Annotated in this window: 52 protein-coding genes and 1 riboswitch (2 of these 53 only partly in view); of the genes, 21 read left to right on the top strand and 31 right to left on the bottom strand. The window is 63.0% G+C overall.

Annotation, left to right across the window (positions count from 1 at the left end):
* Positions 1 to 126, top strand: the 3' end of a protein-coding gene (locus CIT26_RS26620) for an alpha/beta fold hydrolase (protein WP_095495331.1). It extends 942 nt beyond the left edge of the window; 126 of the gene's 1,068 nt are visible here — the last part of the coding sequence; its start codon lies beyond the left edge, outside the window; the stop codon is at positions 124 to 126.
* Here the strand turns inward: CIT26_RS26620 and CIT26_RS36100 are convergent.
* From CIT26_RS36100 to CIT26_RS26630, 3 genes are all read right to left on the bottom strand, one after another.
* Positions 92 to 295: an SRPBCC family protein gene (locus tag CIT26_RS36100; protein ID WP_143747924.1), complete on the bottom strand. Its 204-nt coding sequence runs from the start codon at positions 293 to 295 to the stop codon at positions 92 to 94. The genes CIT26_RS26620 and CIT26_RS36100 overlap by 35 nt on opposite strands.
* Positions 296 to 365: 70 nt before the next feature.
* A complete protein-coding gene (gene pyk, locus CIT26_RS26625; protein ID WP_095495332.1) occupies positions 366 to 1,802 on the bottom strand; it encodes a pyruvate kinase in 1,437 nt (478 codons plus the stop codon).
* Complete coding sequence (locus CIT26_RS26630) at positions 1,799 to 2,245, bottom strand: DUF1036 domain-containing protein (protein WP_244602969.1); 447 nt, start codon at positions 2,243 to 2,245, stop codon at positions 1,799 to 1,801. Before CIT26_RS26630 ends, pyk begins: the two co-directional genes overlap by 4 nt.
* A 288-nt stretch (positions 2,246 to 2,533) precedes the next feature.
* Between CIT26_RS26630 and CIT26_RS26635 the strand changes: the two genes are divergently transcribed.
* From CIT26_RS26635 to CIT26_RS26645, 3 genes are all read left to right on the top strand, one after another.
* Positions 2,534 to 3,331 (top strand): N-formylglutamate amidohydrolase, encoded by a 798-nt coding sequence (locus CIT26_RS26635; RefSeq protein WP_095495333.1) that lies wholly within the window; start codon positions 2,534 to 2,536, stop codon positions 3,329 to 3,331.
* A gap of 10 nt (positions 3,332 to 3,341) precedes the next feature.
* Complete coding sequence (locus CIT26_RS26640) at positions 3,342 to 3,650, top strand: DUF1244 domain-containing protein (protein WP_095495334.1); 309 nt, start codon at positions 3,342 to 3,344, stop codon at positions 3,648 to 3,650.
* A gap of 198 nt (positions 3,651 to 3,848) precedes the next feature.
* A complete protein-coding gene (locus tag CIT26_RS26645; RefSeq protein WP_095495335.1) occupies positions 3,849 to 5,045 on the top strand; it encodes an MFS transporter in 1,197 nt (398 codons plus the stop codon).
* Here the strand turns inward: CIT26_RS26645 and CIT26_RS26650 are convergent.
* Positions 5,003 to 5,914 carry a LysR family transcriptional regulator gene (locus CIT26_RS26650; protein WP_095495336.1) on the bottom strand — a complete coding sequence of 304 codons (912 nt, stop codon included), beginning with the start codon at positions 5,912 to 5,914 and terminating at the stop codon, positions 5,003 to 5,005. The two genes, CIT26_RS26645 and CIT26_RS26650, sit on opposite strands and share 43 nt — an antisense overlap.
* Positions 5,915 to 6,008: 94 nt before the next feature.
* Here CIT26_RS26650 and CIT26_RS26655 point away from each other — a divergent pair, with 94 nt between their 5' ends.
* Positions 6,009 to 6,968 carry an NAD-dependent epimerase/dehydratase family protein gene (locus CIT26_RS26655; RefSeq protein ID WP_095495337.1) on the top strand — a complete coding sequence of 320 codons (960 nt, stop codon included), beginning with the start codon at positions 6,009 to 6,011 and terminating at the stop codon, positions 6,966 to 6,968.
* A 137-nt stretch (positions 6,969 to 7,105) separates the two neighbouring features.
* Here the strand turns inward: CIT26_RS26655 and CIT26_RS26660 are convergent, their stop codons facing one another.
* The 5 genes from CIT26_RS26660 to CIT26_RS26680 all read right to left on the bottom strand — a co-directional run bounded on the left by CIT26_RS26660 (position 7,106) and on the right by CIT26_RS26680 (position 14,879).
* Positions 7,106 to 7,264 (bottom strand): DUF3309 family protein, encoded by a 159-nt coding sequence (locus CIT26_RS26660; RefSeq protein ID WP_036267059.1) that lies wholly within the window; start codon positions 7,262 to 7,264, stop codon positions 7,106 to 7,108.
* A gap of 119 nt (positions 7,265 to 7,383) precedes the next feature.
* A complete protein-coding gene (locus tag CIT26_RS26665) occupies positions 7,384 to 10,560 on the bottom strand; it encodes an efflux RND transporter permease subunit (RefSeq protein WP_095495338.1) in 3,177 nt (1,058 codons plus the stop codon).
* Positions 10,561 to 10,562: 2 nt separating this feature from the next.
* Positions 10,563 to 11,744 (bottom strand): efflux RND transporter periplasmic adaptor subunit, encoded by a 1,182-nt coding sequence (locus CIT26_RS26670; RefSeq protein ID WP_095495339.1) that lies wholly within the window; start codon positions 11,742 to 11,744, stop codon positions 10,563 to 10,565.
* 397 nt (positions 11,745 to 12,141) lie between these two features.
* Entirely contained in the window at positions 12,142 to 14,415 is a 2,274-nt protein-coding gene (locus CIT26_RS26675) for a xanthine dehydrogenase family protein molybdopterin-binding subunit (RefSeq protein WP_095495340.1), read from the bottom strand.
* Positions 14,416 to 14,417: 2 nt separating this feature from the next.
* Positions 14,418 to 14,879 carry a (2Fe-2S)-binding protein gene (locus CIT26_RS26680; protein WP_095495759.1) on the bottom strand — a complete coding sequence of 154 codons (462 nt, stop codon included), beginning with the start codon at positions 14,877 to 14,879 and terminating at the stop codon, positions 14,418 to 14,420.
* A gap of 123 nt (positions 14,880 to 15,002) precedes the next feature.
* On the opposite strand from CIT26_RS26680, the gene CIT26_RS26685 reads away from it, so the two are divergent.
* Positions 15,003 to 15,599: a TetR/AcrR family transcriptional regulator gene (locus tag CIT26_RS26685; protein ID WP_095495341.1), complete on the top strand. Its 597-nt coding sequence runs from the start codon at positions 15,003 to 15,005 to the stop codon at positions 15,597 to 15,599.
* Between the two features lie 13 nt (positions 15,600 to 15,612).
* On the opposite strand, the gene CIT26_RS26690 is transcribed toward CIT26_RS26685, so the two are convergent.
* The 3 genes from CIT26_RS26690 to CIT26_RS26700 form a co-directional block, all read right to left on the bottom strand.
* A complete protein-coding gene (locus CIT26_RS26690) occupies positions 15,613 to 16,743 on the bottom strand; it encodes a patatin-like phospholipase family protein (protein ID WP_095495342.1) in 1,131 nt (376 codons plus the stop codon).
* 46 nt (positions 16,744 to 16,789) lie between these two features.
* Positions 16,790 to 17,572 (bottom strand): 3-hydroxybutyrate dehydrogenase, encoded by a 783-nt coding sequence (locus CIT26_RS26695; RefSeq protein WP_095495343.1) that lies wholly within the window; start codon positions 17,570 to 17,572, stop codon positions 16,790 to 16,792.
* Positions 17,573 to 17,742: 170 nt separating this feature from the next.
* Positions 17,743 to 18,429, bottom strand: coding sequence for a TetR/AcrR family transcriptional regulator (locus CIT26_RS26700; protein ID WP_095495344.1), 687 nt, complete (start codon positions 18,427 to 18,429; stop codon positions 17,743 to 17,745).
* Positions 18,430 to 18,529: 100 nt separating this feature from the next.
* On the opposite strand from CIT26_RS26700, the gene CIT26_RS26705 reads away from it, so the two are divergent.
* Complete coding sequence (locus tag CIT26_RS26705; RefSeq protein ID WP_095495345.1) at positions 18,530 to 18,976, top strand: hypothetical protein; 447 nt, start codon at positions 18,530 to 18,532, stop codon at positions 18,974 to 18,976.
* Positions 18,977 to 19,065: 89 nt separating this feature from the next.
* Here the strand turns inward: CIT26_RS26705 and phaR are convergent, their stop codons facing one another.
* Complete coding sequence (gene phaR / locus CIT26_RS26710) at positions 19,066 to 19,677, bottom strand: polyhydroxyalkanoate synthesis repressor PhaR (protein WP_095495346.1); 612 nt, start codon at positions 19,675 to 19,677, stop codon at positions 19,066 to 19,068.
* Between the two features lie 298 nt (positions 19,678 to 19,975).
* Between phaR and CIT26_RS26715 the strand changes: the two genes are divergently transcribed.
* Both CIT26_RS26715 and phbB read left to right on the top strand, forming a co-directional pair.
* Positions 19,976 to 21,154, top strand: coding sequence for an acetyl-CoA C-acetyltransferase (locus tag CIT26_RS26715; protein WP_095495347.1), 1,179 nt, complete (start codon positions 19,976 to 19,978; stop codon positions 21,152 to 21,154).
* Between the two features lie 205 nt (positions 21,155 to 21,359).
* Entirely contained in the window at positions 21,360 to 22,085 is a 726-nt protein-coding gene (gene phbB, locus CIT26_RS26720) for an acetoacetyl-CoA reductase (RefSeq protein WP_095495348.1), read from the top strand.
* Positions 22,086 to 22,170: 85 nt separating this feature from the next.
* On the opposite strand, the gene CIT26_RS38355 is transcribed toward phbB, so the two are convergent.
* The gene (locus tag CIT26_RS38355; protein WP_280951136.1) at positions 22,171 to 22,929 is read right to left on the bottom strand and encodes an FAD-dependent monooxygenase; all 759 of its coding nucleotides are present in this window, start codon (positions 22,927 to 22,929) and stop codon (positions 22,171 to 22,173) included.
* A complete protein-coding gene (locus CIT26_RS38360; RefSeq protein ID WP_280951137.1) occupies positions 22,874 to 23,416 on the bottom strand; it encodes an FAD-dependent monooxygenase in 543 nt (180 codons plus the stop codon). Before CIT26_RS38360 ends, CIT26_RS38355 begins: the two co-directional genes overlap by 56 nt.
* Here CIT26_RS38360 and CIT26_RS26730 point away from each other — a divergent pair.
* The 5 genes from CIT26_RS26730 (at position 23,352) to CIT26_RS26750 (ending at position 30,013) form a co-directional block, all read left to right on the top strand.
* Positions 23,352 to 24,083: a TetR/AcrR family transcriptional regulator gene (locus CIT26_RS26730; protein WP_280951138.1), complete on the top strand. Its 732-nt coding sequence runs from the start codon at positions 23,352 to 23,354 to the stop codon at positions 24,081 to 24,083. The two genes, CIT26_RS38360 and CIT26_RS26730, sit on opposite strands and share 65 nt — an antisense overlap.
* A gap of 688 nt (positions 24,084 to 24,771) precedes the next feature.
* Positions 24,772 to 28,176: a helicase-related protein gene (locus CIT26_RS26735; protein WP_095495349.1), complete on the top strand. Its 3,405-nt coding sequence runs from the start codon at positions 24,772 to 24,774 to the stop codon at positions 28,174 to 28,176.
* A gap of 14 nt (positions 28,177 to 28,190) precedes the next feature.
* Entirely contained in the window at positions 28,191 to 28,577 is a 387-nt protein-coding gene (locus tag CIT26_RS26740) for an RNA-binding S4 domain-containing protein (protein WP_095495350.1), read from the top strand.
* Positions 28,578 to 28,726: 149 nt separating this feature from the next.
* Positions 28,727 to 29,065 (top strand): ferredoxin FdxA, encoded by a 339-nt coding sequence (fdxA, locus tag CIT26_RS26745; protein ID WP_023762879.1) that lies wholly within the window; start codon positions 28,727 to 28,729, stop codon positions 29,063 to 29,065.
* Between the two features lie 366 nt (positions 29,066 to 29,431).
* Positions 29,432 to 30,013 (top strand): CarD family transcriptional regulator, encoded by a 582-nt coding sequence (locus tag CIT26_RS26750; protein WP_027152934.1) that lies wholly within the window; start codon positions 29,432 to 29,434, stop codon positions 30,011 to 30,013.
* Positions 30,014 to 30,116: 103 nt separating this feature from the next.
* Here the strand turns inward: CIT26_RS26750 and CIT26_RS26755 are convergent, their stop codons facing one another.
* The 3 genes from CIT26_RS26755 to CIT26_RS26765 form a co-directional block, all read right to left on the bottom strand.
* Positions 30,117 to 30,890 (bottom strand): amino acid ABC transporter ATP-binding protein, encoded by a 774-nt coding sequence (locus CIT26_RS26755; RefSeq protein ID WP_095495351.1) that lies wholly within the window; start codon positions 30,888 to 30,890, stop codon positions 30,117 to 30,119.
* The gene (locus CIT26_RS26760) at positions 30,887 to 31,567 is read right to left on the bottom strand and encodes an amino acid ABC transporter permease (RefSeq protein WP_095495352.1); all 681 of its coding nucleotides are present in this window, start codon (positions 31,565 to 31,567) and stop codon (positions 30,887 to 30,889) included. The genes CIT26_RS26755 and CIT26_RS26760 overlap by 4 nt, the downstream gene beginning before the upstream one ends.
* Before the next feature lie 157 nt (positions 31,568 to 31,724).
* Complete coding sequence (locus tag CIT26_RS26765; protein ID WP_095495353.1) at positions 31,725 to 32,498, bottom strand: amino acid ABC transporter substrate-binding protein; 774 nt, start codon at positions 32,496 to 32,498, stop codon at positions 31,725 to 31,727.
* Between the two features lie 330 nt (positions 32,499 to 32,828).
* Here CIT26_RS26765 and CIT26_RS26770 point away from each other — a divergent pair, with 330 nt between their 5' ends.
* Complete coding sequence (locus CIT26_RS26770) at positions 32,829 to 33,692, top strand: RNA polymerase factor sigma-32 (protein ID WP_095495354.1); 864 nt, start codon at positions 32,829 to 32,831, stop codon at positions 33,690 to 33,692.
* Between the two features lie 142 nt (positions 33,693 to 33,834).
* On the opposite strand, the gene CIT26_RS26775 is transcribed toward CIT26_RS26770, so the two are convergent.
* From CIT26_RS26775 to thiB, 4 genes are all read right to left on the bottom strand, one after another.
* Positions 33,835 to 35,262 carry a M48 family metalloprotease gene (locus CIT26_RS26775; protein WP_167391561.1) on the bottom strand — a complete coding sequence of 476 codons (1,428 nt, stop codon included), beginning with the start codon at positions 35,260 to 35,262 and terminating at the stop codon, positions 33,835 to 33,837.
* A gap of 297 nt (positions 35,263 to 35,559) precedes the next feature.
* Positions 35,560 to 36,330, bottom strand: a complete 771-nt coding sequence (gene thiQ, locus CIT26_RS26780; protein ID WP_206072824.1) for a thiamine ABC transporter ATP-binding protein — start codon at positions 36,328 to 36,330, stop codon at positions 35,560 to 35,562.
* The gene (thiP, locus tag CIT26_RS26785; RefSeq protein ID WP_095495357.1) at positions 36,330 to 37,949 is read right to left on the bottom strand and encodes a thiamine/thiamine pyrophosphate ABC transporter permease; all 1,620 of its coding nucleotides are present in this window, start codon (positions 37,947 to 37,949) and stop codon (positions 36,330 to 36,332) included. The genes thiQ and thiP overlap by 1 nt, the downstream gene beginning before the upstream one ends.
* Before the next feature lie 248 nt (positions 37,950 to 38,197).
* A complete protein-coding gene (gene thiB, locus CIT26_RS26795) occupies positions 38,198 to 39,211 on the bottom strand; it encodes a thiamine ABC transporter substrate binding subunit (RefSeq protein ID WP_095495359.1) in 1,014 nt (337 codons plus the stop codon).
* A gap of 43 nt (positions 39,212 to 39,254) precedes the next feature.
* Positions 39,255 to 39,369, bottom strand: a riboswitch (TPP riboswitch).
* A 102-nt stretch (positions 39,370 to 39,471) separates the two neighbouring features.
* Here thiB and CIT26_RS26800 point away from each other — a divergent pair.
* From CIT26_RS26800 to CIT26_RS26815, 4 genes are read left to right on the top strand one after another with little or no spacing between them, the layout of a single operon-like run.
* Positions 39,472 to 40,116 carry a thiamine diphosphokinase gene (locus CIT26_RS26800; RefSeq protein ID WP_095495360.1) on the top strand — a complete coding sequence of 215 codons (645 nt, stop codon included), beginning with the start codon at positions 39,472 to 39,474 and terminating at the stop codon, positions 40,114 to 40,116.
* Position 40,117: 1 nt separating this feature from the next.
* Positions 40,118 to 41,938: an ABC-F family ATP-binding cassette domain-containing protein gene (locus CIT26_RS26805; protein WP_095495361.1), complete on the top strand. Its 1,821-nt coding sequence runs from the start codon at positions 40,118 to 40,120 to the stop codon at positions 41,936 to 41,938.
* Between the two features lie 55 nt (positions 41,939 to 41,993).
* Positions 41,994 to 42,236, top strand: a complete 243-nt coding sequence (locus CIT26_RS26810; protein WP_095495362.1) for a type II toxin-antitoxin system CcdA family antitoxin — start codon at positions 41,994 to 41,996, stop codon at positions 42,234 to 42,236.
* Complete coding sequence (locus CIT26_RS26815; RefSeq protein WP_095495363.1) at positions 42,236 to 42,535, top strand: CcdB family protein; 300 nt, start codon at positions 42,236 to 42,238, stop codon at positions 42,533 to 42,535. The genes CIT26_RS26810 and CIT26_RS26815 overlap by 1 nt, the downstream gene beginning before the upstream one ends.
* A 33-nt stretch (positions 42,536 to 42,568) precedes the next feature.
* On the opposite strand, the gene CIT26_RS26820 is transcribed toward CIT26_RS26815, so the two are convergent.
* Complete coding sequence (locus CIT26_RS26820) at positions 42,569 to 44,224, bottom strand: hypothetical protein (protein WP_095495364.1); 1,656 nt, start codon at positions 44,222 to 44,224, stop codon at positions 42,569 to 42,571.
* A gap of 74 nt (positions 44,225 to 44,298) precedes the next feature.
* Entirely contained in the window at positions 44,299 to 45,597 is a 1,299-nt protein-coding gene (locus tag CIT26_RS26825) for an adenylosuccinate synthase (protein WP_095495365.1), read from the bottom strand.
* Between the two features lie 322 nt (positions 45,598 to 45,919).
* Between CIT26_RS26825 and CIT26_RS26830 the strand changes: the two genes are divergently transcribed.
* On the top strand, positions 45,920 to 46,810 hold the full coding sequence (locus tag CIT26_RS26830; RefSeq protein WP_095495366.1) for a DMT family transporter: 891 nt from the start codon (positions 45,920 to 45,922) through the stop codon (positions 46,808 to 46,810).
* A gap of 110 nt (positions 46,811 to 46,920) precedes the next feature.
* On the opposite strand, the gene serA is transcribed toward CIT26_RS26830, so the two are convergent.
* From serA to CIT26_RS36820, 6 genes are all read right to left on the bottom strand, one after another.
* The gene (serA, locus tag CIT26_RS26835) at positions 46,921 to 48,519 is read right to left on the bottom strand and encodes a phosphoglycerate dehydrogenase (RefSeq protein ID WP_095495367.1); all 1,599 of its coding nucleotides are present in this window, start codon (positions 48,517 to 48,519) and stop codon (positions 46,921 to 46,923) included.
* A 181-nt stretch (positions 48,520 to 48,700) separates the two neighbouring features.
* Positions 48,701 to 49,876, bottom strand: coding sequence for a phosphoserine transaminase (locus CIT26_RS26840; RefSeq protein ID WP_095495368.1), 1,176 nt, complete (start codon positions 49,874 to 49,876; stop codon positions 48,701 to 48,703).
* Positions 49,877 to 50,076: 200 nt separating this feature from the next.
* Entirely contained in the window at positions 50,077 to 50,841 is a 765-nt protein-coding gene (locus CIT26_RS26845; RefSeq protein WP_095495369.1) for an outer membrane protein, read from the bottom strand.
* 189 nt (positions 50,842 to 51,030) lie between these two features.
* On the bottom strand, positions 51,031 to 51,861 hold the full coding sequence (locus tag CIT26_RS26850; RefSeq protein ID WP_095495370.1) for an outer membrane protein: 831 nt from the start codon (positions 51,859 to 51,861) through the stop codon (positions 51,031 to 51,033).
* A 224-nt stretch (positions 51,862 to 52,085) separates the two neighbouring features.
* The gene (glmM, locus tag CIT26_RS26855) at positions 52,086 to 53,438 is read right to left on the bottom strand and encodes a phosphoglucosamine mutase (protein ID WP_095495371.1); all 1,353 of its coding nucleotides are present in this window, start codon (positions 53,436 to 53,438) and stop codon (positions 52,086 to 52,088) included.
* A 291-nt stretch (positions 53,439 to 53,729) separates the two neighbouring features.
* On the bottom strand, positions 53,730 to 53,888 hold the full coding sequence (locus CIT26_RS36820; RefSeq protein WP_167391543.1) for a hypothetical protein: 159 nt from the start codon (positions 53,886 to 53,888) through the stop codon (positions 53,730 to 53,732).
* Between the two features lie 36 nt (positions 53,889 to 53,924).
* Here CIT26_RS36820 and CIT26_RS26860 point away from each other — a divergent pair, with 36 nt between their 5' ends.
* Entirely contained in the window at positions 53,925 to 54,722 is a 798-nt protein-coding gene (locus tag CIT26_RS26860; protein WP_095495372.1) for a hypothetical protein, read from the top strand.
* 497 nt (positions 54,723 to 55,219) lie between these two features.
* Here CIT26_RS26860 and ftsH read toward each other — a convergent pair whose 3' ends face one another.
* Positions 55,220 to 56,740 carry the 3' portion of an ATP-dependent zinc metalloprotease FtsH gene (ftsH, locus tag CIT26_RS26865; protein WP_065011263.1) on the bottom strand. 408 nt of this gene lie beyond the right edge of the window, so only the last 1,521 of its 1,929 coding nucleotides appear in the window; its start codon lies beyond the right edge, outside the window; it ends in the stop codon at positions 55,220 to 55,222.

A 56,740-nucleotide genomic window follows, 5' to 3' on the forward strand; every position in this document is an offset into this window, starting at 1 on the left:
GCCGGCAAGGAGGTGGACCTTCAGGCAATGGCGAAGGCCGTGGAAGTCAGGGTCGCCAACGACACCTACGGCGCCGGCAAATGCGCCGACATCAAAGCGCCGGAAGCCGAACTCGCGCCGATTTAGAGCAACCTCGCCGAAGCGCGTCGAATTCGTGGATGACGCCCGTCATCTCAGCCGGCGGCACCCAGGCGACGAGCGCGGTCGGATCCGTGAAGGCCGCGTAGGCGTCTTCGGGCCGGGCTTCGATGACCCTCGACGTTCGGGTCCAGACGCCCGCATGGTCTTTGCTCATGTGGCCTCCAATGGTCGCGACACGGAGAACAGGACCTCTCCCTGCCGCGAATCCGCCCAGTGTGAGCGGCCTAGCGTCTGGCCTGCACCTCCGACCCGACATAGGCGATGCGCAGCATGTTGGTGGAGCCCGGCGTCCTCAGCGGCACGCCGGCCGTGATTATGACCCGGTCGCCCGGCTTGCCGAACCCCTCGTCCAAAGCGATGCGGCAGGCGCGGTCGACCATGTCGTCGAGGTCGATGGCGTCGGGCGAGACGACGCAATGCGTGCCCCACAAAAGCGATAGCCGCCGCGCCGTGTTGACGATCGGCGACAGTGCGACGATCGGCACCTGCGGCCGCTCGCGAGCGGCGCGCAGGCCGGTCGTGCCGGACGCCGTATAGCTGATGATCGCCGACAGTTTCAGCGTCTCGGCGATTTCGCGGGCGGCAAGCGAGATGGCGTCGGCGCCGGTCGCTTCCGGCTCCGAACGCTGCGCATTGATGATGCCGGCATAGGTCGGGTCGGTTTCGACCTTGCTGGCGATGCGGTTCATCATCGCCACCGCCTCGACCGGGTAGGCGCCGGCCGCGGACTCCGCCGAGAGCATGATGGCATCGGCGCCTTCGAACACGGCGATCGAGACGTCCGACACCTCGGCGCGGGTCGGCACCGGCGCGGTGATCATCGATTCCAGCATCTGCGTGGCGATCACCACCGGCTTGCCGGCGCGGCGCGCGGCGCGGGTGATCTGCTTCTGGATACCGGGCACGGCTTCGAGCGGCATTTCGACGCCGAGATCGCCGCGGGCAACCATCAGTGCGTCCGAAAGTTCGATGATCTCGGCCAGCCGGGCGACGGCCTGCGGCTTTTCGATCTTGGCCATGATGAGCGCCCGGCCGCGCGCGATCTTGCGCGCTTCCGCCAGATCCTCCGGCCGCTGGACAAACGAGAGCGCCACCCAGTCGACGCCGGCGGCCAGCACCGCATCGAGGTCCCTGCGATCCTTTTCGGTCAGCGCGCCGACCGGCAGGTCGGTGTCGGGCAGGCTGACGCCCTTCTTGTCGGAGATGCTGGTGCCGGCGACGACGGTGCAGACGATCGCCTTGCCGTCGCTCTTCACCGCCTTCAGCTCGAGCTTGCCGTCGTCGATCAAAAGGCGGTCACCGGCCTCGACCGATCTCAGGATTTCGGGGTGGGGCAAATAGACCCTGGTCGAATTGCCGGGCTCGGGATTGTCGTCAAGCGTGAAAGTCTGGCCGAGTGTCAGCGCCTCCTTGCCGCTGGCGAATTTGCCAACGCGCAGCTTGGGCCCCTGCAAGTCGGCGAGAATACCGATCGGCCGGCCGACTGCTTTCTCGACAGCGCGGATGCGACCGACAAGTGTGTGCATCAATTCATGATCGGTGTGGCTCATATTGATGCGAAACGCGTCGGCGCCGGCTTCGAAGAGCTTCTTCAGCATGTCCTCGGAGGAGGAGGCCGGACCGATGGTGGCGAGTATCTTGACCTTGCGGCTGCGTCTCATTGACTGTTTGTTCCCGGGGCGGCTGGAACGCCCCCCGTTGCGGGGTCATCGGTCAGCTGGACCATCCAGCTTGCCTGCTCGCCCGTGTCATATTCCTGGAATCCGGCGCGCTGGAAGCCCCGGGCGACGCAATCGGCAACGCCGGCGATCTTGAACTCTTTTTCGGCCACGCACATGTTGATCGGGCCATCCCAGCGCCCGCCGCGCTCGGCGTCTTCTGCATAAAGATAGTAAAATCTTGATGACAGCGGCCCTTCAATCAACGTCTTGCAGCTCGATCCTTCGATGTGCCACCAGCCTTCGGTGATCCAGCCGGCCTTGGCGCGATAGCCGATGCCGACGCCGACCAGGTTCTGCGTGGCGTTGCAGACACGGAAATCGGCGCGCGCCGGCGAGGCAGCAAGCATCGCGGCGAGGCCCACAGCAAGGGTCAGGAGCGGCATGGCGAAGGCATAGCGCACGCGCGGCCTGCCGGCGGAACCCATCCTGAAATCCCTCAAGAACCACATTTGCATCTCTCAACGCCCCTTTTCGGAAAAGTCCGGGCGCATGTCAACGCGCCCTTTTGCTCAATTCCAATCGATTTAGAAAGGCTTCCGCGCACGGTCTGTCGCCTTCTGCCAGATTTCCGCAGAAACCGTGGCCAAACGACGGCATTGCGTAATCGTCCCCTTCGTGGGAAAGACGATACCATCCTCCCAGGAAGCCAGCGAACAGACCATTTCCCGCCGATGACCCGATCCACAGTTTTCGCGCCTTTCGACATCGTCGAGGGCGACCGCAAGCGAGGCATCGTGCTTTTGGCCGATCACGCCCGTCGCGACTTGCCGGAAGAGTATGGCAGCCTCGGCTTGCCGGCGGCGGAATTCGACCGCCATATCGCCTACGACATCGGTGTCGAGACGGTGACGCGCGAATTGGCGGCTTTTCTCGGCGTGCCGGCAGTACTCGCCAATTTTTCGCGACTTCTGATCGATCCCAATCGCGGCGAAGACGATCCGACGCTGATCCGCCAACTCTATGACGGCACCGTCATTTCGGGAAATTATCCACTTGCCTTGAAGGAACGTGAAAGGCGGCTCGACCGCTTCTATCGGCCTTATCACGATGCCGTCGGCGCCATGATCGCCTCGGTGGCGCAGGCTTCCGCAAGCGCCCCCTTCATCTTGTCGATACATTCCTTCACCCCTTTCATGCAGGGATTCGTGCGCCCTTGGCATATTGGTGTCTTGTGGGATCGCGACGACCGGGTGGCGCGACCGCTGATCGACATGCTCGCCGAGGACAAAAGCCTTATCGTTGGCGACAACCAGCCCTATGACGGCGCATTGCGCGGCGACACCATGTTCAGGCATGCCATCGTCAACGGCTTTGCCCATGCGCTGATCGAAATCCGTCAGGACCTGATCGCCGATCGGCAGGATGCGGTCGCCTGGGCCGAACGGCTGGCGCCGGTCGTTGACGCTATCAACCGCCGTCCCGATATACATCAGGTCAAACGATTCGGCTCGCGCACCGGGCCGCTGTAAGGAGGTTTCGATGACCGAACTCAGCGACGAACAAAGACGCGATTTCGAAGCCGCCGCCTTCCGCCGGCTGGTTGCGCATCTGCGCGAACGCACGGACGTGCAGAACATCGACCTGATGAACCTCGCCGGCTTCTGCCGCAACTGCCTCTCCAACTGGTATCGCGACGCCGCGGAGGCCGAGGGCGTCGATCTCAGCAAGGACCAGTCGCGCGAGATCATCTATGGCATGCCTTATGCCGAATGGCAGGCGCTCAACCAGACCGAGGCCTCCGATGCCAAGAAGGCGGAGTTCGAGGCAAGACGCCCCAGGGATCATTAAGACCACGATCCCGAAAAGTGGAATCCGGTTTTCGGACAAGATCATGGTCGAACAAAAAACCCTGTCCCGATCGGCTCTCATCAACCTCGGATTCAAGCGAGCCGCTTGGCCCAAGCACTTCCAAGAGCGAGCGCTTGACTGAAGATTGAATCGATCTAATTTGCCGCGCGAACCTATTTTCGCACCGGACCCTACACGATGGACACGCTAAAAATCATGCAGACCGCCATTCGTGGACGATGGGCCGTGGGGGCCATCTTCCTGGCCAATGGTTTTCTGACCGGCGCCTGGGCGCCGCAGATCCCGGTGGTCCTGACCCGGCTGGATATCAGCAAATTCACGCTCGGCCTGCTGATCCTGCTGTTCGGCGCCGGCGCGGTCACGGCCATGACCTGGTGCGGCCACCTGATCTCCAGGCATGGTTCGCGCAGCGTGCTGCGCTGGTTCGGTCTCATCGGCAGTTTCGGCCTGCTGGTTGTGGCGCTTGCCCCCAACGTGCCGCTGGCGGCCATCGCCATGTTCATCTTCGGCGCTTCGATCGGCGGCATGGATGTCGCCATGAACGCCAATGCGGTCACGGTGGAACGGCGGTTGTCCCGCGCCATCATGTCGTCCTCGCACGGCTTCTGGAGCCTTGGCGGTTTCGCCGGTGGCGCTCTCGGCGGCTTCGCCATCCAGAATTACGGCCATCTCGCCCATGCGGCGGTGGTGACGGCTATTGCCTTTGCCGTGATCGCCGTGGCAGTCCGCTACCTGATCGCCGAGGGCAAGCCGCCCCAAGGATCATCGGGGATTACCGGACATCGCAAATTCGCGCTGCCTGGAAATCCGCTGGTCTATCTGGTCGGGCTGATGGCGCTGATGACGATGATCTCCGAGGGTGCGGTGCTCGACTGGGCGGCGCTTTACCTGCAACTGGAACTCGGCACCGACCTCGCCATAGCTGGTTTGGCTTACGCCGCTTTTTCCGGCGTCATGGCCGTCATGCGCTTCGTTGGCGACGGGGTCCGCAACCGTTTCGGTGCCGTAACGACGCTGCGCGTCTCGGCCCTTATCGCCGCCGCCGGCATGCTGGTGGCCGGGCTGGCGCCCTCGCCCTGGCTCGCCATCTCAGCTTTTGCCTTTTGCGGCTTCGGCATCGCCAATATGGTGCCGATCCTGTTTTCGGCCGGCGGCAACCAGGAAGGCATGTCGTCCGGCACCGGTATGAGCGTCGTCACCACGATGGGCTATTCCGGCATTCTGGTGGCGCCGTCGGCGATCGGCTTCATCGCCGAGCACTCGAGCTTCAGTCCGATCTTCGTCGCTTTGTCGGGGCTGCTCGTCGTCGTATTTTTGATGGCCGGGCTCGCTCACCGCGCCGAATTCGCGCCCGACGCAGCACCGGCCGAATAGCGCTTCAACTCCTCATAGAGGAAATCCGCGACACGGCGGATGCGCACGCTGGTGCGTACGTCGCGATGCATGGCCAGCCATACCGGCAGCGTCGGCAGCGCGAGGCCCGGCAGCACTGTCTCCACCAGCGGATCGCGATCGGCCAGCGGTTCCTGGCCGAAGCCGATGCCGTTTCCCGCCCGCACCGCCTCCCACAGCACGATTTGGTTGTCGGTCCTGAAGCGGAAGGCATTGCGGGTGAGCGGGACGCCGAACTGGGCAAAGCCGCGAATGATCTCATCGCTGCGGTCGAAGCCGATCAGGTCGTGGCCGGGAAGATCGCCGGGCTCGCGCGGACGGCCACGCCTGTCGAGATAGGATTTTGCCGCGCAGGCGCGGAGCGGAATGTCAGTCACCTTGCGCGCCACCAATTCGTTCTGCGCCGGCTTGACCATGCGGATGGCGATGTCGGCATCACGGCGCAAAAGGTTCTCGACCTGATTCGACGCGACGATCTCGACCTCGATGCCGGGTTCCTCAGCGCCCAGCCGCGCCGTCATCTCGGGCAGGACATAGGCAGCCACCACCTCGCTGGCGGCAATGCGCACCGTGCCTTCGATCGCCTCGACCGATCCCAGCGCCAATAGCGAAAAGGCGCTCGCCTGCTCGCTTACCGCCCGACCGCGTTCGTAGAGCGTGCTGCCGGCTTCCGTCAGCGCATAGCCGCGCCGCCCGCGCCGGAACAGGGTGACGCCGAGCGCCTGCTCCAGTTCGGCGATATGGCGGCCGAGCGTCGGCTGGCTTGCAGCCAGCTTGCGCGCGGCAGCGGACAGGCTGCCGGTTTCCGCCACGATGACGAAGCTCTTGATCAGATTCCAGTCGATTTCCATTCAAAACTGAATATCAGATCGCCGAATTCAGTCAATTTCCATTCGTTTGCGGGCGAATCATATTGTGACCGTAACGCAAACACGGAGACGAAACATGACCAAGATCGCAATTCTGGGTGCCAATGGCCGGCTCGGCCGCGTGGTTTCCAAGGCCTTCATCGACGCCGGCTATGATGTCCGCGCCATCACCCGCAGCGGCAAGATACCGGCAGAACTCACCGGCGCCACAGCCGTCGCCGGCGACGGGCTCGATCGCGAAGCGCTTATCCGCGCCACCGAAGGCGTCGACATCATCTTCAACGGCCTCAACCCGACCTACACCGACTGGGGCAAGTGCCTGCCGATGGCCGAGAACGTCATGGCCGCGTGCCGGGCGAACCACGCATTGCACCTCGCTCCCGGCAGCGTTTACAATTACGGCTCGCCGATGCCGGCGGTCATCACCGAAGACACGCCATTCCACCCGACGACGGAAAAGGGCCGCATCCGCGTCGCCATGGAAGACCTCTTTCGCCGCGAGGCCGAAGCAGGCCGAGTGCGCACCATTCTGCTGCGAGCCGGCGATTTCTTCGGCGGCACCGGCACCGGATCGTGGTTCGATCTGATGGTGGCCGCCAAGATGGACAAGGGCGTCTATACCGCCCCCGGGCCGGCCGATCTCGTGCATGAATGGGCCTATCTGCCTGATATGGCCAAGGCTTTCGTTGGACTGACTGAGAATCTCGCCAAGCTCGGCGCCTACGAGGCGCTGAACTTTCCCGGCCACGCCGTTACCGATCTGGAGATCAAGGCGGCCGCGGAGCAGGCGCTCGGGCGCGCGCTGAAACTGACGTCGATGCCGTGGTGGGTGCTGCGCGCCGGCAGTCCGTTCGTGGCGATGTGGCGCGAGCTCGTCTCGATGTCCTATCTCCGCTTCGAGCCACACCAGCTGACCTCGGCAAGGCTGGAAGGCATCATCGGTACGATCCCGCATACGCCGTTGGACAAGGCGGTGGCAGCGGCTCTCGATGATATCGGTGTCGCCACGATTGATGGCGTTTCGGAAGCTGCCTGAAACGGAAAGCGGCCATTACCCAACGCATGATCTGAGCCGAAGGCTCGGAAAGGACCATGCGCAAAATCAAATGCTACAGCGCTGTGAGTCCAAAAGGACGCGCAGCGCTGTAGCATTCGTGCACACCAAACTCCGGGTCAAATCCTGCCCATCAGCAGCAACACCAAGAGGACGATCAGGATGACGCCGACAATGCCGGAGGGACCATAACCCCAGGAACGCGAATGAGGCCATGCCGGCACCGCGCCGATCAGAATGAGGATCAGAATGATGACGAGAATGGTGCTGAGCGTCATGAGAAACTCCCCGCTTTGAGGTGTCGCATGGCAGGACAATGCAAAAGGCCGCCGGGTTGTTCCCGGCGGCCTTTTCTTTGCGCGATCAAAATACGCGCGGCACTCCAAGCAAAGTTGGCCTATTCGGCGGCCTTCGGGAAGGCGATCGCCGGCTCGTCAAGCGAGCCCGGTCTTGCGGATGTCTCGACAGTCGCACCGACTGTCTTGCCGCGCCGGAACATTCGACGGAAGAATGCATAGAAGCGGCTGTTCTTACTACGCGTGAACACCATCAGCATCGCCGGTGTCACCACCAGCGTCAGCAAGGTGGCGAAGGACAGGCCGAAGACGATCGCCGACGACAGTGAAATCCACCATTGCGTCGACGGCGCGTTGATCGTCGTCTCGTGATGGAAGATTTCGAGACCGAGGCCGAAAGCGATCGGCAGCACGCCGAGGATCGCCGATACCGCCGTCAGCACGACCGGGCGGGCACGTTCGCGGCAGGTCTGCAGCACCGCGTCCATCTTGTCCCAGCCTTCTTCGCGCAGCCGGTCATAGGTGTCGATCAGCACGATGTTGTTGTTCACCACCACACCGGCCAGCGCGATGACGCCGATGCCTGACATGACGATGCCGAACGCCTCTCCAGTCAACAGCAATCCCAGGAACACGCCGACCGTCGCCATGACCACGCAGGACAGCACCAGCCAGACGCTGGTGAATTTGTTGAACTGCATCAGGAGCACGAGGAAGATCAGGAAGATCGCCGCACCGAAGGCCTTGCTGAGGAAGGCACTGGCCTCGGCGCTGTCCTCGTTCGAGCCGGCGAGCTTCCAGCGTATGCCGCTGCCGAGATCCATATCGGCGACAGCCTGGCTGACCTGCTGCTGGACAGAAGCGACTTGCTCGCCGGCGGCGACATTGGCCTGGACGACCACCGTGCGCGCGCCGTCGATGCGGTTGAGGATACCGACGGTCGGCTCGGGCTTGCGCACGACGAAATTCGAGATCGGCACCGACCCTTGCGAAGTCTGCACCCTGAGGTCATCGAGTGTCGACAGCGTGCGCCGGTCCTCGGGCAGACGCAGCCTGATGTCGACGGCGTCGTCAGCACCGGCTGGCCGGTATTCACTGAGCTTCAGCCCGTTCGTCACCAGTTGCACAACCGTTCCGACCGAGGTCGGGCTGATGCCGTATTGCGCCGCCTTGGCGCGATCGACGTCGAGCGCCCAGTCGACGCCGGGCGGCGGCAGGCCGTCGGAAATGTCGATGACGCCGGGCACCTTGGCAATGCGGGCGGCGACGGCGCGCGCCTTGTCGTCGAGGCCCTTCGGATCGACGGCTGACAGCCTGATCTGGATCGGCTTGCCGGTGGGCGGGCCGGCCTCGGGCACACGAACCTCGACGTCGACGCCGGGAATGCCGGCCATGACGCCGCGCAGTTCGTCCAGGATCGCGTTCGCCGATTTGCGCTCGCGCCAGTCGACGAACTCGTACTGGATCACGCCAACCACGTCTTCAGGAATGTCCTGGCCGCCGCCTTGCGTCTTGCCGACCCGGGTATAGACCGATTTCACGCCCGGCCAGCCGAGAAGCCGGTTTTCGGCGGTCTTCGTGGCGGCATCCATTTCGGCGAGCGAAAGGTTGCCGCGGGCGTGCACATAGAGCAGGCCGTAGTCAGGCTCGACATTCGGGAAAAACTCGACGCCGGCGCCGTATTTCGAATAGGCAAAGCCGACGCCGAACAAAAGGCCGACGGTGAGCAGAAGCACGGTGATGGGAAAGCGCACCGCCTGCTTGACCACGGCCATGTACCAGCCGTCGCGGTTGTCATTCTCGTGATGCGGCGGCGCCTTGGCGAACAAGGCGCCCAGCGCCGGTGCAAAGACCAGTGCATAAAGCATCGAGGCCGAGAGTGTGACGATCAGCGTGATCGGCATGTATTTCATGAAGTCGCCGATGATGCCCGGCCAGAACAGCAGCGGCGAAAAGGCGGCGATGCGCGTCATCGTTGCGGCGATGACCGGACCGGCCATGCGCTTGGCGGCAAGCGCGAAGGCCTCCGCCTTCGGCATGCCTTCGCTCATCCGCCGTTCGGCGAATTCGGTGACGATGATGGCGTCGTCGACGAGCATGCCGACCGCCAGGATGAGGCTGAACAGCACGATCATGTTGATCGTGTAACCCATCATCGCCAACAGCAGGATGCCGATCAGGAAGGACGATGGGATGGCCAGTCCGATCAGCAGCGAGGCACGGCCCGACAGTGCATAGAGAATGACGATGAACACCAGGATCACGGCGATCATGACGTGGTTCTGCAGATCGCCGAGCAACTGGTTGACGAAGACCGACTTGTCCTGCGTGTAGGTGACGTGCATGCCTTCCGGCATGGTCTTTATGAATGCATCGGACACGGTCCTCACCTGGGCGATCGTGTCGATCAGGTTGGAGCCGATGCGCTTCTTCACCTCGATGGCGATTGCCGGCTTGCCGTCGAGACGGGTCACCGTCTCGGCGTCCTTGAAGGTGGAGCGGACGGTGGCGATATCCTTGGCCTGCACCACGGCATTGGCGCCAGCGACGATCGGAAGCGCCGCCACGTCCTCCGGCGTCTCGATCAGCGACGGCACCTTGACCGCGTATTTGCCCTCGGATCCTTCGATGTTGCCGGCGGCGACAAGACTATTGGAATCGCCGACCGCACCGATCAGCTGCTCAAGCTGCAGCCCGTAGGAAGACAGTTTCATCGGATCGATGACGACTTCGACGAGATCATCCCGCGCACCTTGCAGCGCGCCTTCCAGCACGCCCGGCACTTCCTCGATGCGGTCGCGCAACTCGCGCGCCGCAGCCGTGAGCATACGCTCGGGCACCTCGCCCGACAGCGTCACGACAAGGACGGGGAATTCGGAGACGTTGACTTCGGAGACTACAGGCTCCTCGGCTGCCTGCGGCAGGTCGGCCTTGCCGTCCTGGACCTTGCTGCGCGTGTCCTGCAACGCCGTCGCCAGATCCGTCTGCGGGTGGAATTCGACCAGCACATAGCCGCCGCCCTGGAAGGCGGCCGAGCGCATCTCCTTGAGACCCTTGAGGCTCTTCAGCTTGGCTTCCATCGGCCGCAGCAGAAGGCGCTCCGAATCCTCGGGCGAGATGCCCTGATAGATCAGGCTGACATACATCATGGGAATCGGAACGTCGGGTTCCGCTTCCTTCGGCGTCGACTGGTAGGCGACCGCACCCGCAAGGATGAGGAACACCAGGACCGAAATGGTCAGCCGGGCATTGCTGATTGCGAGTTTGACGATATCCATGATTACTGCGTCCCGGCCGTCGCTTCGCCCAACAGCTTCTGGATGGTCGCCTGGTCGGCCTCGACCGGCTTGACCACTTCGCCTTCCTTCACCAGTTCCTGGCCGGCGACGATGATGCGCGCATCGGCAGGAATGCCGCCGAGCACCAGGCCGGTTGGCGTGTCGTCGACCAGGTCGATCGGGAAGAACACGACCTTGTCGTCCTTGTCGACGGCGCGGATGCCGAGGTCGCCCTTGTCGCCGAGCGTCACCACGGAGCGCGGCAGCATGACAGCGTCGGTCGGCTGCGCGCTCAGCGCGATCTCAGCGGTCATCCCGGCCGGAATAGTGCCCTCGGGATTGGAGATTGCGATCTCGACGCGGAAGGTGCGGGTGGCGGACGAGGCGTCGCGGCTGATATAGCGCACGGTGCCCTCGACATTCTGGCCGCTAACCAACCGTACATTCGCCTTGTCGCCGATCTTCAGATAGCCGAGATCACGTTCGCTGACCTCGCCGCGGGCGATCACTGGATCGAGGCTCAGAATGGTCGCCACTTCGCCGCCCTGCATCACGGAACTGCCAAGCTCCACCGGTACCCGGTCGATAACGCCGTCGAACGGCGCCTTCACCTCGTTGCGGTCGAGTTCGGCCTGCGCGGCTTCCAGGTGCGACTGGGCTAGCGTCAGGTTGGAGCGAGCCGTATCGAGCTGCAGCTTGGGCAGATTGCCCGTTTTCATCAGCCGCAATGCTGCATCGAGTTCGGCCTGACGCTGAACCAGAAGCTGCTTGGCGTTGCTGACCGCCGAATGCTTTTCCTCGGCTGCCAACATCAGCACGAGGTCGCCGGTCTTGACGCGCTGTCCCTGCTTGACCGGCAGCTTGTCGATGACGCCGGCGACGCGCGTCGCCAGGACCGCGCGCTTGTCAGCTTCGGTCAGTCCGGAAATCCGGATGGCGCGCGCATAGGTACGCCTAGGCGGGGTTATGATCGCGACGGTGCGCAACGGCGCCTTGGGCTGCTCTGCCTCAGCGGGCTTGGCCTTGCCGGCGTCAGCCGCCTTTGGCTGCTCGACCTCCCCCGCCTTGGGTTCGTTGTCGGCGGCCGCGCTGCCGACGGACGAGAACTCGCCCGTCACCATCCATGCAGCGAACCCGACAAGCACAACAATGGCTGCAAGCTTGTGAAACCTGTATTTCGGCATCGTCGTTTTTCCAGTGCGCGGGGTTCGGCCAGGCCGCGTCTTCTAACTCGGCGCGTCGCCGATATGGGTGCGCGCAAGGCCGTGTTCAACTTGCCGTGATCGGCGAACGAGCTTCTACATCAAAGTTGCACCGCAATATAGTCAGAAAAGTTGATGGGTAATACTTCGCTGGACAGGATGCGCCCGCCGCCGTGAGGCGCGCCGGACCAGCGCAGCCGTTCGTCTGCGAACATCGCATTCGGCGCAGTGCGGATGCGAAAGCAACCGCTAGACCGCGTCCCTCGGACAAACCCTTGGCTGCATCGACGTCATCGGTGCCGTGCCTTGGCTTTCCTCTGCCGCTGGGGAGGCGCCATCGAAACAGCATGGCAGCAGCTGTCAGCATGATGGGAATATTTCATGCAAAGGTCACTTCCTTCGACAAGGGCAGTGTCCGGATGCGCTTGCCGGTCAGTGCGAAGATGGCGTTGGCGAGTGCCGGTGCCGCCGGCGGTGTGCCGACTTCGCCGACGCCGCCCATCTTGTGAAAATTCTCCAGGATAGCGACTTCGAACGCCGGACACTGGAAGATGCGCATGGCGTCGTAGTCGTGAAAATTCGACTGTTCGACCATGCCGTCGGCGAAAGTAATCTCCTGACCCATCGCCGCCGACAGGCCATAGATGGCGGCGGAGATGAGCTGCGCCTCGATGATATCAGGATCGAGCGCGGTGCCGACATCGGCGGCGATCCACACCTTCTCAATGCGGATTCCGGACGGCGTGTCGGCGACCTGGACGATCTCGCCGACCCAACTGCCGAAGGACAGCGTGAACGCCATCCCCTTGGCCTTGCCGGCGGGCAGCGCCTCGCCCCATTTCGCCATCGCGGCGACCTTCTCGACCACTTTCACCGCCGCCGGATAGGCAGCCATCAGCGTCTTGCGCAGTTCGACCGGATCGACTTTCCCGGCGGTGGCGATCTCGTCCATGAAGCCCTCATGAAAGAAGCCGTTGATCGAGCAGCCGACCGATCGCCAGAAGCCGACCGGGATGGAGGCGGGCGCAGCAATGCCGCTGACCCGGTAATTCGGGATGGTGTAGGGCTGGTCGTAGGCCCCATCGGCAATGGACTTGTCGGGGCCAAGCGGCGGGATCGAGGGAAACAGCCGGCGCAAGGTGCTGGCTATCAGCGATGGCGAGGCGATTGTCATGTCGACGGCGACCGGCATGCCGTCGTTGCCAAGCCGCGCCTGGAATTTGCCGACCGAAGCCGGCCGGTAGGCATCGTGGCGCATGTCCTCCTCGCGCGTCCAAATCACCTTGATCGGCCGGCCTGCCGTTTCTTTCGCCATCAGCGCGGCACAGAGCGCATAATCCACCTCGATACGTCGGCCGAAGCCGCCGCCCATGAAGGTGGTGTGGACGCTGACCTTGTCCTGCTCGATGCCGACAGCATTGGCGCAAAGCTGCCGCACCAAGGTCGGCGCCTGGTTGCCGCACCAGATGTCGAGGACGCCGTCCTTCAGCCGCGCCGTGGCGTTCATCGGCTCCATCGTCGCATGTGCCAGATAAGGCACCGCATAGTCGGTCTTGACGATCCTTTCGCGCGGCGCGTCGGCGAAGGCGGTATCGACATCGCCATCGTCGCGCATCACCGACCCTTTTGTGCCGAGCGCCTGCTTCAGCACCTCGGAAATGCCGGCGCTGTCCAGCGGATATTCGGGATCGGCCCATTCGGCGTCGATCGCCTCCGCCGCCTTGAACGCCGCCCAGGTGTTTTCGGCGATGATGCCGAAGCCGTGGCCGTAATTCGTGTCGATCGGCACGATCTTGATCACGCCAGGCATTTTCTCGGCGTTGGAGAAATCCGCCTTGACCGGCTTGGCCCAGAAGCGCGGGCTCATCTTGACCGTGCCGTACAGCATCTCCGGCAGCGTCACGTCGATGCCGAAGATCGGCGCCCCGGTGACCTTGGCCAGCATGTCGATGCGTTTTTGCGGTTTGCCGAGCAGTTTCCAGTCGGCTTTGTCCTTGAGCCTGATTTCCGCGGGCGGCGCCATCGTCGCAGCGGTCGCGGCGACAGCGCCATAGGTCAGCGACTTGCCCAACGCCTTGTGCAGGATCGAGCCGTTGGCCGTTTCCAGATCGGCGGCAGCTATACCGAGCTTTTGCGCGGCCGCTGCAATCAGCATCTGCCGCGCAGTGGCGCCGGCTTGCCGCATCTTGTCGAAACCGTCGAGTGTCGAGGCCGAGCCGCCGGTGCCTTGCAGGGCGAGGAATTTTCCGACCACGCCCATGCCGGCGCGCACTATTTCCGCGGTCATGCTTTCGTCAAAGAAGGCGAACGGACCGCCCTCTTCCAGGATCGCCGCATTGAAATAGGCGTAGGAGGCCGGGCCGTGCTCGACCTTGATCTGGTCGAGCCCGACATCGAGCTCTTCGGCAACCATGGCAGCAAGCGTCGTCGAGATGCCTTGGCCCATCTCGGCGCGCGGCGCGACGATGGTGATGGTGTTGTCGGCGCCGATCTTCACATAGGGGTTGAAGGTCGCTTCATCAGCGGCGAGGTCGCCTTCCAGCGGATTCGGGTAGGGCTTGCGGTAGTAATAATAACCGACGGCGACGCCGCCCGCGATGGCAGCCGCTCCGATGAGAAACGTGCGGCGGGCGATCTTTCCGACACTGGCCATGGTCAGATCCCCGCCGTCTTGAGGACGACCGCTCTTTTGATCGCCGCGCGGATCTTCGGGTAGGTGCCGCAGCGGCAGAGATTGCCGCCCATGGCATCGTCGATGTCGGCATCGGTCGGGTCGGCAACCTCGTCGAGCAACGCCACCGCGCTCATGATCTGGCCGGCCTGGCAGTAGCCGCATTGCGCGACCTGCTCTTCCAGCCATGCCTGCTGTACCGGATGCAGTCTGGCTTCGGTGCCGATGCCTTCGATCGTGGTGACCGCGCCGGTGACCTCACCGACCGGCAATGAACAGGAGCGCACCGGCTGGCCGTCGACATGCACCGTGCAGGCGCCGCAGGCGGCGATGCCGCAGCCGAACTTCGGCCCGGTCTTGCCCATGAGATCGCGCAGCGCCCACAGCAGCGGCATTTCGGGATCGGCATTGACGTCGAATGCCTGCCCGTCGACGGTGAGGCGCATGGGGATACCCTTTGTTGTCGTCCACAGCCCGAGGCAAAAAGGCCGGTCGGCCATTTCGTCCTCATACATCTTGACAAATTACGTCATTTTGTCAACAGAGCTTTTGCAGGATAAAGTCGCGCCATGATCGAGATCGAGGACATCGCCACCGACCCCAAGCGCGCCCGCATTCTGGACAGCGCGATGAAGGTGTTTCTGGCCTATGGTTTCGCCCGCACCACCATGGACGACATTGCGCGTGCCGCCGACATGTCGCGGCCGGCGCTTTATCTCCAGTTCAAGAACAAGACCGATATTTATCGCGCCATTGCGTTGATGCTGCTCTCCCGCTCGCTCGAGCAGGCGAAAACGGCACTCGCCGGCGAAGAACCATTTGCCGAGCGCACGATGCGGGCCATCGACGAAGCGCTGATCTCGATGACGCGCACCGTCCACGCCTCGCCCCATGGCGCCGAACTCCTTGACATGAAGTCGAGTCTCGCCGACCTGATCGGCTGCTGGCGCAGCCGGTTTGCCGAGCATGTCGCCGCAGCGATCCAGAGCGAGGCCGGACGCAATGGCGTCGATCTCACCGCCAAGGGCTTGTCGGCAAAATTGCTGGCCGACATGCTGCTCGACGGGCTGGAAGGCATGAAGATGCGCACCAGCGATCCGGACGAGCAGAGGCGGGCTGCGGCCGCGCTGATCAAGGTGATCGATCTAGCCTTGCAAAAAAGCTGACAAACAAAACGCCTCAGGCTCGGCGACGCGCCGCCTCGGGCTTCTTGCGTGCCGCTAGGAACTCCTTCACCCGCCGGCCCAGTGCCGGACCACGCACCGGTTTGAAGCCGTCGTCGAGTTCGCCGGAGAGATCGAGTGTCGGCCGCTTGCCGACGGCGTCGTAATTCTCTTCCAGCCAGTCGCTGGCGGCGGTGCGGCCAAGGTCGCGCAGATAGGTCAGGAACGCCCATTCGGCATTGACCTTCGACGATGCCGACAGATCCTTGAACGCCTCGTCGGCATCAATGCGGTGCATGCGGATGTCGCGGTATTCGCCATGCGGCAGCCGGCCGGCGGCAATCAGTTCCTTGACGAAGGCGATCGAACGGAATTCACGCAGCAGCCCGGCATTGAAGGTGATCTCGTCGATGCGGTTCTGGATTTCGTTGGCGCTCTTCGGCGTTCCCTCGCGGACCACCGGATTGATCTGCACCAACAGTACGTCCTCGGCGGCAGCCGTCTTGAAGAACGGGAACAGCGCTGGATTGCCGCCATATCCGCCATCCCAGTAGGGCACGCCCTTGATCTCGACGGCGCGGAACAGCTGTGGCAGGCAGGCCGACGCCATCACCGTGTCGAGGTCGATCTCGCCATCGGAAAAGACGCGTAACTGCCCGGTCTCGACATTGGTCGCGGAGATGAACAGCTCCATCGACTTGCAGGCGCGCACATTGCCGAAATCGATCTCCTGTTCGACCACATCGCGCAGCGGGTTGAGGCCGAGTGGGTTGGCGACATAGGGCGAAAACACCCGCGACATAGTGTCGAAAAAGAGATAGCCCGGCGTGTTCTCGATCGACCAATTGCCCCAGGCCACGTCCCACGGCATGCGCTGCACCGGGCTGAACCGGCCCTTCAGCGCCACCGCGCGCCAGAAATCGTCGAGCTTCCGCCGCGCGCCCTCGACGCCGCCGCGGACGAAGCCGTCGGCCAGCGCCACCGCGTTCATGGCGCCGGCGCTGGTGCCCGAAACCGCCGCGATGTCGAGCCGCCCGTCCTCCAGCAGCTGGTCGAGCACCCCCCAGGAGAAGGCGCCATGCGAGCCGCCACCCTGCAGCGCGACGTTGATCTTCTTGGGCTCCTCCACCTTGCCGTTCGTCGTCATGGCGTTGCCCTTGATTTGTCGGCCAGATTTGTTCCGCGCGCCAAATTCACTGGGCGGTCCAGCCGCCGTCGACCGAAATATGCGTGCCGTTGATCTGCGCTGCCGCATCCGAACACAGGAACACCGCGGCAGCAGCAACCTGCTCGACCGTGACGAACTCCTTGGTCGGCTGCTTTTCGAGCATGACCTCGCGGACCACAGTGTCGCGGTCCATCTTGTTGGCCTTCATCTGGTCGGGGATCTGCGCCTCGACCAGCGGCGTCAGCACATAGCCGGGGCAGATGGCGTTGCAGGTGATCTTGTCGTGCGCCAGTTCCAAAGCGACCGTCTTGGTCAGCCCCATGATGCCGTGCTTGGCCGCGACATAAGCCGACTTGAACGGCGAGGCGACCAGCCCGTGGGCCGAGGCGATGTTGACGATCCTGCCGCCGCCGGCTTGTTTCATCAGCGGGATCGCGGCAGCGATGGTGTGGAAGGCCGACGACAGATTGATGGCAATGATCGCGTCCCATTTCTCGATGGGAAATTCTTCCACCGGCGCGACATGCTGGATGCCGGCATTGTTGACCAGGATGTCGACCGAGCCGAACGTCTCGGCTGCTTTCTCGATCAAAGCCCCGCATTCGGCCGGCTTCGACATGTCTGCCTTGATATAGACGGTCTTCACGCCGTGATGTTTGGCGATCGCATCGGTGATGGCCTGGTCGTCGGCAGTGTCGGAAAAGGAATTGACGACGACGTTGCAGCCGTCGGCCGCGAGCGCATGGGCGATGGCCAGGCCGATGCCCGAGGTGGAACCGGTGACGATGGCGGTTTTTCTGCTGGGCAAGGCGAAATCCTTCAGTACGGTGCTAACGGGAGCATATTGCAGTGCAACATATATGTCTCGTGCGGCGCAAGAACAGCGGCACGGATTGGCGATGACATGAAATTTTTGTCATGAATGAGGACACCCTCACTCGAAGTTGTGCGCCTGACAGACAGTGTGAAAACAGTTTGTCAGCGATCCCGGGTAGCCACTTCGGCGTGCTCCTGAGACTGCGCTTTGGATGAAATCCGGCTCATGAAAAGATGGAGAGCTCTGCGCGCGGCGAGCGATGGCGGCTCGGACGGATGCCACTCCGGAAAATGACCATCGATCGCCATGCGCGCCAACCCGTAGACAAACGCGCGCGCGGCAAGCACCAGATGGTCAAAGTCGGTGTCCGGAGCAAGCCGACCTTGTTGTTGCGCTTGGGTCAGCAGGTCGATCATCTTCCGGCGAACGGCTTCATTCTGACCACGAAGACTATCCGACGCGTCGAAATCAATCAGCGTTCGAGAACTGATGATCTGGAAATGCGTCGGATTGCTGATCGCCCATTCCAGATAGCCTTGTCCGATCGCTTCGAAGGCCACGATGGGATCTGCGCTGTCGACTTTGGACTGTGCATCGGCAACGGCTTCGGTCAGCCGGTTCATGGCCTGTTCGGCGACTGCGGTCAGCAGTGCTGTTTTCGACCGAAAATGCCGGAATGGCGCGCCGGGCGAAACGCCGGCACGCTTTGCGGCCTCACGCACGGAGACATGCTCTGCTCCGCGCTCTTCGATGATCTCCACGGTTGCAGCGATCAAGGCCTCAACCAAATTGCCGTGATGATAGCGTTTGGGGTTGGCGGCTTCGCCAGAATCCGATTGGCTGGTCATGCCTGCCCAATAGCATGAAGCCGAAATGTAATCATCGATTATTTCCTTGCGTCCAAGCGATTCATATGTAATCAGTGATTACACATCAACGGAGGTTAACATGGCTCGCATCATCGCAACGACTGCCCTCGCTTTCTCTTTACTGTCGCTCGGGTCTGCACAGGCCGAAGATCGGCCAACCCTGCAAATCGTCTGGCCGGCGGCCGGTTCGGTCATCGAACTCGGTACCGATCCCGAGAAGGCAATAGGCGTCATCGTTAGGAGCAACTTCACGCTGCTGCCAGCGGGTGAATGCGACGGCGTCGGCCAATGCGGCCACGTGCATATGAAGATCGATCCCGCCGGAGATACCTGCAACATCCCCGGCAAACCGTACAACAGCATGAACAGCGACTTTAGCGGCGATCTTATCAGGGCTCGTTTCGGCCATTGTCCGGATGCCGCCGGCAAGCACGTGATCGGTGTGCTACTTGCCGATGATCATCACAAGCCCATTCTTGTGGACGGCAAACCCGTTACCGCGCTGGTGACGGTGACGACGAAATAGCGTGGCCGGAGTCCCTCAGCCTCATTCGAGGCGGAGATGTTCTGACACGGTCTGCTGAGAGATTTCGGCCGGGTTTGGTCGGCCGGCGATCACGACATCGTGTCGAGCTTGCGCTGCATGGCGGCGATCTGTTCCTTCAATTCCTGAAGGTCGTCAGGTTTTTCCGACGTTTCTTTCCTGGCCGGCTCCGCCGGCGCTGCGGAAGAGCCATTCGAGCCTGCGGGTGGGAAGGGCGTGAACAGGCGCATGGCGTTCTGGAACATCTCCATGTTGCGGCGCGTCTGCTCTTCCAGCGCCTTGATCGGCGTAGCGATCTTCATCATGTCCATCGGCGACTTGCCCAAGGCACCCTTCATCTGCTCGCGGAAGCGTTCCTGTTCCTTTGAGAAGGCGATCATCGACTGCTCGAGGAAGCTCGGCACGATCATCTGCATCTGGTCGCCGTAAAAGGCGATCAACTGGCGCAGGAACGGAATCGGCAGCATGTTCTGCCCCTCCTTGTTCTCCAGTTCAAAGATGATCTGGGTCAGCACCGGATGGGTGATGTCGTCGCCGGTCTTGGCGTCCTGGACGGTGAACTCCTCGCCCTTCTTGACCATTTCGGCAAGGTCCTCGAGCGTCACATAAGTGCTGGTGCCGGTGTTGTAGAGGCGGCGATTGGCATATTTCTTGATGATAATCGGTTCGTCTTTCGCGGCCATCAGCATCCTCCCAGGACACCGGCGCACTTGTGTAAGCTGCCGGTAACGATTGCGCCTTTTCAAGGATTGCGCAAAAGCGTCGCAATTCCAAGCGGTTTGTGCAGTGCGGGATCAATTAATGCTGCATGGCGGGCTAAAAATGCTGCGCAGCAATGGGCGGGCTGTTTCCATGACCATGCGCAACCTGCTTGCGGCGCATGGCCGGCATGCTCATTTCCGGTTTGACTTGGATCATTGAAAGGGCAAGAAAAGCCCTTGACGATACCAAAACTCGATACCTCGAAGTCTGGAGAAGAACATGTCCGCTGCCATCGTTGTCGCCAGTGCGGCGCGCACGCCCGTCGGTTCCTTCAACGGCGCCTTTGCCGCCACCCCGGCACATGAGCTTGGTGCCGTGGTCATCAAGGAGCTTCTGTCCCGTGCCGGCGTCGAGCCGGCGGAGGTCGACGAGGTCATCCTCGGCCAGGTGCTGACCGCGGCTCAGGGCCAGAACCCCGCCCGCCAGGCGTCTATCAATGCCGGCCTGCCAAAGGAAACCACGGCCTGGGGCCTCAATCAGGTTTGCGGCTCAGGTCTGCGCGCTATTGCTCTCGGTATGCAGCAGATCGCCACCGGCGACGCCAGGGTGATCGTCGCCGGCGGGCAGGAATCGATGTCGCTGGCCCCGCACGCTCAGCACCTGCGTGCCGGCGTCAAGATGGGCGACTACAAGATGATCGACACCATGATCAAGGACGGGCTTTGGGATGCCTTCAATGGTTATCACATGGGCAACACCGCCGAAAACGTCGCTCGCCAGTTCCAGATTACCCGCGATGACCAGGACCGGCTCGCATTGGCCTCCCAGAACAAGGCAGAGGCCGCGCAGAAGGCCGGCAAATTCAAAGACGAGATCGTGGCTTTCATCGTCAAGGGCAAGAAAGGCGACACGACAGTCGACCAGGACGAATACATCCGCCACGGCGCCACGATCGACGCCATGACCAAGCTGAGACCGGCCTTCGACAAGGACGGCACGGTGACCGCCGCCAATGCCTCCGGCATCAATGACGGCGCCGCCGCCGTGCTGCTGATGACCGAGGCGGAAGCCGCAAAGCGCGGCATCACGCCGCTGGCGCGCATCGTGTCCTGGGCGACCGCTGGCGTCGATCCGCAGATCATGGGCACCGGGCCTATTCCCGCCTCGCGCAAGGCGCTGGCCAAGGCCGGCTGGTCGGTCGGCGATCTCGACCTGGTCGAGGCCAACGAGGCCTTCGCCGCCCAGGCCTGCGCCGTCAACAAGGACATGGGCTGGGATCCGTCCATCGTCAACGTCAACGGCGGCGCCATCGCCATCGGCCATCCGATCGGCGCCTCAGGTGCCCGCATCTTCAACACGCTGGTTTACGAGATGCGCCGCCGCGGCGCCAAGAAGGGCCTCGCCACGCTGTGCATCGGCGGCGGCATGGGCGTCGCCATGTGCGTGGAAGCACTATGAAGACAGATTACAGCGCCGGGCGTCCCTTGGGACGCGCAAAGGAGGCTGTAGCACTTGACCTTGCGCATGATCCTTTTCGAAAATCGATTTCGATTTTCGGGGTTCATGCGCCAGCCAAGCCGTGAGATAGTCGGTGGCGAACGGGGCTCAATCGCCGTTAGAGCGTTCAGCGCCCGCCACTCACGAATTAAAAAGGGAGGACACCATGACAAAGGTAGCACTCGTCACCGGCGGGTCGCGCGGTATTGGCGCCGCGATTTCGATCGGCCTGAAAACCGCCGGCTATCATGTCGCCGCGAACTACGCCGGCAATGACGAAGCGGCGCAGAAATTCAAGGCAGAGACTGGCATCCCGGTCTACAAATGGTCGGTGGCTGACTACGATGCCTGCGCCGCTGGCATCAAGCAGATCGAGGCCGATCTCGGCCCGGTTTCCGTTCTGGTCAACAATGCCGGCATCACACGCGACGCCATGTTCCACAAGATGACGCGCGAGCAATGGAAAGAGGTCGTCGACACCAATCTTTCCGGCGTCTTCAACATGACGCACCCGCTGTGGGGCGGCATGCGCGACCGCAAGTTCGGCCGCGTCATCACCATCTCCTCGATCAACGGCCAGAAGGGTCAGACCGGCCAGGTCAATTATTCGGCGTCGAAGGCCGGCGACATCGGCTTCACCAAGGCGCTCGCCCAGGAAGGGGCGCGGGCCGGCATCACCGTCAATGTCATCTGCCCCGGCTACATCGCCACCGAAATGGTCAGGGCAATGGACGAGAAGGTGCTCAACGAGCGCGTCATCCCGCAGATCCCGGTCGGCCGCCTCGGCGAGCCGGAAGAGATCGCACGCTGCGTCGTCTTCCTCGCTTCCGATGATGCCGGTTTCATCACCGGCTCGACCATATCAGCCAATGGCGGTCAGTATATCACCTGAGGCGTCGGCCTCGCCGGTAACTGATGTACCGACCCAACGCCCACACGGCCAAGACCGAGGGCTGAGAGCCGCACAATCGCGGCTGTCAGGCAACAAGCTTCAGCCCTGGTTCGGCTGCAGGCTTGGTCTGGGCGATCGGCTCGCGCGAAGATGCCGGCAGGCGGGCAAGCGGCGCCCGGCTGAGGCCTGATAGTTTCAAGGCGAAACGACGCTTCAGGAATGGATTGAGGTTCAGCACCGAAAGCACGAGATTGCGGACGAACCGCTTCACCGAACTGCGGGTAAGCGCCATGTCGGTCATCGTGCCCGCCAGTTCAAGCACCTCTTGGGCCGCCGGGCGTCGCAGCGTTTCGTAGAGGTCGAGCTCGGCTTCCGGGCGCACGCCGTTCACCACGTCGCCAAGCAACTGGCCAAGCACGACCGCGTCGATGATGCCGGTGTTCATGCCTTGCCCTCCCGCCGGGCTGTGCACGTGCGCGGCATCGCCCATGAGGAACAATCGGTCCTTGCGGTACGAGCGGACCAGGCGGTGATGCACACGAAAACGCGAGCTCCACGACAGCTCGAGCACCCGGGTTCTTTTCCTGGTCGGTCCGCGGCTGTCGAGCAGCGCCTGGATGTCAGCGATCTCGGGCTTTTCCGGTGCGTCATCCATTGTCGCGACGACCCGGTACGATCCGTCCGGAAGCGGCGCCACCACCACCAGCCCGGCCGGTGCAAAGAACAGCGACACTTCCGTCGGGCCAACCGGCCAGTCGAGACGAACATCGGCGAGTACGAACGAAGCGTCATAGGCCGCGCCGTCGAACTCGATGCCGGTCGACCTGCGCACCAGGCTGTTCATGCCGTCGGCACCAACGACATAGCGTGCCGATATCAGTTTCTCGCGGCCATTCTCGACCACCCGTCACGCGCGCGCCGTCAGCATCCTGAATGACTGCCTTGGCCTCGACCATGCGGTGAATCACACCGCCCAGGGCGGCGATCCGTTCGGCGAACACCTGCTCGGTCAGATTCTGAGGCAGCATCATCAGATAAGGATGCTTCGACGGAAGCTTGCTGAAATCGAGCTTGAGCAGCGCCCGATTGCGGTCGCGGATGGCGAAATTCTGCAGCTTCAGGGCAAGTTCGCTCAGCCGCTGCGTAACGCCGAGAGGCTCCAGCGTTTCCAGCGTCTGCGCGTGGATGACGCCAGCCCGCGAGGTCTGAAGGCCCTGCGCCAGCTTATCGATCAGAACATGATCGACACCGGCCCGGTGCAGCACGATGGACAGCGCCATGCCGGTCGGGCCGGCGCCAATGATCAGGACTTCCGTTGTATCGGGCAACATTTCTTCTCTCCATTTGTCAACAGCCGTTGACTTTCTAATCGAACCTATTGCATTTGTCAACGGCCGTTGGCATATGAATTTCATGACCGAGAATCAGCCGAAGAAACCCAGCAAATCGGACCGCACGCGCGCCCAAATCCTCGAGGCCGCGCGGCTCCTGTTCGCCGAGCACGGCTATGACGGCGCCTCCATCCGCGACGTCGCGGCGCATGCCTCGATCGATCCGGCCATGGTGATCCGCTATTTCCGCAGCAAGGACGAGCTGTTCGCCAGGGCGGCGGTCGTCGACCTGCAATTGCCGGCACTGCGGGCGATCGACCGAAACACAATCGGTGAAACGCTGATCAGGCGTTTTCTCGAAATCTGGGAAGGCCCGGCCAGCGGTCCTGGCATGGCAATTCTGCTGCGTTCGGCGACGTCGAACGAATTCGCCGCCGAAAAGCTGCGTGACGTATTTGGCCACCAGGTCAGGCCGGTGGTTGCGGCGGTCGCTGATCCCGCCGACGCGGGTCGACGTGCCGGGCTCGTTTCGAGCCAGTTGCTGGGTTTGGCGATGTGCCGATACCTGCTGCGGCTTCCGCCCGTCGTCGCCCTGTCCCACGATGAAATCATTCAGAACGTCGGCCCTATTTTGCAGCGCTATGCCGTGGGAGAGAACGTTTCTTGAACCTGCCGTTCAGCATTGTTGGCCGGGTCTGGTCCTCTTGCGCGACTGCGCCGACCGACGGACGTGCACCGATTTGTGCCGAAGCGGTACGCAAAGGTTAACGGCGGCCGCGCGGCCTGTGCAAAACCCTGTTCACCGCCTGTGGATATTCGGTGGAAAACCTATTCACGACACAACATATTGGGGCGAACAAACCAAGAAACATCCGCGAGCGCTGATTCGTCGCCGTTTCGTTCCGGCTTTGAGCGGAAGGTTAACGACAAAGGTCGAAAACATCCCTCAAACCGTTAAGGCGCGTTAGGAAAGATCAATAATTTCATAATGTTGGGTGACGCCTGCCGGCATGCGCCGATCGTTCATCGGCAAATGCTAACGACGACGTCCGCCGTGCATGAATCGGGCCAGTTCGGCGATTCAGCATGTGGTGAGACTTGCCGGCAAAAAACCCAGATGTAGCCGTGAACAAAACCTGAATCAGCAAGAGTCAGCGATTCGTAGCTGATTCGTTCCAGACTCGTTCCAACCGTTAAATCAGGATCGGTTGACAACACCAGACGAGAGCCTTCGTGCTGCCGTCGGAACATTCCGCTTTCGCTTCGCGCCCGAAATCCCTATGTGTCGGCTGTCACCCGCGCCACCACGGGCGCGCTCCCGACAACGCGAGGCAGAGAGCCTTATTTCCAGGTCGATGAACATCCAGCCGAAACACACTGAACCGCTGATCCTGTCGGGCCGCGACGTGACCGCCGTGCTCGGGCCGACCAACACCGGTAAGACCCATCTCGCCATCGAGCGCATGGTGGCGCATGAAAGCGGCATTATCGGCCTGCCGCTCAGGCTGCTCGCCCGCGAGGTTTATTCACGCGTCTGCGAGAAGGTCGGCGCTCACAAGGTGGCGCTCATCACCGGCGAGGAGAAGATCCAGCCCGACGGCGCCAGATATTCGGTCTGTACCGTCGAAGCCATGCCGCGCGAGACTGACGCCGCTTTCGTTGCCATCGACGAGGTCCAACTGGCCGGCGATCTCGAGCGCGGCCACATCTTCACCGACCGCATCCTGCATCTGCGCGGCCGCCAGGAGACACTGCTGCTCGGCGCAGCCACTATGCACGGCATCCTCCAGCGTCTGCTGAAGGGCGTGTCGGTGGTGACGCGGCCACGGCTGTCGCATCTCGCCTATGCCGGCTCGAAGAAGCTGACCCGCCTGCAGCGACGCACGGCGATCGTCGCCTTTTCCGCCGACGAGGTCTATGCCATTGCCGAACTGATCCGCCGCCAGCAAGGGGGTGCGGCCGTCGTGCTCGGCGCGCTATCACCCCGCACTCGCAACGCGCAGGTGGAGCTGTTCCAATCGGGTGATGTCGATTACCTGGTCGCCACCGATGCGATCGGCATGGGCCTCAACCTCGATCTCGATCATGTCGCCTTCGCCCAGAACCGCAAGTTCGACGGCTACCAGTACCGCAATCTGACAGCGGCCGAGCTCGGCCAGATCGCCGGCCGCGCCGGCCGGCACTTGCGCGACGGAACCTTTGGCGTCACCGGCCAGGTCGATCCACTGGACGAGGAATTGGTCAAGAAGATCGAAGCGCATGATTTCGACCCGGTGAAGGTGCTGCAATGGCGCACCGCGCGTTTCGATTTCGCCAACCTCGACGCGCTGAAGCGCTCGATCGAGACCAACGCGCCGGTTGAAGGCCTGACGCGTGCGCTGCCGGCGGTGGATGCGCAGGCGCTCGAGCATTTGTCCCGCGACGAGGACATCCGGGCGCTTGCCACCGACGCCAGGCGCGTGGCGCTGTTGTGGGAGGCCTGCGCCCTTCCCGACTACAGGAAGATCGCGCCGGCTCAGCATGCCGACCTGATCGCCTCGATCTATATGGACCTTGCCAGGCATGGCCATGTCGACGAGAATTACATGGCCGAGCAGGTGCGCCGTGCCGACACCACCGAGGGCGACATCGACACGCTGTCGCACCGGATAGCCCAGATCCGCACCTGGACTTTCGTTTCCAACCGGCCCGGCTGGCTGGCCGATCAGGCACACTGGCAGGAAAAGACGCGCGAAATCGAAGACAGATTGTCGGATGCGCTGCATGAGCGGTTGACGAAACGCTTCGTAGACCGCAGGACTTCCGTCCTCATGCGGCGCCTTAGAGAAAATACCATGCCTGAAGCCGAAATCAGCCCAACCGGAACCGTCCTCGTCGAAGGCCATCATGTCGGTGAGTTGCAGGGGTTCCGCTTCACCGCCGACCAGAGCGCCGGCGGCGAGGACGCCAGGGCGGTGCGCACAGCAGCCCAGAAGGCGCTTGCAGCCGAATTCGAGGCGCGGGCCGAACGCTTCGGCGCCTCGGCCAACGGCGACATCGCGCTCGGCTCCGACGGCACGCTGCGCTGGATCGGTGCACCGATCGGCACGCTGGTCGCAGGCGACGAGCCGTTGAAGCCGCGCCTTGTGCTGCTGGCCGACGAGCAGCTCACCGGACCCGCCCGCGACAAGGTCGCGTCGCGCGCCGAGCGCTTCGTCAATTTCCAGATCGAGTCCCTGCTGAAACCGCTGGTCGACCTCAAAAACACCGAGCAGATCACCGGCATCGGCCGCGGCATCGCCTTTCAGCTCGTCGAGCATTTCGGCCTCATCAACCGCCGCGACATCGCCGAGGAAATGAAGTCGCTCGACCAGGAAGGCCGCGCCGCCCTTCGCCGGCTCGGCGTGCGCTTCGGCGCCTACCACGTCTTCGTGCCCGCGCTGATCAAGCCAGCCCCGGCTGGACTGGTGACGCTGTTGTGGGCGCTGGGGAACGACGGCAAGGACAAGCCCGGCTTTGGCGACGTGGTTCACGCGCTGGCCTCCGGCCGCACCTCGGTGGTCATCGATCCCACCTTCGACAAGGCCTTCTACAAACTGGCCGGCTACCGCAATCTCGGCCGTCGCGCGGTGCGCGTCGACATCCTCGAACGGCTGGCCGACCTGATCCGGCCCGCAACCAACTGGAAGCCGGGCCTCGGCCAGCGCCCCGACGGCGCCTATGACGGTCAGTCCTTCATGGTGACGCCGCCAATGATGTCGATCCTCGGCGCCACGGCCGACGACATGGAAGAGATTTTGAAAGGCCTCGGCTACCGGGCGGAGCCGAAGCCGGCGGTCGAGGTGAGGGCACGGCTCGAGGCACAGGACAATGCCGCGCGTGAAGCCGCCGCGGCCAAGCAGGCGGCGGAAGAAGCTGCGCGAGCCGAGCAGGCCAAGGCAGCGGACGCCGCGGTTGCGGACGCAGCCGCCGAGGCGCCGGCCGAGAGTTCGGAGCCGGCTGCCGTGGCAGAGGCCGCAGCCGAAGGTCCCGCGGAACCCGCCGCCGAAGCGGAACCTGTCGCAGAAGCTCAGCTGGAAACTCCGGCTGAGGTCACGGTAGAGGGGCTGCCTGCAGCCGAAGCCGCAGCTCCAGAGGCAGCACCCGAAACCGCCGAGGTTGAGGTCGCACCGGCGGAGCCGGCTTTCGAAGCCGCTGCCGCAACGGAAGCAGTGTCGGTCGAACCTGCCGCGGCGACGGAAGCCGCCACCGGCGAGGCTGCTCCAGAGGCCGAGAAAGATGCCGAAGACCCAAAACCCATCCTGTTGTGGCGGCAGGGCCGCTTCGACCAGCGTCCGCGCCACCGCCACCGCGACAACAGGCCCCGTGACAGTCATAGGGACAATCGCCCGCGCAACGGGCAAGCCGCCCGCGATGGCCGTGGCGACGCACCGGCAGATGCCACCGGCGGACAACCGGCCGGCGCTCCAGGCAGCCGGCCCCCCCATCAAGGACGCCGCGACGGCGACGGCGCCGGCAAGCCGCGCTTCGACCGCAGCAAGTTCAAGCCGAAGCCTCAGGGTGAGGCAGGGGAACGGCGCGACGGCAAGCCGCAGGGCGAGCGTCCCGATCGTCGCGAAAGCCGGCCCGACTGGAAGGGCGGCAGGCAGGACGGCAAGGGTGGCGCACCAGGTGGAAAGCCCGCGTTCCAGCCTAAGCCTCGCGAGGAGCGTCCCGTGCGCTTCGACCCGGATTCTCCATTCGCCAAGCTCGCCGCGTTGCGCGACCAGCTGAAGAAGTAAGTTCGCTCGCTCCGATGGTCGCCGAAGGCCGCCAGCGCATCGACAAATGGCTGTTCTTTTCGCGTGCGGTGAAATCGCGCTCGCTGGCAGCGAAGCTGGTGGTGGCCGGACGCGTCCGCATCAATCGCGACAAAGCAGCGCAGGCCTCCGATCTGGTCCGGGCCGGCGATGTCCTGACCATCACTCTCGAGCGGCGCATCTTCGTCTGGAAGGTGCTCGGCACGGGAAGCCGGCGCGGCCCTGCCGAAGAAGCGCGCATGCTCTACGAGGATATGTCGCCGCCGCCCGCGCCGAAGGGCGAGGCCGTTGCCGATGCGATTCCCGCGCTGCGCGATGCCGGCAGCGGCCGCCCGACCAAGAAGGAACGCCGGGAGACCGACCGGTTGTTAGGCGACGACTGACGCATAACCGGGCTTCGCCGCATCGCCCCTCTGGAATTCCATTCCGGAAACACCGGTATCGCGCGCAATGGCTGCCCTTGCAAGCGACGGGTAAAGACGTTACCTCACCAAAAAAGCCTAACAAAAACGGGACGTCCCGGAGCCGACCGATGACCTATGTCGTGACCGACAATTGCATAAAATGCAAATACATGGACTGCATCGAGGTCTGTCCGGTCGACTGTTTCTACGAAGGCGAGAACATGCTCGTCATCCATCCCGACGAATGCATCGACTGCGGCGTCTGCGAACCGGAATGCCCGGCCGACGCGATCAAGCCCGACACCGAGCCGGGTCTCGACAAATGGCTGCAGATCAACACCGAATACGCTGATAAATGGCCCAACATCACCGCCAAAAAGGAGCCTCCGGCCGACGCCAAATCCTTCGATGGCGAGGCCGGCAAGTTTGAGAAATATTTCTCCCCCGAGCCCGGCGAGGGCGACTGACAAGACCGCTGTTTCAGCCAGCATAACGCCGCGTAAAAGGCATGGTACATTAACTGCCTTGACAGGCGGCGATGGCGCATGGCCTTCGCGCGTGCAGCAAAACCTTGATTCTTCCGACTTTTTGTGCTACATCAACCAAACATGCCGGTGACACAACGTCGATTTATGGCGCAAACGCCCCAAATCACTGAAAGGTGAATTTCTCAATCCGGACCAGAGTGATCTGGGGCAGGCGGTCGCAATTATGCGGTTTGCCAGCCTCGGCTTTCCCGGTGGGTTCGTAGTTGTGCGGCTAACGATCGGTTACCCGATCGCGCGAGTTCGGCCGGCAGAATGCCGGTACCACACCAAGGAGTTCATGGCGTAATGGCAACAATCACCCCGCAGAAGAAGTCCAGCGCAGCGCGTCACGGTTTTAAGACCGGCGAGTACATCGTCTATCCGGCGCATGGCGTCGGCCAGATCGTCTCGATCGACGAGCAGGAAGTTGCGGGCCACAAGCTGGAACTATTCGTCATCGACTTCCAGAAGGACAAGATGCGTCTGAAAGTGCCGGTTGCCAAGGCGACCTCCATCGGCATGCGCAAGCTGTCGGAAGAGGATTATGTCGATCGCGCGCTGAAGGTCGTGCAGGGCCGCGCCCGCGTCAAGCGCACCATGTGGTCGCGCCGCGCCCAGGAATATGATGCGAAGATCAATTCCGGCGACCTGATCTCGATCTCCGAAGTGGTGCGCGACCTCTACCGCGCCGACAACCAGCCGGAGCAGTCCTATTCCGAGCGCCAGCTTTATGAGGCGGCACTCGACCGCATGGCGCGCGAGATCGCGGCCGTCAACCGCATGTCGGAAACCGAAGCGGTGCGCCTCATCGAGGTGAATCTCAACAAGGGTCCGAAGCGCGGCGCCAAGGCCGACAACGAAGAAGCCGAGCAGGAAGAAGCAGCCTGAGCGCTTCTCGCCTTCGAATTTGGAAAAACCCGGCCTCGCGCCGGGTTTTTCTTATTATGCATGTCGTTGTCCCTAAACCGCTGCGCACTTTGGGCGACATGCATTAACCTTCGCCGCCGCCTTCCTTCTCCGCTTCCTGCTTCAGCGTCGCGATGAACCGCTTGGTTCGCTGCCGCTCCGGATTGCTGAACAAAACAGCGGCGGGGCCTTTCTCGACGATGGCGCCGGCGTCGAGGAACACCACTTCCTGCGCGATCTTCGAAGCGAGGCGCAAATCATGCGTCGCCATCACCATGGTGGTGCCCTCACGAGCGAGCTTACCGAGCACGTCGACCACCTCCTGCGCCAATTCCGGGTCAAGCGCCGAGGTCGGCTCGTCGCACAGCAGCACTTTTGGCGACGGCGCCAGCGCCCGGGCGATCGCCACGCGTTGCTGCTGGCCGCCTGACAGCGTCGCCGGCCAGGCATCGGCCTTGTGCGCCATCCCAACCTTTTCGAGCAGAGCGAGCGCCCGCTCGCGCGCTCGCGCGACCGGCCATTTCAGCACCGTCACCAGCCCCTCCATGACATTTTCGATTGCCGTGCGGTGCGGAAACAGCTGGAAATTCTGGAACACCATGCCGGTCTGCAGCCGCAGGCGCTGGATGGCCCTGCCGGAAACCTTGCCGCCGGGGTGGAATTCGAGCGCGTCGTCGCCGATGCGCACCGTGCCCGAAGTCGGGATCTCGAGCAGGTTGATGCAGCGCAGAAGCGTGCTTTTCCCGCCGCCCGAGGGACCGACAAGGGCGGTGACGCTGCCTTCCTCGATGGTGACCGTCACGCCCTTCAGCACAAGATTGTCGCCGAAGCGCTTCTCGATGTTGGTAAGACCGATCATGAGCGCGCCTCCAGGAAGCCGCCATAGCGGCTGAGCCGCTTTTCCAAGCGCGTCTGCAACGCCGACAGCACCGAGCTCAGCGCCAGATAGAGAGCCGCCGCCTCGACATAGAGGATCAGCGGCTCATAGGTGGTGGCGACGATGCGCTGCGCCGCCTGGAACATCTCCGGCACGGTGATGGCGGCGGCCAGCGATGTATCCTTGACCAGCGAGATGAAGGTGTTTGACAGCGGCGGCACCGCGACGCGGCCTGCTTGTGGAAGAATCGTGCGCCGCATCGCCTGGCCCCAGGTCATGCCGATCGAATAGGCCGCCTCCCACTGCCCCTTCGGCACCGAGCCTATGACGGCGCGGATGATCTCCGACGTATAGGCGCCGATGTTGAGCGTGAAGCCGATCAACGCAGCTGAAAAAGCGTCGAGCAGGATGCCGACCGAAGGCAGGCCGTAGAAGATCAGGAAGAGTTGCACCAGAAGCGGCGTGCCACGGAAGATCCAGACGTAGAAGCGGACCACGGCGACCAGCGGCTTCGGGCCGAACAGCCGGACGAGCGCCGCAACCAGTCCTACGAAGAGACCGAATGCGAACGACAGTAGCGTTAGCGGCACGGTGAAGATCAGCGCGGCCCATAGCAGCGTCGGCAACGAGTCCAGCATCAGTTGCAGCCAGTGCGGCACGAAAACCCTCCTTGCGAGATTGCCCCCCAAAACCGCCCCGGCAGCATAGGCGCGATCATACGGTCGTCATATCACGCGAAAAGCGGCGGCCGTCAAAGACAGCTCGCCGCGATACTTGCCATGCGGGCCGGCAACCGGCTCGCTCCGTGAAATACGTTTACTTCGAAACGTCCTGGCCGAAATAAGTGTCGGCGATCTTCTGGTAGGTGCCGTCGGCCTTGATATCGGCCAGCGCCTGATTGATGGCGGCGACCAGTTCCGGATCGCCCTTGCGCACGAGGACGCCGGAATAGTCGGCGTTTTCTTCCTGCGCGGCGATCTTCACATTGGCGTCGGGCTTGTGCTTCTTGAAATCGAGGAAGGACAGGCTGTCGTTGATGGTGGCGTCGGCGCGGCCGGTAAGAAGCAGCTGGATCGACTGGTCGAAACCATCGGTGCCGACGAGCTCGGCGCCGTTCGCTTCGGCGAGCTTGCCGAAATTCGAGGTCAGCGACTGCGCCGCCTTCTTGCCCTTGAGGTCGGCAAAGCTCTTGATGTCGGTATTGTCGCCGCGCACGATCAGCACCGCCTTGGAAGCGATATAGGGATCGGAGAAATCATACTTGGCCTTGCGCTCCTCGGTGATACCGACCTGGTTGATGACGGCGTCATAACGCTTGGCGTCGAGGCCGGCGATCAGCCCATCCCATTTGCCTTCGAGGAATTCGGCCTTGACGCCGAGGCGCTCGGCGATCGCCTTGGCGATCTCGACATCGAAGCCGACCAATGCGCCCGAGGCATCATGATAGGTGAAGGGGGCATAGGTACCTTCCGTGCCGACCTTGAAGACACCGGCCTGCTTGATCTGCTCGAGATTGGCGCCGGCATGGCCTGATGTGATGGCCAGTACCTGCAGTGTTGCGGCGACGATAAGCGAATTGAGCCATTTCATTTTTCTGTGATCCCGTCATTGGCCGGCGTCCGGCGCATTTGTGAGCGCCGGAAACTGACAGATGCAGGCTGGCGAAATAAGAAATCAGATTTCGAAAATGAGACGCTTTCGAAATCCAATTCTCAAAACCACATCGAGTCACGCCAACCGACCACGTAGCGACCGCCGCAACGAGCTTTCGGCAGTGCAATCCACGCGACATCAGCGGCGGAACCATTCACCCGCGTGGCACGTTCTTGGCTGTTGTAGGCGCGGCGTCGCCAATTCAACCACGATGCCAGCTCAGGGTTCGAGCGATCGCACCGCAACGCCCGGAACAGGGAGCGTGGCATGATGGAAGATATGGCAGGGCGAACCATGGTCCGCGCGGCGATGAAAGCCCCCTATCTCGAGCGCGACGAAGAGCATCTTCTCGCGCTGCGCTGGAAGGAAGACAACGACCAGCAGGCGCTGCACCAAATCGCCATGGCACATATGCGTCTGGTCATTTCCATGGCCTCGAAATTCCGCCACTACGGTCTGCCGCTCGGCGATCTGGTCCAGGAAGGCCATGTCGGCCTGCTGGAGGCGGCGGCGCGTTTCGAACCGGAACGCGAGGTGCGGTTTTCGACCTACGCGACATGGTGGATTCGCGCCTCGATGCAGGACTATATCCTGCGCAACTGGTCGATCGTGCGTGGCGGCACCAGTTCGGCGCAAAAGGCGTTGTTCTTCAATTTGCGGCGCCTGCGCGCCCGCCTGGCGAACGGTGCCGAGCCGATCTCGAATACCTCGCTCTACCGCGAGGTGTCGGTGGCGCTCGGCGTCTCGGAAGCCGACGTGGCGATGATGGACTCCCGCCTTTCGGCACCGGATAGTTCGCTCAACCAGCCGCTCGCCGACGATGCGGGCGCCACCGAGCGAATGGATTTCCTGGTTTCGGACGATCCTTTGCCGGACGAGGTCGTGGGCGACACGATCGATGTCGAACGCCGTTCTGTCTGGCTGAAAACGGCGCTCGGCGCGCTCAATGCCCGCGAGCTCAGGATCATCGAGGAGCGCCGGCTGAGCGACGAGGGCGCGACACTCGAAGCCCTCGGCGAGGCGCTCGGCATCTCCAAGGAACGCGTCCGCCAGATCGAGGCACGCGCCATGGAAAAGCTCAAGGTGGCGCTGGTGAAGCAAAACCCCGAGTTTCTGGCGACCGCCGCCTAGGGGTGCGTTGAGATTCAGGTCAGGCCGAGCCGAAAGCGGTGGGTTCCGAGAACCGGAGCGGAGCGTACTTTTGGGTACGAGAGCACCGGAAGCGCAGGAAACTGCCGTTTGCAGGCCGGCATCACCTGAATATCGACACACCCTATTTGTCGGTGATGATCTTGACCTTGTCGCCGGCCGAAACGGCTGCACCGGGCGACATCGCATTAAGCACCCTGAACAGGTCGAGCTTGCGGTCGACGCCGACCATCTGCGCGGCGAGCGAACCCATGGTCTGTCCGGGCCGCACCGTGACAACGCGGATATGCAGCGGCTTCAGCGCCGCTTTCTCGGCTGCGCTCAAGATACGGAAGGAGCCGCTGACCGAGCGCGCCACGGCATCCAGCGAGGCGCTGGCGGAAGGGGCAGCGGTCAACAGCCGGTAGACCTGGCCACCGGCGCGGATCACCGCGATGTCGAACTGCCAGCCCTCGGCGCTGGCATGCGCCGTCGCCGCCTCGTTGCCATTGATCGTTTCCTGGCGCACGCTGTTTTCGTCGAGACCGGCCACCCAGCCGCTGCGGATGTAATCGGTCAGCGAGCGGCTCTTGTCGATCGAAACGCCGTCGAAGCGAATCGCTATGTCGCCTGGCCCGGTTGCCGTCACCGCCGCGGCCGAGTTGTCGATGATGAAGCCGTCGGGCACCGAGAACGACACGCCGAGCCCCGGATGCAGGAAGGTTTCGCCACGCACATAGCCCTCCTCCGGTGTGTCGCCGTAGAGCAGGCCGTCTATGCCGGCGAGGAAGGCGTTGCGGTCGCGCGTACCGACGCCGGGCGCGCCGAACTGGCGGGCATGACGCTGCGCCAGATCGATGCGCTGCGGCGTGTTAGGATGCGTCGCCAGGAAGTCGAGGCTGGCGTCGGTGGCGCCGCTGATCGAGCGGAAATCGGTGTAGGCCGACATCGACTGCAGGAAGCGGCCGGCGGCAAAGGGATCGAAGCCCGCCTCGCCGATCGACTTGATGCCGATGCCATCGGCCTCAAGCTCCTGATTGCGCGAGAACTGGGCAAGCCGCAGCTTGCCGCGGATCAATGCCGCCTTGGCGGTCGGGCTGTCGCCGAGCACATCGGAGACGACCTTGGTCGCAAACCCCTCCTCGGCCTCGAGCTGCTGGCGCTGCAAGCCGTGGTTTGCAGTGACATGGCCCATCTCATGCGCGATGACCGCGGCGAGCTCGGCCGAATCGTTGGCCAGCGCCAAAAGGCCGCGTGTGATGTAGAGATAGCCGCCCGGCAGCGCGAAAGCATTGACGTTGGGCGAATTGAGGATGGTGATGCGATAGGTCTGGCTCGGGTTGGCCGACACCACGGTCAGGCTGCCGACGACCTTGGCGACCATGCGCTCGAGCTTGGGATCGGAATATTCGCCGCCATAGGTGGCCAGGATCCGCGGGTGCTGCGCCTTCGCCATTTCGGCGAGCTTGCTGTTGGCGGCGACATTGTCGACCGTGATCGGTTTGCTGGAAGGTTGGAAGCCGGATTCCTGAACGTCCGGAGGCGTGAACATCTGGCAGCTTGCCAGCGCCATGGCAAAGCCGGCCAGCGCGAGGAAGCGCGCCAGCGGTTTCCTTCTCACTCTGTCGGTGCCGGTCGGCAGAACAGCTTCCTTTCGGGTCTCAGCACATGGCCCCGAAAATCGGGCATCGATTTTCAGAAAGGATCATGCGCACAATCAACTGCCACAGCGTCCTTCGCGCCCACGAGCACGCATGGCACCGTAGTGCCAAATCACAACCTATGCCGGACCAGTATCGGAGGACCTAGCCACACTACTTTGACCATGGCAAGCAAGCACCACATCGCCTGAAGCCGGTTTGGCCGTAAATTATGTCCGCTTCCGGGCAACATCTTGTGATCCCACGCCAAACGGACCAGCACCGATATAGCGCCGGAAGGCTTCCGGTCCAGCCTTGGTAAAAAAATCGGCGACAGTCCCGGTTGCGGCAACCGTGCCATTGTCCAGGAACACCATGTCCTGGCCGATACGGTGGGCGTCCTCCGGCTGATGCGTAACGAACAGCACCGTCATGCGCCGCTCCCCATGGACGCCGGCTACCAGATCGAGCATGTCGTCGCGCAAAGCCGGTCCGAGTGAGGCGAACGGTTCGTCGAGCAAGAGCACCGGCCGGTCGCGCACCAGGACGCGGGCGAGCGCGACGCGCTGCCGCTCGCCACCGGAGAGTTCGTGCGGCAGGCGCTGTTGCTTGCCGGCAAGGCCGACGCGCTTGAGCGCCGCGGCGATTGCAGTGTGGTCGGTATCGGTCAGCCTGAGCGACGGCGAGCGGCCAAGGCCGACATTTCGTTCGACCGAAAGATGGGCAAAGAGATTGTTTTCCTGGAACACCATCGACACTGGCCGCGCCGACGGCGGTTTGGCGCCGACATCGGCGCCGCCGATCAGCACGCGGCCCGATTGCGGCGTCTCGAAGCCGGCCACCAGATTGAGCAGTGTCGATTTTCCCGAACCGCTCGGCCCCATGATGGCGGTGATCTTCGAGGCGGCGAACTCGACATCGAATAAAAACGGCGCTTCGCCATAGCTGAACGAGACCTTTTCCAGCCGCACAGCCGTACCGCTTTCCGCGCTGTTGAGCATCATGATTTTTCTCCCCGCCCCAGCCAGTCAGCGGCCAGGACAAGCGCAAGACAAACCAGGCTGAGCAGCAACGCCAGGCCTGCCGCGTCCATCGTGCGGTAGCTGCCCATGCGCGCCAGCAAGAGGTAAGGCAGTGTCTGCAGGGAGTCGCTGCCGAACAGGGCAATGACGCCGAGATCGCCGAGCGACAAAGCCATGGCGAACGCGAAACCGGTGGCGAGCGGCCGCCGCAGCGACGGCCAGTCGACCAGCCGGAACCGGTTCCAGCCCGAAATGCCAAGCAGCAAACAGAGCCGTTCGTGGCGTTCGCTCGCCGCATCATAGCCGGGGCGAATGGCGCGGATGGCAAACGGCATCGCCATTACCGCATTGACGGTGACGACCATGACAGGGGCGATGGCAAAGACGTCGCTGACAGTACGCAGGAGCAGGAACCAGCCGGCGCCGATGACGATGGGCGGCACGACGAGGACGAAGCCGGCGCCGGTATCGGTGGCGTATTCGAGCAGCGTCCTGGCGCCGACGCGACGCCTCAAGGCCAGCGCCCGTCGTGCCGTGACGAGCGACAGCGACAGCGCCACTGAAAGCAGCGCCGCCAGCAGGGCGAGCACGGCGCTGGTCAGCGTCGCCTGCCGCACCGCGCTCTCGCCTGCCAGCCGCCCGAGATCGGCGCCAAGGCCTGACGTCACCATGGCCGCCATCGGCCCGGCGACGAACAGCAAAGCGAGAGCGATCAATGCTGCATTCAGCACGGTCTCGGCCGGGCCGGCCGAAAGATAGCGGCGCGGCGACACCGGCAGGTTGGTGTCGCCGACGGTGTTGGCGCCAAGCCGCATCAATGCCAGCACCACGACGAAGGTCAGCGCGATCTGCAGCAGTGTCAGCGTCACCGCGCGGGCAGGATCGAAATCGAAACGTAGTGCCTGGTAAATGGCGACCTCCAATGTCGTCGCGCGCGGCCCGCCGCCCAGTGTGAGCACGATGGTAAAGGATGTGATGCAGAGCATGAAGACAAGCCCGGCGACGCCCGGTAGCGCCGCACGCAGCGTCGGCCATTCGATCAGCCGGAAGGCGGGTCTGGCTCCCATGCCGAGCTGGCTCGCCAGCCGCCACTGGTCGGCCGGCACTGTCGCCAGCGCTTCAAGGAACAGCCGCGTGGCCAGCGGCAGATTGAAGAAGACATGGGCGATGAGGATGCCGGACAGGCCGTATATGCCCGGCCAGCCCTGACCGCCAATCGCGGTGAGCACGCCGGCGAAATAGCCGGCACGGCCATAGAGAGCCAGAATGCCGAGTGCGACGACGATGGCCGGCAGCGCAAGCGGCACGGCGAAGAGCTGCAGGATCAGGCCGCGACCAAAGAAGCGCGGATGCCGCGACAGCGCCCGCGCAACGAACAGCGCCGGCACGACGGAAAGCAGTGTCGACAGCAAAGCCTGCCACAGCGTGAAACGGGCGACGCGGAAGAGGTAGGAATCGAAGGCCGACATGGCGCCGGACGGGTCGCGGGCGCCTTCGACGATGAGCCCGGCGAACGCTCCGCCGATCAGCAGCGCAACAGCGGCAAGCGCAATGGTGCCGGCAGTGACGCGGGGATCGGCAGGATATCCGGTATGCATGCCGCCCTGCCTAGTTCAACGATCGTCGAAGCAGAAAATATGGCTGAGGTCGAGTTCCCGCCCACCCCCCTCTGTCCTGCCGGACATCTCCCCCTCAAGTGGGGAGATTGGCAGCTTCACCCTCACCCCAATCTTTCGACTGTTGCGATTGGCGAAAGCGGAAGTGACATCCGATCTCCCCCCTTGAGGGGGAGATGTCCGGCAGGACAGAGGGGGGCGCCGTAGAGTAATCATCTTTCAATCACAAGCTACTTGCTCATCACCGACAGCCATTCGTCGACCCAGGCCTTGCGATTGGCGGCGACCTCTTCGGGGCTGAAAAGCAAAGTCTTGGTCGGCTTGACGAGCTTGTCGAAAGCCGGATTGAGCGGCTTGTCGGTCTTGCCGGCAGGGAACATCCAGTTGGTCTCGGGGATGACATCCTGAAATTTCGGTCCGGTCATGAAAGTCAGGAACTGTTTCGCCAACGGGTTCTTCGCGCCTGACGTGGTGATGCCGGCAACCTCGATCTGCAGATACTCGCCCTCCTCGAAGGACGCCGCCTGATAGCGTTCGGTGTTTTCGGCGACCATGTGATAGGCCGGCGAGGTGGTATAGGACAGCACCATCGGCGCCTCGCCCTTGGTGAACAGGCCATAGGCCTCGCTCCAGCCCGGCGTCACGGTGAGCACCTTTGCCCTAAGCTTGGCCCAGGCTTCCGGCGCCTTGTCGCCATAAACCGACCTCACCCACAACAACAAGCCGAGACCGGGCGTCGAGGTGCGCGGATCCTGGATGACGATCTTCTCATCGGCATTGCCCTCGACCAATTCCTTCAGGCTCTTCGGCGGCGTCTTCAGCTTTTCGGTGTCGTAGACGACGGCGAAATAGCCATAGTCGAACGGCACGAAAACATCGTCGCTCCAGCCGCCCGGCACATTGACATCGATGACGGCACCATGCGGCGAAAACAGGCCGGTGGCCTTGGCTTCCGCAGTCAGATTGGTGTCGAGGCCGAGCACGATGTCGGCCTTGGTCGCGGCCCCTTCCAGCTTGACGCGGTTGAGCAGGGCGACGCCGTCGGCGACCGCGACGAATTCGAGAGTACAGCCGCATTCGGCCTCGAAGGCCTTCTTCACCGCGGGGCCTGGACCCCAGTCGGCGGTGAAGCTCTCATAGGTATAGACGGTGAGTTTTTCCTGCGCGGATGCCGGCCCGATGCCGGCGGGAACGGTCGCCGCAAGCAGCACTGCCGAAACAAGAGTGTATAAAAACGTGCGCATCGGCGCCTCCTTCGTTCGCGTTGAAAGGAATTGAGGCGTCGGGCTGTCCGAAACGTCTAATCCCTCCGCCGGTACAAACCGGATCAGGTTCAGCGGGTTGGCATGGTTGCCTCTCAGCTGGTTCGCGAAGATCGCGTCCAGCACCCCGTTAGAGCGTTTCGACACATAGGCCCGGCCCAGCTGCGGCGCAAGCGGAAGTTTGCCGGGCATCCGGAACGCGGCCTTCCGTTTCGCAAGCAGGGCTGGTAAGGGCCACGTATATGAGCAAATTCACCATCCTGCTTGGCGGCGATCTAATCCGCACGCCGCTGCTCGACCGCCAGGTCGAAGGCTCCCGTGTCATCGCCGCCGACGCTGGCATGAGCCATGCCCGGACGCTGAGCCTGACGCCGGAACTCTGGGTCGGCGACTTCGATTCGGTGCCGGCGGACTTGCCGGACGAGCTGGCCGCCGTGCCCCGCCAGGTGTTTCCGGCAGAAAAGGACAAGACCGACGGCGAACTGGCTATCGCCGCCGCGCTCGAACGCGGCGCGACCAGCCTCGTGCTCGCCGGCGCGTTCGGCGGCAAGCGCACCGATCACGCCTTCCTGCACCTGGCGCTCAGTGTCCGACTGGCCGAGGCAGGGACGGAGGTGCTTTTGACCAGCGGCGCACAGGAAGGCACCCCCTTGCTTCGCGGAAAGGCCGGCTTCGACTACGCCGATGGCACGCTGTTTTCGATTCTCGGCTTTTCCGACCTTACCGGCCTGACCGTGACCGGCGCCAAATGGCCGCTGAACCATATCGAGATGGCGTTCGGTTCGTCGCTGACCATTTCCAATGAGGTCAAGGGCCGGCTGGAAATTGCGCTGGGCAGCGGCCGCGCCCTGTTGCTTGCCCACCCATTCCCCTTACCTGAAAGCTGACATGGCGCCGCCACTGCTCAATCTCGACGGCATAAAACTGACCTTCGGTGGCACGCCGCTGCTCGACGGGGCGGAACTGACGGCGTCGGCGGGCGACAAGATCGCTTTGGTCGGCCGCAACGGCTCGGGCAAGTCGACCTTGCTCAAGATCGCTGCGGGATTGATCGAGCCGCAGGACGGCGAGGTGTTCCGCCAGCCTTCGGCGACAGTGCGCTACCTGCCGCAAATGCCCGACATGGATGGTTTCACCAGCGTCCGCGCCTATGTCGAGGCGGGGCTCGGACCCGCCGACGATCCCTACCGCGCCACCTATCTGATGGAGCATCTCGGCCTGTCCGGCGAGGAACGGCCGAACGACCTCTCCGGCGGCGAGGCGCGTCGTGCTGCCCTTGCCCGTGTCATGGCGCCGGAACCCGACATTCTCCTCCTCGATGAGCCGACTAACCATCTCGACCTGTCGGTCATCGAGTGGCTGGAGGAGGAGCTTGCCCGCACCTCTTCGGCGCTGATTGTCATCTCGCATGACCGCCGCTTCCTAGAGCGTGTGTCTCGCGCCACCGTCTGGCTCGATCGCGGCCAGACCCGCAGGCTGGACAAGGGCTTTGGCCATTTCGAGGAATGGCGCGACACGGTGCTGGAAGAAGAAGAGCGCGAGCAGCACAAGCTCGGCCGCCAGATCGTGCGCGAAGAGCACTGGCTGCGCTATGGCGTGACGGCAAGGCGCAAGCGCAACATGCGCCGGCTCGGCGAACTGCAGACCATGCGCCAGCGCTTTCGCGGTCATCGCGGCGCCGAGGGCGCAGCGACCATGATGGCCAGCGATGCCGCCGAATCCGGCAAGCTGGTGATCGAGGCCAAGAACATCGAGAAGAGCTTTGGCGACCTCACCGTGGTCAAGGGCTTCTCGACCCGCATCCAGCGCGGCGACCGCGTTGGCCTGGTCGGCCCGAACGGTGCCGGCAAGACGACGCTGCTGAAGATGCTGACCGGCGAATTGAAGCCGGACTCAGGCACGGTGCGGCTCGGCACCAATCTGGAGATCGCCACGCTCGACCAGAAACGCGAGGCGGTCGATCCGCAAGAGACACTGGCGCAATACCTCACCGACAGGCGCGGCGAGAACCTCGTCATCAATGGCGAGCAGCGCCACGTCGTCTCCTACATGAAGGATTTCCTGTTCAAACCGGAACAGGCGCGCACGCCGGTGCGCGAGCTTTCGGGAGGCGAGCGGGCGCGGCTGCTGCTCGCCCGCGTGCTGGCGCGGCCGGCGAACCTGCTGGTGCTCGATGAACCGACCAACGATCTCGACATGGAGACGCTGGAATTGCTGCAGGAACTGGTCGCCGGTTTTGCCGGTACGGTGATCCTGGTCAGCCACGACCGCGATTTCCTAGACCGCACCGTGACCAGCCTGATCGCGCCGGACGGCGGTGGCCGCTGGATCGAATATGCCGGCGGCTATTCCGACATGCTGGCGCAGCGCGGCGGCACCAGGCTGGACGACCGCAGGACGCGGCCGAAAGCCGAGACCAGCGAAGCGGCGGTGGCAGCCAGGACCGGAGCAGCTGCGCCGAAGGGCCCGGCGAAAAAACTGTCGTTCAAGCAAAAATTCGCGCTGGAATCGCTGCCGAAGAAGATCGAGGCGGTGAACGCCTCGATCTCACGGCTGGAGAACAACATCGCCGACCCGGCCTACTACGAGCGCGATCCGGCCTCGTTCCAGAAGACCATCGCCGCCCTCGACAAGGAGCGCGCCACGCTGGCAGCGCTCGAGGAGGAGTGGCTGGAACTGGAGATGCTGCGCGAGGAGATGGAGGGGTAGGATTGCATGCGTGTTTTTATGCGCCTACCTTATGCGCATGAATGGGAGCTGCTCCATGCTTCAATCGACTCCAAAAGCCCAACGAAAATCGGTCAATACCTCGATTGACTCCAGATTAATCGAGGACGCCAAGGCGCTCGGCATTAACATATCTCGCGCCGCCGAGGAGGGCATCGCCAAGGCGATTTCAGCCGAAAAAACGCGCCGGTGGCAGGAGGAAAACAGGGAGGCGATCGAAAGCTCTAACGACTATGTCAGGCGCCACGGACTGCCACTGGCCAAGTACCGGCCGTTTTGATGGCGCGTTACGATTTCTACCGGAGAACAGAAGGCGACGGCTATCTGCTCGACGTTCAGGCTGATCTTCTTGAAAGTCTAAACACAAGGCTTGTCATCCCGTTGATGCCGCCCAACATGGCTCCGGTGCCGGGCCGCCGGCTAAACCCCACCTTCACGATCAACGGCAGCGACCATGTCATGGTCACTCAATTCATGTCAGCCTTGATGGCTTCTGAATTGCGTGCCGCCGAAGGAAATCTTTCCAGCCGTCACGACGACTTCGTGGCCGCACTCGACATGCTGTTCCAGGGCTTCTGAGCCAAAGGGAGCGTTGAGGCTGGTTAGCCGGCCTCAGCCCGCCGTCTTTGTTTGCCAGGCCTTCAGCGCCTCGTCGAACACCTTCTCGCCGGGAATGCCCTTTTCCATGGTGAGCAGCGCCCGCCGTCCGGTCTTGTAAACCACCGGCACGTCGATCCAGTTCTGGCCCCGGAGCAGGGTCAGATTGGCGTCTTCGTCCGCCTTGGTGTCGTTGAGAGCGACCAGGAAGAAGCCGTCGGCGATTTTGGCCGGGATGCCGATCAGCGGGCTGCCGGCATCCTGTTCAGAGCCCTTCATGGCGACCCGCAGGATATTGTCGACGCCGCCACCGTCGAAACCATCGGGCGTCAGGAAAATCATCTCGATGATGTGGCTGGCCGGCAGCGTTTGGTCGGTGTTGCGGCGGATGGTCATGCGCAACTGCACGTCCTTACCCGGAATGCTCGCCTCGGCGCGGATTGCCGGCTCGGGTGGCAGATTGCCGCCGGGCGATTCCTGCACCAGCGACCAGACGATGCTGCCGGGCTCGGCCGAGCCTTGGGCGGTGCTGGTGCGCTCCTCGTAGAAGATCGCCTTCTGGCCGACCGCCAGCGCGGTTTCCGCAGGCGCGGCTGTCGGCGCGGCCGGCGCAGCACCGGGGGCCGGCGCTGCCGGGGCGGCTGCGCTATCGGTCGGCGCCGCCGGCGCCGGCGTTGCGCCATCGGCAGGCGGCGTTGTGGGGGCAGCACCCGGCGTGGCGGGCACAGTCGTGGCTGGCTTATCGCCGGCCGGCGCGGCAGGCGCAGGTGCGGCCGGCGGCGGCGTGGTCAGTGCTGCGACGGATTCGCCCTCTCCGATACCGCTTTGTCCTGAAGCGGGGCCGGGATCGACCTCACCGCCCTCGGGCGTCAGCCGCTGGGTGAACTTTGTGCCCTCGGCATCCGTTGGAGCCGCAGCTGCCGGAGGCCTTGCCGAGCCGTCGGTAGCCGGCTCGGCCGGGGTCGGCTTCACCAGCGGCTCTATGGTTGCGACCGTCGTGCTGTTGAGACCTAGCAGATTGCTGAACGCGTCCTTGTTCAGCCAGATGCCATAGCCGCCGCCGGCGACGACGAGCAAAGCGACGACAGCGGCGATCAGCCCGCCATAGCTGCGCCTGCGCTCGGCAGGACGCAGACGCTGAAAGGTGTCCGGCGCCGGCTCCTCGTCGTTGGGAAAGACATCGTCTCTAAAGATTTCGCTCTTCTCGTCCTCCGCTGGAAGATCCGCGTCCGAAGGCACCGCATCGGTGCGCTCTGGAGGAGAAGCAACGGATGGCGGGTTTTGCCAATTCGGCGCGGCTTCGGCGGCAGGCGCCGGCTGCCATGCCGGCTCAGTCTTTGCCGGCTGCCATGCCGGCTCGGTCTTTGCCGGCTGCCGAACATGGCTGGGTTGGTTCTTGTTGCGGTCGATGGAGGAGAAGATGTCTTCCAGCTCCGACAGCGGATCGGATGCCGGCACACTCCTGGTATAATCCCGCTCGACGCTGGCGATGGCCTCTTCCAGGGTGCGCTTATGCTGGGCAACGACCGAAGGCGCCAGCGGCGGTGTGATCTTGGCCAGCTTGTCCGCGATCGTCGAACGGGCCTTGTCATAGACCCTCGCGCGTACCTCCGGCGACGGCTCGCCGAGACCATTGAGCGTCTTTTTCAGAGCACCAACAAAATCTGCCATGCTTCAGTCGACCTGCATTTCGTTTCTGGGCCGGCCCCCGCAAATCGGCCGCGATGCCCGGAACGGCTGAGAATCTAGTCTTGAAACGGATCGGTCACAAGTATTGTGTCGTCCCGTTCAGGGCTGGTGGAAAGGAGTGCGACCGGCGCGCCGATCAACTCCTCGATGTGACGGACATATTTGACTGCCTGGGCCGGCAGATCGTTCCAGCTTCTGGCGCCGGCGGTGGTGCCTTTCCAGCCCTCCAGCGTCTCGTAGACCGGTTCGACGCGCGCCTGCGCACCTTGGCTGGCCGGCAGATAATCGATCGCCTCGCCATCGAGGCGGTAGCCGGTGCAGACCTTGATCTCGTCCAGCCCGTCGAGCACGTCGAGCTTGGTCAGGGCGATGCCCTTGATGCCGTTGACGGCGACGGCCTGGCGAACCAGCACGGCATCGAACCAGCCGCAGCGGCGCTTGCGGCCGGTGACGACGCCGAACTCGTGGCCGCGCGTGCCCAGGAACTCGCCGATCTCGTTCTTCTGTTCGGTCGGGAACGGACCTTCGCCGACACGCGTCGTATAGGCCTTGGTGATGCCGAGCACATAACCGATGGCACCCGGGCCGACACCGGATCCGGCGGCCGCTTGACCGGCGACCGTGTTCGACGAGGTGACGAACGGATAAGTGCCGTGGTCGATGTCGAGCAGCGTGCCTTGTGCGCCCTCGAACAGGATGCGTTCGCCGGCGCGGCGCTTGTCGTCGAGGATCTTCCAGACACGGTCCATATAGGGCAGGATCTCGTGGGCAACCGAAATCAGCTCACTCATAATGGCGTCGTGCGTGACCTCGGCATGGCCGAGCCCACGGCGCAGCGCATTGTGATGCGTCAGCAGCCTGTCGACTTTCAAGGGCAGCGTTTCCAAATCCGCCAAGTCCATCACCCTCACCGCGCGCCGGCCCACCTTATCCTCATAGGCGGGGCCGATGCCGCGACGGGTCGTGCCGATCTTCGTTCCGGAATTGGAGGCGGCGTCTTCGCGGAAGCCGTCCAGTTCCCGGTGCAAGGACAGGATAAGCGCGGTGTTTTCGGCTATTTTCAGGCGCTCGGGCGTCACCTCGACGCCTTGCGCTTTCAATTTCGCCACTTCCGCGACGAAGGCGTGCGGGTCGAAGACGACGCCATTGCCGATGATGGACAGCTTGCCTTGTCGCACCACGCCGGACGGCAGCAGCGACAGCTTGTAGACCTTGCCGTCGACGACCAGCGTATGGCCGGCATTGTGGCCGCCCTGGAAGCGCACGACGACGTCAGCGCGTTCCGACAGCCAGTCAACGATCTTGCCTTTGCCCTCGTCGCCCCATTGCGAGCCGACGACCACCACGTTGGCCATGTTTCTTTTCCCTTGAGGCGCCGCTCGGAGCGGCTTGAAATGGTTCGAAACGACAGGCTTCTATCGCATAGTCCTGAAAATCGGAATCGATTTTCGGAAAGCACGATGCGGACATTCAAGCCTTGAGACGCGTACTTTGTCCGTCCAAGTTGGACGCACGTCGCTCTATAACGTCAAGACCCGGCGAGCGCGACCATTCTTTACCGCCGAAAGCGCCCTCAGGCATAACAATTTTCGCCTTTGACATCATTTACTTGGGCGAACCACCACAATAGGTCGGCAAAGACCCTTCGCCTGCCCCTCCCCCGGCTGGAATTTCGAGATGCATCGAACCGCCTATCTGTTCTTGCTGTTCACCACCTTGCTGTGGGGCGGCAACTCCGTGGCCGGCAAGCTGGCGGTCGACCACATTTCGCCGATGACGCTGGTCTTCCTGCGCTGGGTTCTGGCCGTTCTGATCATGCTGCCGATCGGCTGGCAAACGCTGCGCGAGGATTGGCCGGTGGTGCGCAGGCATTGGTTGCTGCTTGGCGGGCTCGGCGCTTGCGGCTTCACCTTCTTCAACGCGATCTTCTACACGGCGCTCAACTACACGACGGCGATCAACGTCTCGATCGAGCAGGCGGCGATGCCGATCGTGATCATCCTCGCCAATTTCGTGCTGTTTCGCCTGCGTGTGAACCGGGTGCAGATCGCCGGCGTCATGCTGACGATCATCGGTGTCGCCCTGACCGCCAGCCATGGCGATCTGCGCCAGCTTCTCAAGCTGGATCTCAACTTCGGCGACGCCATTATGCTGATCGCGGTGCTTTGTTACAGTTTCTACTCGGTCGGGCTGCGGCTGAAGCCGGCCATACGCTGGCAAAGCCTGATGCTGGCGCTGTCGATTGCCGCACTTGTCACCTCGCTGCCTTTCTTCCTGTGGGAAGCGGCCGCCGGCAAGGTCATTGTCCCGGATGCGCGCGGCTGGGCGATAGCGTTCTACACCGCGATCGGCGCCTCAGTCGTCTCGCAGATCTTCTATATCAGGGGCAACGAACTGATCGGCGCAAACCGGGCCGGCCTGTTCATCAACCTGGTGCCGATCTTCGGTACGCTGCTGTCGGTGCTGATCGTTGGTGAGACATTCCAGCCCTATCAGGGTCTGGCCCTCGTGCTGGTGCTCGGCGGCATCAGCCTCGCCGAATACAGCGGAAGGAAAATGGCGATTTAGCCGGCAAATGTTCGGATCGGATCAGAATGGTGCAATCCAGAGCCCGTCGCAGCCATTATGGTCGAAACGCCCCGTGCGCTTGTAGAGCACGCGGGGCGCGCGGGCATGATTCAGGCGCCGCCCACATCGAAATGCAGCCGCTTGGCGGAGTCGATCGACTTGTGCGCCCGCACCTGTTCCAGCACGTTTTCCGGAAACGGCGCATCGAGATAGAGCAGCGCGATGGCATCGCCGCCAGGCCGGTTGCGGCCGAGCTGGAAGTTGGCGATGTTGACGCCGTTCTCGCCGCAGACCGTACCGAGCAGACCGATGATGCCGGGCGCATCGGCATTCGTCGTGTACAGCATGTGCTGACCGACCTCGGCGTCTAGGTTGATGCCTTTGATTTGAATGAAGCGCGGCTTGCCATCCGAAAAGCAGGTGCCGGCGATCGAACGCGTCCTATGCTCGGTCTTGACCGTCAGCTTGATATAGCCGTCGAACACGCCGGATTTGTCGCGCTTGACCTCGGCGACGATGATGCCGCGCTCCTTCACCATGATCGGCGCCGACACCATGTTGACGTCTGAGACCTGCGGCCGGATCAGCCCGGCAAGAGTGGCGCTGATCAGCGCGCGCGTGTTCATCGTCGCGGTCGAGCCGTCGAACAGGATCTCGACCTCTTTGATCGGGTCCTCGGTGACCTGGCCGACAAAGGCGCCGAGCACTTCGGCCAGCTTGACGAAAGGTTTTAGGCGCGGCGCCTCCTCGGCGGTGATCGACGGCATGTTGATGGCGTTGGAAACGGCGCCCTTGATCAGATAGTCGGCCATCTGCTCGGCGACCTGCAGGGCGACATTCTCCTGCGCCTCGGCGGTCGAGGCGCCAAGATGCGGCGTCACCACAACATTCTCCATGCCGAACAGTTCGTTCTGCTCGGCCGGTTCAACCTCGAACACATCAATGCCGACGCCTGCCACCTTGCCGCTTTTCAGCGCCGCGATCAGGTCGGCCTCGACGATCAGCCCGCCACGCGCGCAGTTGATGATACGCACGCCGGTCTTCATTTTGGCGATCGCCGCAGCGTCGATGATGTTGCGCGTCTTGTCGGTCAGTGGCGTATGCAGGGTGATGAAATCGGCACGGGCGAACAGCTCGTCCAGTTCGACTTTCTCGACGCCGAGTTCCTCGGCGCGGCTGTCCGACAGGAACGGGTCGAAGGCGATGACGTGCATCTTCAGGCCGACGCCGCGCGTGGCGACGATCGAGCCAATGTTGCCGCAGCCGATGATGCCCAGCGTCTTGCCGGTGATCTCGATGCCCATGAAGCGGTTCTTTTCCCATTTGCCGGCATGGGTCGAGGCATTGGCTTCCGGTATTTGGCGGGCCAGTGCGAAGATCATGGCGACGGCATGCTCGGCGGTGGTGATCGAATTGCCGAACGGCGTGTTCATCACGATGATGCCCTTGCGGCTCGCCGCCGGGATGTCGACATTGTCGACGCCGATGCCGGCGCGGCCGACGACCTTCAATTTGGTGGCAGCGTTGATCAGCTTCTCGGTGACTTTGGTCGCCGAACGGATGGCGAGGCCGTCATACTGGCCGATCACTTCAAGCAGCTTTTCCTTGTCCTTGCCGAGATCGGGCAGGTAGTCGACGTCGACGCCGCGATCCCTAAAGATCTGTACGGCGGTAGGAGAGAGTTTGTCCGAGACGAGAACGCGGGGCATGGGCTTGATCCTTTGCGGTTGGCGCCCCTCCCCCTTGAGGGGAGGGTCGGTGCGAAGCGCCGGGGTGGGGTCGGTGCGGCCGGACGCGGCCGAAATCTTTTCTTTCTGGAAGGCGGACCGTTGAGTTGGTGGAGGCGACCCCACCCGGCCCTCCGGCCACCCTCCCCTCGAGGGGAGGGAGTCAGGCGGCCGCCCTGAGCGACGCCTTTTGTGCGGCGAAGGCCCAGTCGAGCCACGGCAGCAGCGCTTCGAGGTCGGAGGTCTCGACCGTCGCGCCGCACCAGATGCGCAGGCCGGGCGGCGCGTCGCGATAGGCGCCGATGTCGTAGGCGACGCCTTCCTTGTCGAGCGCCGAGACAATTACCTTGGCGAAGGCCGCCTGTCCGTCGGCGTCGAGTGCCGCGATATCCGGGTCGGTGAAGGAAAGACAGACGGACGTGTTCGACCGCGTCGCCGGGTCGGTGGCCAGATGGCCGAGCCATGCGGATTTATCGACGAAACCGTCGAGAACGGCGGCATTGGCGTCGGCGCGGGCGATCAGCGCATCGAGCCCGCCGATCGACTTCGCCCAACGCAGCGCGTCGAGGTAGTCCTCGACGCACAGCATCGACGGCGTGTTGATGGTTTCGCCTTTGAAGATGCCTTCGATGAGCTTGCCGCCCGAGGTCAGGCGGAAGATTTTCGGCAGCGGCCAGGCCGGCTTGTAGCTTTCCAGCCGCTCGACGGCGCGCGGGCTGAGGATCAGCATGCCGTGTGCGCCTTCGCCGCCCAGCACCTTCTGCCAGGAAAAGGTGACGACATCGAGCTTCTGGAAATCGAGCTTTTGCGCAAAGGCGGCCGAGGTCGCATCACAGATGGTCAGGCCCTTGCGGCTGGCCGGAATGAAATCACCGTTCGGCACACGCACGCCTGATGTCGTGCCGTTCCAGGTGAAGACCACATCGCGGTCGAAGTCGATTTTTGTCAGATCCGGCAGCGCGCCGTAACCGGCTTCGATCCTGCGCACGTCGGCAAGCTTCAGCTGCTTGACCACGTCGGTGACCCAGCCGGAACCGAAACTCTCCCAGGCGACCATGTCGACGCCGCGTTCGCCAAGCAGCGACCACAGCGCCATCTCGACCGCGCCGGTGTCCGACGCCGGCACGATGCCTATGCGGTAATCTGCGGGAATCTGGAGGATCTCTCGCGTCAGCTCGATCGCCTGTTCGAGCTTGGTCTTGCCGATCTTGGCGCGGTGCGAGCGTCCGAGCGCGGCATTGGTCAGCGCCTCGACCGACCAGCCGGGACGTTTTGCACAGGGACCTGAGGAAAAATTGGGATTTGCCGGACGGAGTCCCGGCTTCGTATGCGTCGTCATCGTGGTCTATCCTTCCAGATAGTGGCCCCTCGTTGGGGAGGGGTGGCCCACGGACGGCGATATGCGTTCAGGCTTCCGGCGTCAAGGGGAAAGTTTTTGTCGCTGTCGGGATACTGGTCGCCTGTGATGAGAATGTCGTGGCCTCGAAACACGAACGGCGGACCCGATGATCCGCCGTCTTGATTGCACGTGCGCAGCACCTACCAGAGGTCGTAACGCAACCCGAGCTTGACTTGATGATTGCTGATCCCTTTGTCGATCGGATAGGAAGTCAGGCTCTCGGCAGTCGCATATTCGGCGTCGGGCGCGGAAAAATACTGATAGCCCAGATCGACGGAAACATTCTTGGACACTTGATAGGCAAGGCCCGCATTCAGCGTATAGGCAAAGGAATACTGGGTCTTGTCGTCCTGCAGAACGAAATCGTCGGTAGGGTCATTGTTGTCGGTGAAATGGCTCGCCGAAAGCTTGCGATTGCTCTGGACGATTCCGATACCCACGCCGAGATAGGGCGTGATCCCGACATAGGTGCCAAGATCGACATAGCCATTGAGCATGCCCGAGAAGGCGTAGTTCTTCAGGGACGCTGATGCCACGGTCGCCTCTGCTGCAGTCGCTGAATCGTCATAGCCGACGCCGATCTTGTTGCCGGGCAGATAGCCGAGATTGAGATCGGCACGCAGATAATCGTTGAAATGGTAGCCGAAGCCGATGCTGGCAAAAATCGGATCTTCATTGTCGCTGAAGCTCGCCGGCGTGAAGGCGAAATCCTCATCTTCGAAGCTCTTTTCCGGCAAATAAGCGACATCGCCGCGCAGGTACCATCCCGAACCGACTTCGACCGGCACATAGTCCGGCGCCTGGTCGACATAGATCGGCGGATCGTAGTCGGCGCCAAGCGCTTGAGACAGCGGCATCAGGGCGATTGCTGCAAGCGCCAGCGCTATGCGCGATTTGACTGTCATGATCCCTGGCTCCCGAAGGTGGCGCCATTCGCGATCGCGAGCGCCGTTTCAGAGCATTGTTAACCATAGTGGTTAAGTGGCGGTTAAGGATAACAGGACGTTAGCGAATTGATCTTGATCGGCTTTCCCAGTCCAAACGAAAACCGCCCGGCTTTTGCCGGGCGGTCCGCAAACCTGCTCTCGAAGCGATTACTTGGTGTAGACCGGTTCGGGTTCGTAGGCGATCGGCTCCGGCTGGGCGCAGCCCGAGTTGCCGAACTGGTAGCGCAGGCCGCCGCGCACTTCGTGCACATTAATGCCCTTGTCATGGCCAGGACCGACATTGCTGGCGAAGTCGAACATCTTACCGCCTTCGATACGGCTGTAGCGGTAGCCGACATCGAGCTTGACACGATCGGTCAGGCAGTAGGATGCGCCCGCCATGGCGGCATAGGCAAAACGCCAGCCTTTGCCGCCGCTATGCTCAAACGAACCGTCCTCAGTGACGTTATGCAGCGTATCCCACTTGACCCAGGCGCCGCCGATGCCGGCGCCGACATAGGGCGTGATGCCGTGCCAGGTGCCGATATCGACATAGGCGTTGGCGAGAAGCAGCAGCGCGGTATAGGACGAGGTGTCGGTCGAAGTACAGGGATCTCCATCGAGGCAGATGCCGGTGGTCGACCCGCGGAATTCGGATTTGCTCATCCAGTCCGCGGTAAGGTCGGTGCGGAAATGCCGGTTGATCTGGTAACCGACGCCGGCACCGGCCGAGAAGGCGCCATCCAGCTTGCCGCTGTCAAAGCGGCCGGTGCCTGGATCCGGCCCGTAGGTGATGTAGTCGCCGCCGCGGAACTTCGACCAGTGATAGTCGATGTCGCCGCGAATGTACCAGCCGCCATATTCGACCGGCTGCTCGTAGACGGGCAGCGGCGGGGCCGGCTCGACCACGGGCGGCTCGACGAAGTCGGCGGCGAACACTGGTCCGGCCACGCCCGCGAGCAGCGCGGCAAAGAGGGCCATTCTTGCTGTATTGAACATGCTTGTCACCCCTGAGAACCCTCGGCACAGCGAACGCGTCCGAATCTGATTGGCTTCAGTCGTGGATAATGAATTGGAAAAGTTAAAGGGCGTTTAACCGTATCGCTTAACCATGAATCTCTAAATCTTTCAGGATTTCGCGTCATTTCCCTGGATTAATTGGAATGCAACCCAATAAAAAAAGCCCGCCGGAAGGCGGGCTTTCGACTGGCAAAGCTGCAGGATCAGGCGGCGCTGCGCGTTTCCGAAATGACCTCGACGATGTCGTTGACGACGGCCTCGACCAGTTGCTGATCGTCGCCTTCCGCCATGACGCGAATAAGCGGTTCCGTGCCGGATGGCCGGATGACCAGGCGCCCGGCCTTGCCCAGCCGGTGGCGTGCATCTTCGATCGCCGCCTTGACCGGGGCTTCCTCGAGCGGCTTGCCGCCGGAAATATGGACGTTCTTCAGCAGCTGCGGCACGGGCGCAAACTTCTTCGACAGTTCGCTGACCGGCCGGTTCTGCCGCTTGATGCAGGCCAGCACCTGGAGCGCCGAGACGAGGCCGTCGCCGGTCGTGGAAAAATCGGACAGCACGATGTGGCCCGACTGTTCACCGCCGACATTCAGGCCGTGCGCACGCATGTGCTCGACAACATAGCGGTCGCCGACCTTGGTGCGGTGCAACTGCAGGTTCATGTCGCCGAGGAAGCGTTCGAGGCCGAGATTGGACATCACCGTCGAAACGACGCCGCCGCCGGCCAGCCGTCCGCTCTGATGCCAGGACTCGGCGATCAGCGCCATGATCTGGTCGCCATCGACGATCGCGCCGTTCTCGTCGACGATGACGACGCGGTCGGCGTCGCCATCGAGCGCGATGCCGATATCGGCGCGCACTTCGTGCACCTTCTTCTGCAGGCCGGCCGGATGGGTCGAGCCGCACTCCTTGTTGATGTTGAAGCCGTTGGGCTCGACATTGATGGCGACGACCTCGGCGCCGAGTTCCCATAGCGCCTCGGGCGCCACCTTGTAGGCAGCGCCATTGGCGCAATCGACGACAATGCGGAGGCCCGAAAGCGACATCGACCGCGGTAGCGTGCGCTTGGCGAATTCGATATAGCGGTCATGGACGCCGTCGACGCGCTTGGCCCGGCCGAGTCCGTCCGAATCGGCGAGCGCCAGCTCGATATCCTTGTCGAGCATCCCCTCGATGCGCTCCTCGATCTCGTCGGAGAGCTTGTACCCATCTGGGCCGAACAGCTTGATGCCGTTGTCGTAGTAAGGATTGTGCGAGGCCGAGATCATCACGCCGATGTCGGCGCGCAACGAGCGCACCAGCATGGCGACCGCGGGCGTCGGAATCGGGCCGAGCAGGAACACGTCCATGCCGGCGGCGCACAGGCCCGACACCATCGCATTCTCGATCATGTAGCCGGAAAGCCTGGTATCCTTGCCGAGCACGACGCGGTGGCGATGGTTGCCGCGCTGGAACGAAAGGCCGGCGGCCATGCCGACCCTCATGGCGACCTCCGCCGTCATTGGAAACCTGTTGGCGCGCCCGCGAATGCCGTCCGTGCCGAAATAACTTCCTGCCATGCTAGCCAGCTTCCCGATGGTTCTTATCCGGCACGTCATGCCACAAATTGGCCCGAGCCTATCATCACAATGCATGATTATATGTCACCAATCCTTAGAAAATTGTTGGTTTGTGTGTTTTGTGTCACGCTAGTGCTTTGATTTGCCGGCTCTGGTTGTGGCAGCAGCCTTCAGGAACTTCAGACCGCATCTGCATTCTTTGGTGTGTCGTCAGTGTCCGGGCAATCAGGTCCGCCGCACCGGCCGACCCGATCGACCTGTCATGTGAGGCCGTTCCTGACTGTGGCCGCTCTATACGCGTTTTCCGTGCAGACGGACCGGAAAATTTTTCATCTGGCGGTCAGTAGCTGGCGACGGTTCCATCATTTTCCCGGAAATAATGCATTTTCCTGCCGCTTTTGCGCTATTTAGCATCTGGCGCAACCAGTCGTTGAGTGCTATTGCTTGCATGGGACATATCGTGAACACCTGAAGGGAGAAGACTCAATGCTCATCCATCGACTTGCCGCTTTGACGGGTCTTGCCGTCGCGACTTTATTCCTGGCGGCGCCCGCCAATGCACTGACCATGGCCGAATGCAGCACCAAGTATAACGCGGCAAAGGATGCCGGAACACTTGGCGGGCAGAACTGGAACCAGTTCCGCAACGCAGAATGCGTCACCGAGGCCGTCACAACCGACGCCACGCCAGCCACGGCGGACACCACCAGCGCTGCAGCTACCGATGCGGCACCGGGCCTGGCGGCGAAAGAATGCAGCACCAAATACCGGTCTGCAAAAGCCGCCGGCACGCTGAACGGCATGAAGTGGAATGACTTCCGCAAGAGCGAATGCGCCGCCGGCGCCACCGCGACGGTGGAACCCGCTGCAGCGACGACCAAGGCAGCGGCAACTGCCAACGCAGGCAGCGGCCTCAGCAGGGCGGATTGCAGCGCCAAATATCAGGCGGCCAAGACCGGCAACACGCTGAACAGCATGAAGTGGAACGACTTCCGGATGAGCCAGTGCGGTGCCGGTGCTTCCGACGACGACACCGTACCGGCAGCCGATCAGGCAAGCCTCACCAGCCACCCGGAAACGCCGACCCTCATCGCTCCCGAGGGTGTGACGTTTCCGAAGGCGGTCTCCAACAAGTATAGCAGCGAATCCCCGGCCAAGGCCCGCATGCACACTTGCCGCGACCAATATCACGCCAACAAGGAGGCCAATGCGCTGGGCGGCCTCAAGTGGATCCAGAAGGGCGGCGGATTCTACAGCCTGTGCAATGCCGCGCTGAAGAGCTGATCGGCAGCAGCATCTGAAGACAGAAAGGCCCGCGAACCGCAAGGTTCGCGGGCTTTTTGTTGCCGGTGGCGGCGGACGGTCCTGCGGGCGCCGGCGAAGCCACTGCCAATCTCCCCTTTGACGGGGAGATTGGCAGGACAGAGGGGAAGGATCGCGGCATCATTCCAGCTTGGGTTCCTCGCCCCCACGAGAGTGGGGGAGAGGTGGCTCGGCGAGGCCGAGACGGAGAGGGGGACCTGCGCCCTACGAAGCCCCCTCTCCGGCCGCTTCGCGGCCACCTCTCCCCCGCTTTGCGGGGGCGAGGAACCCAGGTCTTGAGAGGTCGGCCGGACAGCGCGCCCCTCGTAACTCACCATTTGCCGAATCCAGTTGTGGGAGCGGATGCGATGTGGGGGTGAACGGCTTTCGCGCCGTGATCGGCTGTCGGCAACCTCCTGAACAAAAAACGCCGCGGTTCGAGCCGCGGCGTTTTCGAAATCAATCTCCTGAGCCGGACCCTAGCTTGACGGCTGAGGCTCCATGCCACCTTCGGGCTCCGGGCCCTTCTTGCGGCGGCTGCCGGACTTAGGCACGGCCGAGCCACGGCTCGGAGGCGTGTCGTCGCCGAGATCGCGAGCGGGCTTGTGGCCGGCGATCAACTGCTTGATCTCCTCGCCGGACAGCGTCTCGTATTCCAAAAGCCCCTGCGCCAGCGCGATCCATTCCTTCTTCTTCTTGGTCAGGATGGATTTCGCCGTCGAATAGGCCTCGTCGATCAGCCGGCGCACTTCGGCGTCGATGATCTGCGCCGTCTCTTCAGAGACGTTCTGCGTGCGCGCCACCGAATGGCCGAGGAAGACCTCTTCCTGGTTATCGCCATAGGCGACATGGCCGAGCTTGTCGGAGAAGCCCCAGCGCGTGACCATGGCGCGTGCCAGCTTGGTTGCCTGCTCGATGTCCGAGGAGGCACCCGAGGTGATGTTCTCCTTGCCGAACTTGAACTCCTCGGCGACGCGGCCACCCATCATGATGGCGAGGCGCGAGATCATGTATTTGTAGCTCATCGAATAACGGTCGCCTTCCGGCAGCTGCATGACCATGCCAAGCGCCCGGCCACGCGGGATGATGGTCGCCTTGTGCAGCGGATCGGCCGACGGCACGTTCAGCGCCAGGATGGCGTGGCCGGCCTCGTGATAGGCCGTGAGTTCCTTCTCGGCCTGGGTCATGGCCGACGAGCGGCGCTCGGCGCCCATCATGATCTTGTCCTTGGCGTCCTCGAACTCGGCCATGGTGACAAGGCGCTTGTTGCGCCGCGCCGCCATCAGGGCGGATTCGTTGACGAGGTTCATCAGGTCGGCGCCGGAAAAGCCCGGCGTGCCGCGTGCGATCACCTTGAGGTCGACATTCGGCGCCAGCGGCACGTTGCGCACATGCACCTTCAGGATCTTCTCGCGGCCGACGATGTCGGGATTCGGCACCACCACCTGGCGGTCGAAACGGCCGGGCCTGAGCAGCGCCGGGTCGAGCACGTCCGGCCGGTTGGTAGCGGCGATCAGGATGATGCTTTCGTTGGATTCGAAGCCGTCCATCTCGACCAGCAACTGGTTCAGCGTCTGCTCGCGTTCATCGTTGCCGCCGCCGAGGCCGGCGCCGCGATGGCGGCCGACCGCGTCGATTTCGTCGATGAAGATGATGCAGGGCGCATTCTTCTTGGCCTGGTCGAACATGTCGCGGACGCGGCTGGCGCCAACGCCGACGAACATCTCGACAAAGTCCGAGCCGGAAATGGTAAAGAACGGCACGTTGGCCTCACCGGCGACCGAACGGGCAAGCAGCGTCTTGCCGGTTCCGGGAGGGCCGACGAGCAGCACGCCGCGCGGGATCTTGCCGCCAAGCCGCTGGAACTTCTGCGGATCACGCAAAAATTCGACGATCTCTTCCAGATCTTGCTTGGCTTCGTCGACGCCGGCGACGTCCTGGAAGGTGACGCGGCCGTGCGCTTCGGTCAAAAGCTTGGCCTTCGACTTGCCGAAACCCAT

The organism is Mesorhizobium temperatum (assembly GCF_002284575.1).
Taxonomy (GTDB): Bacteria; Pseudomonadota; Alphaproteobacteria; order Rhizobiales; family Rhizobiaceae; genus Mesorhizobium; species Mesorhizobium temperatum.

Coding starts and splice junctions, on each gene's coding strand:
- CIT26_RS26715 (WP_095495347.1), top strand. CDS start 19,976: ATGTCCGCTGCCATCGTTGTCGCCAGTGCGGCGCGCACGCCCGTCGGT.
- CIT26_RS26675 (WP_095495340.1), bottom strand. CDS start 14,415: ATGGCCAGTGTCGGAAAGATCGCCCGCCGCACGTTTCTCATCGGAGCG.
- CIT26_RS38360 (WP_280951137.1), bottom strand. CDS start 23,416: ATGTTGCCCGATACAACGGAAGTCCTGATCATTGGCGCCGGCCCGACC.
- CIT26_RS26770 (WP_095495354.1), top strand. CDS start 32,829: ATGATGGAAGATATGGCAGGGCGAACCATGGTCCGCGCGGCGATGAAA.
- serA (WP_095495367.1), bottom strand. CDS start 48,519: ATGCCCCGCGTTCTCGTCTCGGACAAACTCTCTCCTACCGCCGTACAG.
- thiB (WP_095495359.1), bottom strand. CDS start 39,211: ATGCGCACGTTTTTATACACTCTTGTTTCGGCAGTGCTGCTTGCGGCG.
- CIT26_RS26705 (WP_095495345.1), top strand. CDS start 18,530: ATGGCTCGCATCATCGCAACGACTGCCCTCGCTTTCTCTTTACTGTCG.
- CIT26_RS26635 (WP_095495333.1), top strand. CDS start 2,534: ATGACCCGATCCACAGTTTTCGCGCCTTTCGACATCGTCGAGGGCGAC.
- phaR (WP_095495346.1), bottom strand. CDS start 19,677: ATGGCCGCGAAAGACGAACCGATTATCATCAAGAAATATGCCAATCGC.
- glmM (WP_095495371.1), bottom strand. CDS start 53,438: ATGGCAGGAAGTTATTTCGGCACGGACGGCATTCGCGGGCGCGCCAAC.
- CIT26_RS26850 (WP_095495370.1), bottom strand. CDS start 51,861: ATGTTCAATACAGCAAGAATGGCCCTCTTTGCCGCGCTGCTCGCGGGC.
- CIT26_RS36820 (WP_167391543.1), bottom strand. CDS start 53,888: ATGCAAGCAATAGCACTCAACGACTGGTTGCGCCAGATGCTAAATAGC.
- CIT26_RS26740 (WP_095495350.1), top strand. CDS start 28,191: ATGGTCGCCGAAGGCCGCCAGCGCATCGACAAATGGCTGTTCTTTTCG.
- CIT26_RS26735 (WP_095495349.1), top strand. CDS start 24,772: ATGAACATCCAGCCGAAACACACTGAACCGCTGATCCTGTCGGGCCGC.
- pyk (WP_095495332.1), bottom strand. CDS start 1,802: ATGAGACGCAGCCGCAAGGTCAAGATACTCGCCACCATCGGTCCGGCC.
- CIT26_RS26810 (WP_095495362.1), top strand. CDS start 41,994: ATGCTTCAATCGACTCCAAAAGCCCAACGAAAATCGGTCAATACCTCG.
- CIT26_RS26670 (WP_095495339.1), bottom strand. CDS start 11,744: ATGCCGAAATACAGGTTTCACAAGCTTGCAGCCATTGTTGTGCTTGTC.
- CIT26_RS26860 (WP_095495372.1), top strand. CDS start 53,925: ATGCTCATCCATCGACTTGCCGCTTTGACGGGTCTTGCCGTCGCGACT.
- CIT26_RS26630 (WP_244602969.1), bottom strand. CDS start 2,245: ATGCCGCTCCTGACCCTTGCTGTGGGCCTCGCCGCGATGCTTGCTGCC.
- CIT26_RS26820 (WP_095495364.1), bottom strand. CDS start 44,224: ATGGCAGATTTTGTTGGTGCTCTGAAAAAGACGCTCAATGGTCTCGGC.
- CIT26_RS26755 (WP_095495351.1), bottom strand. CDS start 30,890: ATGATCGGTCTTACCAACATCGAGAAGCGCTTCGGCGACAATCTTGTG.
- CIT26_RS26840 (WP_095495368.1), bottom strand. CDS start 49,876: ATGACGACGCATACGAAGCCGGGACTCCGTCCGGCAAATCCCAATTTT.
- CIT26_RS26655 (WP_095495337.1), top strand. CDS start 6,009: ATGACCAAGATCGCAATTCTGGGTGCCAATGGCCGGCTCGGCCGCGTG.
- CIT26_RS26680 (WP_095495759.1), bottom strand. CDS start 14,879: ATGCGCCTCACCGTCGACGGGCAGGCATTCGACGTCAATGCCGATCCC.
- CIT26_RS26730 (WP_280951138.1), top strand. CDS start 23,352: ATGGACAGCGCCATGCCGGTCGGGCCGGCGCCAATGATCAGGACTTCC.
- CIT26_RS26825 (WP_095495365.1), bottom strand. CDS start 45,597: ATGGCCAACGTGGTGGTCGTCGGCTCGCAATGGGGCGACGAGGGCAAA.
- CIT26_RS26690 (WP_095495342.1), bottom strand. CDS start 16,743: ATGACGACGAACGGCAAGGTGGAGGAGCCCAAGAAGATCAACGTCGCG.
- thiP (WP_095495357.1), bottom strand. CDS start 37,949: ATGCATACCGGATATCCTGCCGATCCCCGCGTCACTGCCGGCACCATT.
- CIT26_RS26830 (WP_095495366.1), top strand. CDS start 45,920: ATGCATCGAACCGCCTATCTGTTCTTGCTGTTCACCACCTTGCTGTGG.
- CIT26_RS26660 (WP_036267059.1), bottom strand. CDS start 7,264: ATGACGCTCAGCACCATTCTCGTCATCATTCTGATCCTCATTCTGATC.
- CIT26_RS26805 (WP_095495361.1), top strand. CDS start 40,118: ATGGCGCCGCCACTGCTCAATCTCGACGGCATAAAACTGACCTTCGGT.
- CIT26_RS26750 (WP_027152934.1), top strand. CDS start 29,432: ATGGCAACAATCACCCCGCAGAAGAAGTCCAGCGCAGCGCGTCACGGT.
- CIT26_RS26640 (WP_095495334.1), top strand. CDS start 3,342: ATGACCGAACTCAGCGACGAACAAAGACGCGATTTCGAAGCCGCCGCC.
- fdxA (WP_023762879.1), top strand. CDS start 28,727: ATGACCTATGTCGTGACCGACAATTGCATAAAATGCAAATACATGGAC.
- CIT26_RS26775 (WP_167391561.1), bottom strand. CDS start 35,262: ATGGCGCTGGCAAGCTGCCAGATGTTCACGCCTCCGGACGTTCAGGAA.
- CIT26_RS26650 (WP_095495336.1), bottom strand. CDS start 5,914: ATGGAAATCGACTGGAATCTGATCAAGAGCTTCGTCATCGTGGCGGAA.
- CIT26_RS26765 (WP_095495353.1), bottom strand. CDS start 32,498: ATGAAATGGCTCAATTCGCTTATCGTCGCCGCAACACTGCAGGTACTG.
- CIT26_RS26815 (WP_095495363.1), top strand. CDS start 42,236: ATGGCGCGTTACGATTTCTACCGGAGAACAGAAGGCGACGGCTATCTG.
- CIT26_RS26700 (WP_095495344.1), bottom strand. CDS start 18,429: ATGACCAGCCAATCGGATTCTGGCGAAGCCGCCAACCCCAAACGCTAT.
- CIT26_RS26665 (WP_095495338.1), bottom strand. CDS start 10,560: ATGGATATCGTCAAACTCGCAATCAGCAATGCCCGGCTGACCATTTCG.
- phbB (WP_095495348.1), top strand. CDS start 21,360: ATGACAAAGGTAGCACTCGTCACCGGCGGGTCGCGCGGTATTGGCGCC.
- CIT26_RS26800 (WP_095495360.1), top strand. CDS start 39,472: ATGAGCAAATTCACCATCCTGCTTGGCGGCGATCTAATCCGCACGCCG.
- thiQ (WP_206072824.1), bottom strand. CDS start 36,330: ATGCTCAACAGCGCGGAAAGCGGTACGGCTGTGCGGCTGGAAAAGGTC.
- CIT26_RS26685 (WP_095495341.1), top strand. CDS start 15,003: ATGATCGAGATCGAGGACATCGCCACCGACCCCAAGCGCGCCCGCATT.
- CIT26_RS26845 (WP_095495369.1), bottom strand. CDS start 50,841: ATGACAGTCAAATCGCGCATAGCGCTGGCGCTTGCAGCAATCGCCCTG.
- CIT26_RS26645 (WP_095495335.1), top strand. CDS start 3,849: ATGGACACGCTAAAAATCATGCAGACCGCCATTCGTGGACGATGGGCC.
- CIT26_RS36100 (WP_143747924.1), bottom strand. CDS start 295: ATGAGCAAAGACCATGCGGGCGTCTGGACCCGAACGTCGAGGGTCATC.
- CIT26_RS38355 (WP_280951136.1), bottom strand. CDS start 22,929: ATGAACAGCCTGGTGCGCAGGTCGACCGGCATCGAGTTCGACGGCGCG.